Origin of the sequence: Pseudomonas sp. GD03842 (assembly GCF_029841165.1) — a bacterium.
Classification (GTDB): Bacteria; Pseudomonadota; Gammaproteobacteria; order Pseudomonadales; family Pseudomonadaceae; genus Aquipseudomonas.
Genome location: NZ_JAOCEA010000019.1, coordinates 1 through 57671, shown reverse-complemented (window position 1 = coordinate 57671; position 57671 = coordinate 1). Strand labels below are relative to the sequence as shown.

General features: G+C 60.6%; 53 protein-coding genes and 1 pseudogene (1 of these 54 running past the window's edge). 9 read left to right on the top strand and 45 right to left on the bottom strand.

All coding sequences use genetic code 11. The features are described 5' to 3' along the window. Positions 1-216, bottom strand: the 5' portion of a protein-coding gene (locus N5D61_RS22880) for an amino acid ABC transporter substrate-binding protein (protein WP_108240130.1). 615 nt of this gene lie to the left of the window's left edge; the window shows 216 of its 831 coding nt (coding positions 1-216); it begins with the start codon at positions 214-216; its stop codon lies off the left edge, out of view. A 446-nt stretch (positions 217-662) separates the two neighbouring features. Between N5D61_RS22880 and N5D61_RS22875 the strand changes: the two genes are divergently transcribed. Continuing rightward, positions 663-1205, top strand: a complete 543-nt coding sequence (locus N5D61_RS22875) for an exonuclease domain-containing protein (protein ID WP_279894303.1) — start codon at positions 663-665, stop codon at positions 1203-1205. Between the two features lie 87 nt (positions 1206-1292). Continuing rightward, complete coding sequence (locus N5D61_RS22870) at positions 1293-1580, top strand: pyrimidine/purine nucleoside phosphorylase (protein ID WP_279894302.1); 288 nt, start codon at positions 1293-1295, stop codon at positions 1578-1580. 98 nt (positions 1581-1678) lie between these two features. On the opposite strand, the gene N5D61_RS22865 is transcribed toward N5D61_RS22870, so the two are convergent. Further along, on the bottom strand, positions 1679-3454 hold the full coding sequence (locus N5D61_RS22865) for an ABC transporter transmembrane domain-containing protein (RefSeq protein ID WP_279894301.1): 1776 nt from the start codon (positions 3452-3454) through the stop codon (positions 1679-1681). Between the two features lie 428 nt (positions 3455-3882). On the opposite strand from N5D61_RS22865, the gene N5D61_RS22860 reads away from it, so the two are divergent. Further along, entirely contained in the window at positions 3883-4059 is a 177-nt protein-coding gene (locus N5D61_RS22860) for a PA1571 family protein (RefSeq protein WP_177411129.1), read from the top strand. 145 nt (positions 4060-4204) lie between these two features. On the opposite strand, the gene pdxB is transcribed toward N5D61_RS22860, so the two are convergent. From pdxB to N5D61_RS22760, 20 genes are all read right to left on the bottom strand, one after another. After that, positions 4205-5347, bottom strand: a complete 1143-nt coding sequence (gene pdxB / locus N5D61_RS22855) for a 4-phosphoerythronate dehydrogenase PdxB (protein WP_279894300.1) — start codon at positions 5345-5347, stop codon at positions 4205-4207. Positions 5348-5425: 78 nt separating this feature from the next. Beyond that, on the bottom strand, positions 5426-5680 hold the full coding sequence (tusA, locus tag N5D61_RS22850; protein ID WP_279894299.1) for a sulfurtransferase TusA: 255 nt from the start codon (positions 5678-5680) through the stop codon (positions 5426-5428). 88 nt (positions 5681-5768) lie between these two features. Next, the gene (fliJ, locus tag N5D61_RS22845) at positions 5769-6218 is read right to left on the bottom strand and encodes a flagellar export protein FliJ (RefSeq protein WP_108240123.1); all 450 of its coding nucleotides are present in this window, start codon (positions 6216-6218) and stop codon (positions 5769-5771) included. Between the two features lie 6 nt (positions 6219-6224). Beyond that, positions 6225-7583 carry a flagellar protein export ATPase FliI gene (gene fliI, locus N5D61_RS22840; protein WP_108240169.1) on the bottom strand — a complete coding sequence of 453 codons (1359 nt, stop codon included), beginning with the start codon at positions 7581-7583 and terminating at the stop codon, positions 6225-6227. After that, complete coding sequence (gene fliH / locus N5D61_RS22835; RefSeq protein ID WP_279894298.1) at positions 7573-8388, bottom strand: flagellar assembly protein FliH; 816 nt, start codon at positions 8386-8388, stop codon at positions 7573-7575. The genes fliI and fliH overlap by 11 nt, the downstream gene beginning before the upstream one ends. Positions 8389-8401: 13 nt before the next feature. Further along, positions 8402-9421, bottom strand: coding sequence for a flagellar motor switch protein FliG (gene fliG / locus N5D61_RS22830; RefSeq protein WP_108240121.1), 1020 nt, complete (start codon positions 9419-9421; stop codon positions 8402-8404). Then, entirely contained in the window at positions 9414-11192 is a 1779-nt protein-coding gene (gene fliF, locus N5D61_RS22825; RefSeq protein WP_279894297.1) for a flagellar basal-body MS-ring/collar protein FliF, read from the bottom strand. The genes fliG and fliF overlap by 8 nt, the downstream gene beginning before the upstream one ends. A gap of 14 nt (positions 11193-11206) precedes the next feature. After that, positions 11207-11536: a flagellar hook-basal body complex protein FliE gene (gene fliE, locus N5D61_RS22820; protein ID WP_108240119.1), complete on the bottom strand. Its 330-nt coding sequence runs from the start codon at positions 11534-11536 to the stop codon at positions 11207-11209. Between the two features lie 259 nt (positions 11537-11795). Then, positions 11796-13223: a sigma-54 dependent transcriptional regulator gene (locus N5D61_RS22815; RefSeq protein ID WP_108240118.1), complete on the bottom strand. Its 1428-nt coding sequence runs from the start codon at positions 13221-13223 to the stop codon at positions 11796-11798. Beyond that, positions 13220-14431 carry an ATP-binding protein gene (locus N5D61_RS22810; RefSeq protein WP_279894296.1) on the bottom strand — a complete coding sequence of 404 codons (1212 nt, stop codon included), beginning with the start codon at positions 14429-14431 and terminating at the stop codon, positions 13220-13222. Before N5D61_RS22810 ends, N5D61_RS22815 begins: the two co-directional genes overlap by 4 nt. 141 nt (positions 14432-14572) lie before the next feature. Continuing rightward, the gene (gene fleQ / locus N5D61_RS22805) at positions 14573-16048 is read right to left on the bottom strand and encodes a transcriptional regulator FleQ (RefSeq protein ID WP_108240116.1); all 1476 of its coding nucleotides are present in this window, start codon (positions 16046-16048) and stop codon (positions 14573-14575) included. Positions 16049-16218: 170 nt separating this feature from the next. After that, positions 16219-16515: a flagellar protein FliT gene (locus N5D61_RS22800; RefSeq protein ID WP_108240115.1), complete on the bottom strand. Its 297-nt coding sequence runs from the start codon at positions 16513-16515 to the stop codon at positions 16219-16221. A gap of 10 nt (positions 16516-16525) precedes the next feature. Continuing rightward, a complete protein-coding gene (fliS, locus tag N5D61_RS22795) occupies positions 16526-16921 on the bottom strand; it encodes a flagellar export chaperone FliS (RefSeq protein WP_108240114.1) in 396 nt (131 codons plus the stop codon). 120 nt (positions 16922-17041) lie between these two features. Further along, positions 17042-18472 carry a flagellar filament capping protein FliD gene (fliD, locus tag N5D61_RS22790; RefSeq protein WP_279894294.1) on the bottom strand — a complete coding sequence of 477 codons (1431 nt, stop codon included), beginning with the start codon at positions 18470-18472 and terminating at the stop codon, positions 17042-17044. 78 nt (positions 18473-18550) lie between these two features. Then, complete coding sequence (locus N5D61_RS22785) at positions 18551-18943, bottom strand: flagellar protein FlaG (RefSeq protein ID WP_279894293.1); 393 nt, start codon at positions 18941-18943, stop codon at positions 18551-18553. A 71-nt stretch (positions 18944-19014) separates the two neighbouring features. Continuing rightward, the gene (locus N5D61_RS22780) at positions 19015-19866 is read right to left on the bottom strand and encodes a flagellin domain-containing protein (protein ID WP_108240111.1); all 852 of its coding nucleotides are present in this window, start codon (positions 19864-19866) and stop codon (positions 19015-19017) included. Between the two features lie 292 nt (positions 19867-20158). After that, positions 20159-21163 (bottom strand): flagellin, encoded by a 1005-nt coding sequence (locus N5D61_RS22775; RefSeq protein ID WP_279894323.1) that lies wholly within the window; start codon positions 21161-21163, stop codon positions 20159-20161. Positions 21164-21439: 276 nt separating this feature from the next. Beyond that, on the bottom strand, positions 21440-21709 hold the full coding sequence (locus tag N5D61_RS22770) for a hypothetical protein (RefSeq protein WP_279894292.1): 270 nt from the start codon (positions 21707-21709) through the stop codon (positions 21440-21442). Beyond that, the gene (locus tag N5D61_RS22765) at positions 21706-23001 is read right to left on the bottom strand and encodes a 6-hydroxymethylpterin diphosphokinase MptE-like protein (protein ID WP_279894291.1); all 1296 of its coding nucleotides are present in this window, start codon (positions 22999-23001) and stop codon (positions 21706-21708) included. The genes N5D61_RS22770 and N5D61_RS22765 overlap by 4 nt, the downstream gene beginning before the upstream one ends. 77 nt (positions 23002-23078) lie before the next feature. Next, positions 23079-24011 (bottom strand): ketoacyl-ACP synthase III, encoded by a 933-nt coding sequence (locus N5D61_RS22760; RefSeq protein ID WP_108240168.1) that lies wholly within the window; start codon positions 24009-24011, stop codon positions 23079-23081. 1296 nt (positions 24012-25307) lie between these two features. On the opposite strand from N5D61_RS22760, the pseudogene N5D61_RS22755 reads away from it, so the two are divergent. Then, positions 25308-25412 (top strand): annotated as a pseudogene (locus N5D61_RS22755) (transposase domain-containing protein); the annotation flags it as partial. Positions 25413-25446: 34 nt separating this feature from the next. Here the strand turns inward: N5D61_RS22755 and N5D61_RS22750 are convergent. The 16 genes from N5D61_RS22750 to N5D61_RS22675 form a co-directional block, all read right to left on the bottom strand. Next, a complete protein-coding gene (locus tag N5D61_RS22750; protein WP_279894290.1) occupies positions 25447-26055 on the bottom strand; it encodes a GAD-like domain-containing protein in 609 nt (202 codons plus the stop codon). A gap of 86 nt (positions 26056-26141) precedes the next feature. Next, positions 26142-26582 carry a hypothetical protein gene (locus N5D61_RS22745; protein ID WP_279894289.1) on the bottom strand — a complete coding sequence of 147 codons (441 nt, stop codon included), beginning with the start codon at positions 26580-26582 and terminating at the stop codon, positions 26142-26144. Between the two features lie 57 nt (positions 26583-26639). Then, positions 26640-27692, bottom strand: coding sequence for a pseudaminic acid synthase (gene pseI, locus N5D61_RS22740; RefSeq protein WP_279894288.1), 1053 nt, complete (start codon positions 27690-27692; stop codon positions 26640-26642). Positions 27693-27699: 7 nt separating this feature from the next. Then, the gene (gene pseG / locus N5D61_RS22735) at positions 27700-28764 is read right to left on the bottom strand and encodes a UDP-2,4-diacetamido-2,4,6-trideoxy-beta-L-altropyranose hydrolase (protein ID WP_279894287.1); all 1065 of its coding nucleotides are present in this window, start codon (positions 28762-28764) and stop codon (positions 27700-27702) included. After that, a complete protein-coding gene (gene pseF, locus N5D61_RS22730) occupies positions 28761-29462 on the bottom strand; it encodes a pseudaminic acid cytidylyltransferase (protein WP_279894286.1) in 702 nt (233 codons plus the stop codon). Before pseF ends, pseG begins: the two co-directional genes overlap by 4 nt. Continuing rightward, positions 29459-30652: a UDP-4-amino-4,6-dideoxy-N-acetyl-beta-L-altrosamine transaminase gene (gene pseC / locus N5D61_RS22725; protein ID WP_279894285.1), complete on the bottom strand. Its 1194-nt coding sequence runs from the start codon at positions 30650-30652 to the stop codon at positions 29459-29461. The genes pseF and pseC overlap by 4 nt, the downstream gene beginning before the upstream one ends. Next, complete coding sequence (gene pseB, locus N5D61_RS22720; RefSeq protein WP_108240442.1) at positions 30649-31650, bottom strand: UDP-N-acetylglucosamine 4,6-dehydratase (inverting); 1002 nt, start codon at positions 31648-31650, stop codon at positions 30649-30651. Before pseB ends, pseC begins: the two co-directional genes overlap by 4 nt. Before the next feature lie 23 nt (positions 31651-31673). Beyond that, positions 31674-34565 carry a TIGR00180 family glycosyltransferase gene (locus N5D61_RS22715; protein ID WP_279894284.1) on the bottom strand — a complete coding sequence of 964 codons (2892 nt, stop codon included), beginning with the start codon at positions 34563-34565 and terminating at the stop codon, positions 31674-31676. A 345-nt stretch (positions 34566-34910) separates the two neighbouring features. Continuing rightward, the gene (locus N5D61_RS22710; RefSeq protein WP_279894283.1) at positions 34911-38486 is read right to left on the bottom strand and encodes a glycosyltransferase; all 3576 of its coding nucleotides are present in this window, start codon (positions 38484-38486) and stop codon (positions 34911-34913) included. Positions 38487-38604: 118 nt separating this feature from the next. Beyond that, positions 38605-40215: a flagellar hook-associated protein 3 gene (locus N5D61_RS22705; protein ID WP_279894282.1), complete on the bottom strand. Its 1611-nt coding sequence runs from the start codon at positions 40213-40215 to the stop codon at positions 38605-38607. 13 nt (positions 40216-40228) lie between these two features. Further along, complete coding sequence (gene flgK, locus N5D61_RS22700; RefSeq protein ID WP_279894281.1) at positions 40229-42271, bottom strand: flagellar hook-associated protein FlgK; 2043 nt, start codon at positions 42269-42271, stop codon at positions 40229-40231. A 10-nt stretch (positions 42272-42281) separates the two neighbouring features. Next, the gene (gene flgJ, locus N5D61_RS22695) at positions 42282-43541 is read right to left on the bottom strand and encodes a flagellar assembly peptidoglycan hydrolase FlgJ (protein WP_108240437.1); all 1260 of its coding nucleotides are present in this window, start codon (positions 43539-43541) and stop codon (positions 42282-42284) included. Positions 43542-43566: 25 nt separating this feature from the next. After that, positions 43567-44679 carry a flagellar basal body P-ring protein FlgI gene (locus N5D61_RS22690; protein WP_108240436.1) on the bottom strand — a complete coding sequence of 371 codons (1113 nt, stop codon included), beginning with the start codon at positions 44677-44679 and terminating at the stop codon, positions 43567-43569. 13 nt (positions 44680-44692) lie between these two features. After that, positions 44693-45406: a flagellar basal body L-ring protein FlgH gene (gene flgH / locus N5D61_RS22685; protein ID WP_108240450.1), complete on the bottom strand. Its 714-nt coding sequence runs from the start codon at positions 45404-45406 to the stop codon at positions 44693-44695. Between the two features lie 97 nt (positions 45407-45503). Next, a complete protein-coding gene (gene flgG / locus N5D61_RS22680) occupies positions 45504-46292 on the bottom strand; it encodes a flagellar basal-body rod protein FlgG (RefSeq protein WP_108240435.1) in 789 nt (262 codons plus the stop codon). Positions 46293-46339: 47 nt separating this feature from the next. Next, complete coding sequence (locus tag N5D61_RS22675; protein WP_108240434.1) at positions 46340-47080, bottom strand: flagellar basal body rod protein FlgF; 741 nt, start codon at positions 47078-47080, stop codon at positions 46340-46342. Positions 47081-47351: 271 nt separating this feature from the next. Between N5D61_RS22675 and N5D61_RS22670 the strand changes: the two genes are divergently transcribed. Beyond that, positions 47352-47531 carry a hypothetical protein gene (locus tag N5D61_RS22670; protein ID WP_108240449.1) on the top strand — a complete coding sequence of 60 codons (180 nt, stop codon included), beginning with the start codon at positions 47352-47354 and terminating at the stop codon, positions 47529-47531. Positions 47532-47581: 50 nt separating this feature from the next. Here the strand turns inward: N5D61_RS22670 and N5D61_RS22665 are convergent, their stop codons facing one another. From N5D61_RS22665 to N5D61_RS22635, 7 genes are all read right to left on the bottom strand, one after another. Continuing rightward, positions 47582-49390: a flagellar hook protein FlgE gene (locus tag N5D61_RS22665; RefSeq protein ID WP_279894280.1), complete on the bottom strand. Its 1809-nt coding sequence runs from the start codon at positions 49388-49390 to the stop codon at positions 47582-47584. Between the two features lie 283 nt (positions 49391-49673). Further along, entirely contained in the window at positions 49674-50999 is a 1326-nt protein-coding gene (flgE, locus tag N5D61_RS22660; RefSeq protein WP_279894279.1) for a flagellar hook protein FlgE, read from the bottom strand. Positions 51000-51027: 28 nt separating this feature from the next. Then, positions 51028-51723 (bottom strand): flagellar hook assembly protein FlgD, encoded by a 696-nt coding sequence (flgD, locus tag N5D61_RS22655; protein WP_108240431.1) that lies wholly within the window; start codon positions 51721-51723, stop codon positions 51028-51030. 15 nt (positions 51724-51738) lie between these two features. Beyond that, positions 51739-52182: a flagellar basal body rod protein FlgC gene (flgC, locus tag N5D61_RS22650; protein ID WP_108240430.1), complete on the bottom strand. Its 444-nt coding sequence runs from the start codon at positions 52180-52182 to the stop codon at positions 51739-51741. Between the two features lie 3 nt (positions 52183-52185). Continuing rightward, a complete protein-coding gene (gene flgB / locus N5D61_RS22645) occupies positions 52186-52593 on the bottom strand; it encodes a flagellar basal body rod protein FlgB (RefSeq protein WP_108240429.1) in 408 nt (135 codons plus the stop codon). 272 nt (positions 52594-52865) lie between these two features. Next, positions 52866-53693, bottom strand: a complete 828-nt coding sequence (gene cheR, locus N5D61_RS22640) for a protein-glutamate O-methyltransferase CheR (RefSeq protein ID WP_108240427.1) — start codon at positions 53691-53693, stop codon at positions 52866-52868. A gap of 41 nt (positions 53694-53734) precedes the next feature. Then, on the bottom strand, positions 53735-54667 hold the full coding sequence (locus N5D61_RS22635; protein WP_279894278.1) for a chemotaxis protein CheV: 933 nt from the start codon (positions 54665-54667) through the stop codon (positions 53735-53737). 76 nt (positions 54668-54743) lie between these two features. On the opposite strand from N5D61_RS22635, the gene flgA reads away from it, so the two are divergent. From flgA to N5D61_RS22615, 4 genes are all read left to right on the top strand, one after another. After that, positions 54744-55505, top strand: a complete 762-nt coding sequence (gene flgA / locus N5D61_RS22630; RefSeq protein ID WP_279894277.1) for a flagellar basal body P-ring formation chaperone FlgA — start codon at positions 54744-54746, stop codon at positions 55503-55505. A gap of 162 nt (positions 55506-55667) precedes the next feature. Beyond that, positions 55668-55985 carry a flagellar biosynthesis anti-sigma factor FlgM gene (gene flgM, locus N5D61_RS22625; RefSeq protein WP_108240424.1) on the top strand — a complete coding sequence of 106 codons (318 nt, stop codon included), beginning with the start codon at positions 55668-55670 and terminating at the stop codon, positions 55983-55985. A gap of 49 nt (positions 55986-56034) precedes the next feature. Further along, positions 56035-56502: a flagellar protein FlgN gene (locus N5D61_RS22620; RefSeq protein WP_108240423.1), complete on the top strand. Its 468-nt coding sequence runs from the start codon at positions 56035-56037 to the stop codon at positions 56500-56502. 82 nt (positions 56503-56584) lie between these two features. Next, positions 56585-57325 (top strand): flagellar brake protein, encoded by a 741-nt coding sequence (locus N5D61_RS22615; protein WP_279894276.1) that lies wholly within the window; start codon positions 56585-56587, stop codon positions 57323-57325. The last annotated feature ends 346 nt before the right edge of the window (positions 57326-57671 follow it).

The following is a 57671-nucleotide window of genomic DNA, read 5'->3' as shown; positions in this document are numbered from 1 at the left end:
GACCATTTCGAAGTGATAGTCGCTCTGCATGGCATTGAGCGCCTCCACCATCTGAGGCAGCAGACCGGTGTCTTCGCCGCGCTCGGGGCGAATCGTATAGGGCGGAAAATGGGCCGCCCCAATGCGCACCACCTGCGCCGCACTCGCCTGCCACGCCGCAAGCCCGAAGCTCGTCAGCAGCAGCGTATTCAAAGCCATCCGCACCGGTGTGGACATCAAGACAAGGCACCTCTGGCGAATAGACGAACGCTTAAATTATGCGTTCGCGGACAATTAGACAACGGTCAAATCAACGCAACATCCGCCGTTTGATTCTCTCCCTGATGGCTCGGATGAAGACAGCGCTATCTGTGTTCCCCAGCATGAGCGCGCACTTATCGTCCGGAAAATGGCCGAAATGCAATTCGCTCTTCCTGACTTGCTGCACGAAGAAGTGAGCACTGGATCGCGTAGGCGTCAGTGCAACGTCCGCGCCGCAATTTAAGGCGCGGGCCATCGGCAAGCAAGGACTTGATCGGCATCCGCCGCTCTGTCCGATGAAACGCCGCCCTATGGCCTGAGCGGACATCTGCAGCGAGGAAGCGCAACGCCCGTTGGACGGGTGCGCCTGAATATGGCTACGCTGCATGTCGGTGCCACGGGTTAAGAAATTGGAGTTCGAGATGCCCCATTGGTTGGTGATAGACCTGGAGGCCACCACCGAAGAAGGCGGCTGGCCGGTGGCAGAGATGGAAATCATTGAAATTGGCGCCTGCGTGGTCAACTCGGAGGGTCGGGAAGTCGATCACTTCGAGCGCTTCGTCCGTCCGATGCGCAGGCCCCAATTGACGCCCTTCTGCCGCGAGTTGACCCATATCCAGCAAAGCCAGATCGACGGCGCACAGCCCCTTGCGACGATCTGGCCACAGTTCGAGCGCTGGATGAGCCATCACCGGTCCCGACTGGTGGGCTGGGTCAGTTGGGGGGATTACGATCGCCATCAGTTCGAACAAGCGTGGCAGCAGCATGATGTGATCAGCGAGCTGAGCACCTTGCCGCACATCAATCTCAAACAGCGCTTCGCTCACGCCCGCCAACTGCAAAAGCCTTGTGGCCTCAACACGGCATTGCAACTGGCGGGCATGCACTTCAACGGGCAGCAACACCGCGCCTTGAACGATGCAAGAAATACCGCACGCTTGCTCCCGCTGGTGATGCCAGGCTGACAAGACGCCTTCATGAAAGCGGATGACGGTCTTTTGTCCGTTGGGCATACTGTCCGACCTTTTTCAGCCCTTCCAAGGAGATCTGCCATGTTCAAGGTCAACGAGTATTTCGACGGCACCGTGAAGTCCATCGCTTTCCAGCAGGCCGAGGGTCCGGCGACCATCGGTGTCATGGCGCCGGGGAAATACAATTTCGGAACCGCTGACCGGGAAATCATGCACATCGTTTCCGGCTCGCTGAAGGTGCTGCTGCCAGGCGCGGCGGATTGGGAAACCTTCACCGCTGGCGATCAGTTCCGTGTTCCGGCGAACAGCAAGTTCGATCTGGAAGTCAGCGTGGAAACCGCCTACCTGTGCGAGTACCGCAAGGACTGATCCGGACTGAAAGGCCGCGCCACATCTGGCTTGCTCGCCACGGGTCTCGACGCACCTGCGTCAGCCTGTCAACGCGAGCAAGCCCTCTCCTTCATCGTTCAGCGCTCACCCCCTCCTGCATTGAATTGCAACGCCGCCAGCCGCGCATACAGCGGATTGCTGGCGATCAGTTGCGCGTGGGTCCCCACGGCCATCAGCTTGCCCTGATCCATCACGGCGATCCGGTCCGCGTTCTGCACCGTGGCCAGACGATGCGCGATGACCAGCGTGGTACGCCCCTTCATCAACGTGGGCAAGGCCTGCTGGATCAAGTGTTCGCTTTGCGCATCCAGGGCGCTGGTCGCTTCGTCCAACAGGAGGATGGGCGCATCGGTCAGCACCGCTCGCGCAATCGCCAAGCGTTGCCGCTGTCCCCCCGACAACCCCATGCCGCCGTCGCCCAGGTGCGTCTGGTACCCCTGCGGTAACCGCTCGATGAATTCATGGGCGTGTGCAATGTGCGCCGCTGCCACGACCTGCTCCTCGGTGGCTTGGGGGTTGCCATAGCGGATGTTGTCCTCGACGGTGCCGAAGAACAGCGCAGGCGTCTGCGAAACCCAGGCAAAACAGCGGCGCAGATCCAGCGGGTCAAGGCGGTCGGCAGGGATTCCGTCGATCAGCACACTTCCGCGCTGCGGGTCGTAGAAACGCAGCAACAAGTCGAACAGCGTCGATTTTCCGGCTCCGGAAGGCCCGACCAACGCAAGGGTTTCTCCCGCCTCGATGGTCAGGCTGAGCCCGTCGATGGCCGGCCGCTCGGGTCTCGATGGATAAGCGAAGTGGATGCCTTCCAGCGCCAGCCGGCCGCTGACGCGCTCAGGCAGCGCAAGTCTGCCATCGATCGGCGGCGTGATGTCGCTGCGGGCCTGCAACAGCTCGGTGATGCGTTCGGCAGCCCCCGCCGCGCGCTGCAGTTCACCGATGACTTCACTGAGGGTGCCAAACGCACTGCCCACGATAAGGCTGTAAAACACGAAGGCGGCCAGCTCGCCGCCCGTGATGCGCCCGGCGATCACATCCATGCCACCGACCCAGAGCATCACCCCCACGGCGCCAAGAACCAGCACGATGACCACGGTGATCAACCAGGAGCGTTGAAGGATACGTTTGCGCGCCGTGTCGAACGCGCCTTCAGCCGTCAGCGCGAAACGCAGGCGGTCCTGTTCTTGGTGGTTGTAGGCCTGGACAGTCTTGATCTGACCGAGCGCTTCGGAAACATAACTGCCCACGTCGGCGACCCGGTCCTGGCTTTCCCGCGAAAGGCTGCGGACCCGGCGTCCGAATATCAGGATCGGCGCCACCACCAGCGGCAATGCCACCACAACGATACTGGTCAGCTTGGGGTTGGTGAAGAACAGCAGAATGACCCCGCCGATCACCATCAGCACATTGCGCAGGAACATCGACAGCGACGATCCGATCACCGACTGCAGCAGCGTGGTATCGGCCGTCAGGCGCGACTGAATTTCCGAGCTGCGGTTGCGCTCGTAAAAACCGGGGTGCAGGCTGACCAAGTGATCGAACACTTCTTTGCGCAGATCCGCCACCACCCGCTCGCCAATCCATGACACCAGATAGAAGCGCGTGAACGTGCCCACCGCCAGCGCGAGCACCAATGCCATGAACAGCGCGATGCTCTGGTTGAGCAATGTCGGAGATCGGGTCAGAAACCCTTGGTCCACCATCAACCGAATGCCCTGCCCCATCGACAAGGTAATGGCCGCTGTTACGATCAGTGCCAACAGCGCGCCGACAGCCTGTTTGCGGTACGGTGCGATCAGACGCGACGCCAGCCGAATGGCATGGCGCTGCCGTCCGGAAAACAATGAAGCCATGAAATGCACCTGCAAGACGAGTCGAGGGCCAGAGCCTACACCGTCCTCCGCCGGTGCGCTCGTCGTCTCGCGATGAACTCGGGAGTACCCGACCGGTCAGGTACAGTGTGTCCACCTGTTATGACCTTAGGGTCTGTATGAAACGTTTTGAAGCGAAGGTAAGGCAAGGCGAAAACAGCCGAGGAAGCGGAGTTTACAGGCTGTAAATGAGCCTTCGGAGGCTGGGTTCAACGCAGCATCGCCAAGTATCAAGGCTTTTCATATAGAGCCTAGCAAGGGACGGTTAGAGTGGAACGGTCTAACGGCGGGGTAGCGATTCACCCCCTCTTCTGTTGGACTGTAAGAGCGCTTGACGCGTCCAGGGAAGTCACGGCGCATTCATCAAGCGTGGGTAGATTGAAGCGCACAACCTGATGAGGAGACAGGCCATGAGCTTGCACAATAGCAGCAATCAAGAAGCCGTCGTACGGCCCCAGCCCGAGTCCCAACTGGGCGGTGCCATTCTCGATGAGCACGGCAATCAGATCCTGATTACTGAAGAAATGGTTCAGGCCGCGTGTCAGGAATGCGAAAAGTACTGGGTCACACCTGAAAAACAAGACTGATGAACAGATTCACTTGAAACCCGGCCCGCGCGCCGGGTTTTTTATGGCCGCTCGCTTCTCCCGCACCTTCCATCTTCGGCGCGGGCGGTGCACGGGGACGTCTCTTGCGACAAGGTCAGCGCCTGCGCCGGAATACCGGCACTCGTCAAACCGTACGAGCGCCCAGGGCGTGCACGATCCGACGCAAAGCCTGCGCGTCGCCCTCCACCTTTACCCGCAGCCCCTCGATCTCCCGGCGCGGCGGGTATTGTTTGCGCAAGGCGTCGAAGGCCTGACGTTGAGTCGCGAGGTCGCCGACGAGGCTGCGACGAAAGTCCGCATCGTCCCGGCGCGGATCGTAGACCCCGCGACAAAGCATGTTCAGTGCCCAGGTCGGGTCGGTCGCGGCGTCGAGCCAAACCTGCGCCAGCCATGGACGAGGGAGCAGTGCTTCGAGGCGGATCGTCGGCGACTGCCCAAGGTACGCACACAGCGCCTGGTAGATCTGCTCGGTACCGCGCTGGCGACCGTCCAGGCTGTACCCGGCAATGTGCGGCGTACCGATGACGCACAACTCGGCCAGCGCCGGATCGACGGTCGGTTCCTCTTCCCAGACATCCAGCACGGCTTGCAGGTCTTCGCGGTCCAGCAGGACCTCGCGCAGCGCCCTGTTGTCCACGATCGGCCCACGGGCGGCATTGATCAGCCAGGTCCCTCGCCTGAGTTGCCGCAGGCGCGCGTCGTCGAACAGGTGCCAGGTCGGCAGATCACCGCCCTTGCTCAGGGGGGTGTGCAGACTGATGACGTCGCAGCGGGCAATGATCTCTTCGAGACTGACGAAGTCGCCGCCCTCTGTGGCCTGGCGCGGCGGATCGCACACCAGCACGTTCCAGCCCAGCCCCCGCAACACCGTGATCAGGCGTCCCCCGACCTGGCCGGCGCCGATCACTCCGTAGGTACGCTGACCGAGTTCGACGCCTTCGATTTCAGCAAGGGTCAACAGGCTGCCAAGCACGTAATCCACGACGCCACGAGCATTGCAGCCAGGTGCGCTGGACCATTGAATGCCGGCTTCATGCAAGTAACCGAGGTCCAGGTGATCGGTGCCGATGGTGCAGGTGCCGACGAAGCGCACCGACGAGCCTTCCAGCAGCGCCCGATTGACCGGGGTGACCGAGCGCACCAACAGCACGTCGGCGTCGGCCACCGCCTGGCGGTCCAGGGTCCGCCCCGGATAGCGGCGAATATCGCCAAAGCCGGAAAAGAACGCGTCGAGCAGTGGAATGTTTTCGTCAGCAACTATGCGCATGGTGGGCTCCCTGAAGTCGCGGCAGTGTAGGCGTTGACGCAGGCGGGAGCCAGTGCCGAGGCGGATGGCGCGAGCGATTCAGGCGAGCTTCTTGCGAATCCAGTAGAGGTAAACCCCCTCCGCTGCCTGTTTGTCGACCAGTTCGTGATCGAGAAAGACACAGAATTTGGGAATATCGCGCTGGGTCGACGGGTCCGTGGCGATGACCTTGAGCAGCCCGCCTGCGGGAAGGTCTCGCACCTTCTGGTGCAGCATCATCACGGGTTCGGGGCAGTTGAGGCCCGTGGCGTCGAGAACGGCGTCAACGGCAAGGCTTTCGATGGAATCAGTCATGAGGCACTCCGGAAACTGGCGGGCATTGTCGCTCAATTGAGCGCACGCGCCAATCGCTACCCGGAACGCGGTAGGCGCGCGAAGCACGTCAAAAGGCTTCGTGGCGAGGCAAACGCTGGGACAGCTCGTCCAGGAGCTTTTGTTCGCGCTTGTCTTCCACGGCGCGCGCTTCATCGATATAGCGCTGCACCAGCTTGCGCAAGCCTTCGACCCGCGCGTAGGCCTTCTGCCATTCGCCACGGGCTTTGTTGAGGTTGTTCTGGTGCCAATTGAGGCTTTGCCGCTGTTGACTGACGGCCGTCTCCAGCTGGTTCAGGAAGCGCTGGTAATTCATCAACCATTGCCCCGACACCCCGTGAGTGCCTTTGTCGATCCACTGCTGCTGGTAGTCACTGCGAAACTTTTCCAATTCCGCCAGCTTGCTTTCGGCCAGCCGGACCTGACCCTGGAAATGCCCCAGACGCTGCGCAGCGGTCTTCTCGGCCTTCTCGGCCATGTCCACCACGGGCGCCAGGCGGCCAGCACGGGTCTGCGCCATGGCTTATCAACCCCCGCCTTGAGGGTTGAAGATCTTCGCCAGTTGGGCCTCGCTGCTCTGCATGCTCTCATTGTCATGCAACCCCTGACGCAGGTATTGAACGAGCTGAGGCTGCAGGTTGATCGCCAGATCGGTTTCGCGATCGCCACCGGCGACGTAGGCACCGACGCTGATCAAGTCACGGCTCTGCTGATAGCGGGACCACAGTTGCTTGAAATACTGCGCCTGCACCATGTGCTGCGGATCGACCACAGACGGCATGACCCGACTGATCGAGGCCTCGATGTCGATGGCGGGGTAATGCCCCTCCTCGGCCAGGCGTCGGGACAGCACGATGTGGCCGTCGAGCACGCCCCGCGCCGAGTCGGCGATCGGGTCCTGCTGGTCGTCGCCTTCGGACAGTACCGTGTAGAAGGCCGTGATCGAGCCACCGCCCTTTTCCGCATTCCCGGCGCGCTCCACCAGTTTCGGCAGTTTGGCAAACACGGACGGCGGGTAACCCTTGGTGGCCGGCGGCTCGCCAATGGCTAACGCGATCTCCCGCTGGGCCTGGGCAAAACGGGTCAACGAATCCATGAGCAACAGAACGTTCTTGCCCTTGTCGCGAAAATATTCGGCGATCCGGGTGCAATACATGGCCGCCCGCAAGCGCATCAACGGTGCGTCGTCCGCTGGCGAGGCCACCACTACCGAGCGCTTGAGGCCTTCCTCACCCAGAATGTGCTCGATGAATTCCTTCACCTCACGCCCCCGCTCGCCGATCAGCCCGACGACGATGATGTCGGCCTCGGTGAAGCGGGTCATCATGCCCAACAGAACGGATTTACCTACGCCGGTACCGGCGAACAGGCCCAGACGCTGGCCCCGGCCGACCGTCAGTAAACCGTTGATGCAGCGAATACCCACATCCAGCGGCTGGCTAATGGGGTCGCGCTTGAGCGGGTTGATGGTCGGGCCGTCCAGCGGCACCCAGTCTTCGGCTTTCATGCCGCCTTTGCCGTCCAACGGGCGACCGGCACCGTCAAGCACCCGCCCCAGCATGGTCATGCCCATGGGCAAGCGGCCAGTGTCCGGCAGCGGCACCACGCGAGCACCTGGCGCGATGCCGGCGACGCTGCCAACGGGCATCAGGAAGACCTTGCCCCCCGCGAACCCCATGACCTCGGCTTCGACCTCCACCGGGTGGTGGCTGTCATCGTTGATCACCACACAACGGCTGCCCATGGCGGCCCGCAGGCCTTCGGCTTCGAGGGTCAAACCGACCATGCGCAACAAGCGCCCCTCCACCACCGGTTGCACCGGTAGGCGGATGGCGTCGGGGTAAGTGCTCAGCCGCTTGCCGAAGCTGGTGCGTTCAAGACGCATCGGACGCATCCGATGATTTGTTCAGCGCGCTTTCGGCGCTCTTGATCGCCGCTTCCAGGTCGACACTCACATCTGGGATGGCCGGATGCAGCGCCTGCTCGTGGAGCTGATCGAACATTTTGGCGATGGCCACGCTCAAGCGGGTTTCCACCGAAGCGTCGATACGGCTGTGCTCCGTTTCCACCCGGCAACCGCCCGGCTGCAGGGTGTCGTCTTCGAGAATGCGCCAGTTTTCTTCATGGCGGTCACGCAGCGCCTTGACCTGTGCGAAGTCCTGCGAATTGACCAGGATGCGGACGTTATTGGCGCCCATCGGCAACAGGCGCAGTGCATCCTGCAGGACTTTGCCGATCTGACTGGAATCGGTCTTGAGCTCGCGCTGAATCACTTCTCGCGCCAGGTGCTCGACCAGTTGGATCACGGATTTCTCAATCTGCGCGTCCTGATCGGCAATGGGCTCGAACAGATGACTCATCAGGGTTTCGAGGCTTTCCAGCTTGGCAGTCAAGGCAACCTCGGCCTCTTGGCGTACCTTGAGCTGGGTGCTGTGGAAGCCCTCTTTTTCGCCGATGGCAAACCCTTCGTTGTAGGCGTCCTGACGGATGCTCTCCAGTTCTTCGAGGGTGAGCGGCTGCACTTCTTCCAGCGGGACTTCTTCGCTTTCGGCAGGTTCCGGCTCTTCGACCTCAGGCTCGGGTTCCGGCTCCACGTGAGGATCGAAACTGGGCAATGTCCAGACGTCGATCCCGCGCAGATCCTTGGCCCTGATGAGCTCGCTGGGTGGTTCTTTATCGGAGCTGAACATCGACTACCTACTCTTAAATCATTTCCTCGCCACCTTTGCCGCCGAGAACGATTTCCCCGGCCTCCGCCATACGACGGGCAATGGTGAGGATCTCTTTCTGTGCAGCTTCCACGTCGCTGACCCGCACGGGGCCTTTGGCTTCGAGGTCGTCGCGCAGCAGTTCGGCGGCACGTTTGGACATGTTCTTGAAAATCTTTTCCTTGATGGCGTCGTCGGAGCCCTTGAGCGCCAGCACCAACACATCGGAAGAGACTTCGCGCAGCAATGCCTGGATGCCGCGGTCGTCGACGTCGGACAGGTTGTTGAAGACGAACATGAGGTCTTCGATCTGCGTCGACAGGTCTTCGTCCACTTCGCGGATGGAGTCCATGAGCTGGCCTTCGATCGAACTGTCGAGGAAGTTCATGATGTCCGCGGCACGCTTGATGCCACCCAGGGTGGTACGCGATGTGTTGGCGTTGCCCGAGAACTGCTTCTCCAGGATCTGGTTCAATTCTTTCAAGGCCGCTGGCTGGACCGTGTTCAACGACGAGACGCGCAGGATGATGTCCAGACGCACCTTGTGGTCGAAATGGCTCAGCACTTCACCTGCCTGGTCCGCGTCGAGGTACGCCACGACGATGGCCTGGATCTGCGGGTGCTCATAGCGGATGACGTCCGCGACAGCACGCGGTTCCATCCACTTGAGGCTGTCCAGACCACTGGTATTGCCTCCCAGCAGGATGCGGTCGATCAGGCCGTTGGCTTTGTCCTCACCCAGGGCCTGGGTCAGCATTTTGCGAATGTAGCCATCGGAGCCGATGCCCACGCCGGTCTGGTCGCCGATGACGTCGACGAACTCGCTCATCACCTGCTCGACCTGTTCGCGGTGCACATTGCGCATCTGCGCCATGGCCACACCGACGCGCTGGACCTCCTTGGGGCCCATGTGGCGCAACACTTGCGCCGCGTCAGTCTCACCCAGGGTGAGGAGCAGGATCGCAGCCTTGTCAACGCGGGTCAGTTTGACCGCAGCAGCACGATTATCACTCATCTGTGTTGATCCACTCTTTTACGACCTGAGCCACACGTGCCGGGTCTTCAGCCACCAGGCCCTTGATTGCGTTGAGCTGCGCGTCATAACCCTCGCTCGGGCTCGGCAACAGAATGCTTTGCGGACCGCCAAGGCTCACGCGGTCGTTGGCCAATTCGCCGTCCATGCCGACCATGCCGCCGAGCTCGACGTCACCGTCCACCTGTTTGCTTTTCGGGTTGGTGATGTTGTTCAGCACCGGACGCAGCACGCCGAACACCAGCACCAGGATGAAGATCACACCCATCGCCTGTTTGACGATGTCCCAGAACCAAGGCTGCGAATAGAACGGGATGTCCGGAATCACTTCGCCACGGTCGGTGGAGAATGGCACGTTGATCACGCTCACGCTGTCGCCGCGGGCGGCATCGAAGCCGACGGCGTCCTGCACCAGCCGAGTGAAACGTGCCAGTTGTTCGGCGGTCCACGGAACGGTTGTGGTTTCGCCGTTGGCCGGGTTGACCTTGACCTGGTCGTCCACCACTACCGCAACCGATAGGCGATTGATCTTGCCCTGCTGCTGTTTGGTGTGGCTGATGGAACGGTCCAGCTCGAAGTTCTTGGTCGACTGGTTGCGCTTGTCCGATGGGTACGGCGCGAGCATCGGCTGGCCAGTGGCCGGGTCCATGATCTGTTGACCGTTGGCATCGAGCAACGGCTGACCCGGCGCGACGGGACCGGCAGCGCCAGCCGCACCGGCGCCGGTGGTTTGCGGCGCAGTGGCCGGGCCTGGCGGCTGGTTGCTCAAAGCCCCGGGCACGCCTTGCGGACCGCTGCTGCTGGAGCGTTGCTCGGTGGTGGTCTGTTCGCTGCGCAGCGCAGGCTGGTCAGGGTTGAAGCTTTCGGCAGTCGACTCCACGGCACTGAAATCGACATCCGCCGACACTTCGGCCTTGTAGCGGTCGTTGCCCAACACCGGTTGCAGGATATTCTGCACGCGCTGGGTCAGCATGCTTTCCATGCGACGGGTGTAGTCGAATTGTTTGCCTGCCATGGTCAGCTCGGAGTTTTCCGCCTGATCGGACAGCAGGTTGCCTTTCTGATCGACCACGGTGACCTGGGACTTGGTCAGTTCAGGCACGCTGGTCGCGACCAGGTTGATAATGGCCATGACCTGGCCCGGCTCCAGGCTGCGACCGGCATACAGCTCAACCAGCACGGATGCACTTGGCTTGCGGTCGTCGCGGACGAACACCGAGCTTTTCGGAATCGCCAAGTGAACGCGGGCGGCCTTGATGTTGTTCAACGAGGAAATGGTGCGCGCCAGTTCGCCTTCCAGGCCACGACGGTAGCGGGTGGCTTCCATGAATTGGCTGGTGCCCAGGCCTTGATCCTTGTCCAGAATCTCGAACCCGACATTGCCATCGCTCTGGGCGATACCGGCGCCGGCCAATTTGATGCGGGCGCGGGCGAGGTCGTCGGATTTGACCAGCAGCGCGCCGGAATTCGGCTCTACGGTGTAAGGGATGTCGGCCTGCGCCAGGGTGTCCATCACCTGCTTGGTGTCCATGCCGGACAGGCTGCCATACAGCGGCTTGTAATCCGGCTGCTGCGACCAAAGCACGACGGCAAAACCAATCGCCACGCTGGCAGCCAGACCGACCATGAGGCCGACCTGACGCAGCATGGTCATCTCGGAAAGATTTTGCAGGAACGCCAGACCGAACATCGGCGGCTTGCTTCCTGTCGCGCCCGCTTTGGCAGGCACGTTATCGGCGACGGCTTCAGCCATGACTTAAATCGTCCTCAAACCGGCATTTGCATGATGTCTTGGTACGCCTGAACCAGCTTGTTGCGTACCTGGGTCAGCGCCTGAAACGAAACGCTGGCTTTCTGCGAGGCAATCATCACGTCCGTGAGGTCAACACCGCTCTTGCCCATTTCAAAAGCCGTCGACAACTGGTTCGACGCCTGTTGGGTATCGTTCACTTTATTGACAGCCATACCGAGCATGTCGGAAAAGCTCGTTGCACCGGTCTGCTCGGGAGCGTTCACAGCCTTGGGCATGGCCATGGCGTCCATCTGCATGGCACGCATGTCCAACATCAAGCGATTAAATTCAACACCTTGGCTCATGACTTCTCTCTCAAAAAGGCCGCAAATTTTTGACACCGATTCAGCGGTTATCCATGTAGTAGCAACAACGGTGCCAGACCAATAGCGGCACAGTGCCACCTTTTCATTAAAGTATTGGCGTGTTAGCACGAAGGGCATGCGACATGAACACAGGGGCGCGCGACAGCGCCCACTCTCGCTACCGAACAGCCGCCGCGCAGGCATCTGACGGGTTGCATCGTGGCGAGCTCACGCTTGAGGATTCGATCGCTTGCAGCGATCAACTGGCGAACAGATAACCCTCCACATCCATGCCCGCGTCGCGCATCTGCGCCAGTTTGTAGCGCAAGGTCCGCGGGCTGATGCCAAGGCGTTCGGCGGCTTCCTTGCGGCGACCGCGCTCGGCACGGAGGGTATCGATGATCAGCTGAAATTCCCGACGGCGCAGGTCCTCGCCCAGTGCGCCGGCAGGTTCGGAAGCAGGCGTTTCCAACGACGATTCGGTGAAGCTCTGTGCCGACGGCAGCGTCGGTGAAACCTGAGCCGTGGTGGCGGACGCAGGCATTGAGGCAAAGCCCAGCGGTCCGGCCAGACAGAAATCCTCGGCTTGAATCACACCGCCTTGCTGCAGAATCAATGCGCGCTGAACGGCGTTATCCAGTTCCCGGACATTGCCAGGCCAGCTGTAACCCACCAAGCACGCTTGTGCTTCGGCCGACAGCCGCACAGGGGCGTGCTTCATTTTATTGACATGCTTGGTCAGCAGCCGCTGAGCCAACGGCAGAATATCGCCGGGGCGTTGGCGCAGGGGATGCCAGGCCAGCGGAAACACTGACAGGCGATAATACAAATCCTCGCGGAAGCGCCCAGCCGCCACCTCTCCCGCGAGGTCGCGGTTGGTGGTGGCCAACACGCGAATGTCGAGCGCTATAGGCTTGCGCGCCCCGACCCGCTCCACTTCCCGCTCCTGAAGCACGCGCAGCAATTTGGCCTGCAGCCCCATGGGCATTTCCGAGATTTCGTCGAGCAGCAGGGTGCCCCCCTCGGCCTGCTCGAACTTGCCCGCCTGGGCAGCGATGGCACCGGTGAACGATCCCTTTTCGTGCCCGAACAACGTGGCCTCGAGCATGTTGTCCGGAATCGCCGCGCAGTTGATGGCGATGAACGGTCCGCCTGCCCGTGGTGACTGTTGGTGGATGAAGCGCGCCAGGACTTCCTTGCCGGTCCCGGACTCACCGGAAATCAGCACCGTCGAATCGCTTTTGGCCACACGCGCCGCAAGATTCAACAATTGCAGGCTGGCGGGCTCGACCGCAACCGGCCCTTCCCCGTCGGAGGGCGTAAGACGTCCCAAGGCATGTCGAGCCACCAGCGCCAGCAAGGCCTTGGGCTCGAACGGTTTGACCAGGTAATCGGCGGCCCCCTGCCGCATTGCTTCGACCGCGCGATCCACTGCCCCATGGGCGGTCATCAGCAGCACTGGCAAATGCGGGTACCGGCTGCGCAGTTGGGCCAATAGTTGGTGGCCATCCATGCCGGGCATGTTGACGTCACTGATCACCAGGTTGAATGCCGCATCGGCGGCGGCGAGCAACGCCTCCTCGGCGGACCCCACGGCGAGGTAGTCATGCCCGGCCAGCTCCAGCGTTTCGCCCAGCGCTTCACGCAATGAGTGGTCATCTTCGACCAGCAATACCTTGATCGTCATAACGCATTCCTCGCAATGCCGACGCCGGGGACCAGCGGCAGGGACACCATGGCGCAAGTGCCACGTCCCGGGCGCGAACGGAAATGCACCTGCCCTTGATGCGCCCTGGCGACCGCAGTGACCACCGCCAGTCCAAGACCGGTACCGGTGGGCTTGGTGGTGAAGAACGGCTCGCCGATCCGTGCCAGCGCAGCGGCGTCGATGCCAGGGCCGCTGTCACTGATGCACAGGCGCAAGGTGTCACCGCGGGAATAGGCGTGAATTTTAATGCGGGCAGTGCCCGAACTGGCCTGCACGGCATTCTCGATCAGGTTGAGCAGCGCGCCCACCAGCGTGTCCCGGTTGCACAGCAGTTCGCCCTGATGACTGTCGCACTGCCAGCGCACGCGCGCATCCCGCACGTGGGTCTGGGCCGCTGCCTTCAAGGCCTCGACCAGCGAGCAAGGCGTGACCCGGTCGGTCAGCGGCAACTCCCCCCGAGCGAACACCAGCATGTCACGCACTTGATGCTCCAGTTCATGGAGGCGCTCTTTGAGGCGACCGGCGAAACGTTGCTGGGTCTCCACGTTCAACGCTTGCTCTGTCAGATGACTGGCGTAAATCATGGCGGCCGACAACGGGGTGCGAATCTGATGGGCCAGCGACGCGACCATACGACCGAGCGACGACAAGCGTTCGTGGCGCGCCAACTGACTCTGCAGATGGCGGGTTTCGGTCAGGTCATTAAGCAGCACCAACTGCCCGGGCTCGGCATCGAGCGAGCGGGTGGAAATGGACAGGCGGCGACCATCCTTCAAGGAAATCTCATGACCGTCATCCTCCCGCGGCGCAAAACAGCGGGCGATGACGTGACGCCAGAGCATCCCGATCAGCGGCTCGCCGAGCAGATCGATGGCCGCCGGGTTGGCCTCGCGGACGGTGCCGGTTCCATCGATCACGATGACGCCACCGGGCAGCAGGTCGAGCAGATTCTGCAGACGATTGGCCAGCCGCTCTTTCTCAGCCAGTTCCTGCATGCGTTGCGCACTGACGACGGCCAACTCGCCTTTCAGCTCCGTGACCCGCGCTTCCAGCAAGCTGTAGGAGTCCGTCAACTGCGTGGACATCTGATTGAACAGGGCAAACGCCTGCTGCAGCCCTTGTCGACTCTCGACTTCAGGGGATGGCTGCACCTGCAAACCGGACGGCAAGACAGGTTCGGAGGACATCTGAGCGGCCTGGGGCATAGTTCATCTCTCGCGTGGCGTACCGTCAGTAAACGGTAGGTTCCAAGAGCTTTAGCAATCCCCGTGCCGAAAAAAAAACCGCTGAAAAATCAGCGGTTTCTCTTTTGGCGCGTCAAACCTGCGTCAGTCTTCGAGCTGGTCGTCACCGTCGCGGCGGCTCATGCCGTACTTGCGCATCTTCTCCACCAGGGTCGTACGGCGGATACGCAAACGCTCGGCTGCACGGGCAACAATACCGTTGGCATCGTCCAACGCCTGTTGAATCAACCCCTGCTCCAGCCCCCCCAGGTAATCCTTGAGGTCCAGCCCTTCCGGCGGCAACATCGCGCCATTGGCGAAGTTCGGCGTATGGCCATTGATGGCGACGCGCTCTTCCAGGTCGCTGCGAAGGCTGTCCACCATTTGCTCGTCTTCGTCGTCGACGTAGCGGAATTTCTTCGGCAGTTCCGCGACACCAATCACGCCGTAGGGGTGCATGATCGCCATGCGCTCCACCAGATTGGCCAGCTCGCGGACGTTGCCCGGCCAGCCGTGACGACACAGCGACATGATGGCGGCCGAGTTGAAACGGATCGAACCGCGCTTTTCATGCTCCATGCGCGAGATCAACTCGTTCATCAGCAGTGGAATGTCTTCGACTCGTTCGCGCAGCGGCGCCATCTCGATCGGGAAGACGTTGAGCCGGTAATACAGGTCTTCACGGAAGCCACCGGTGCCAATCATGTCTTCAAGATTCTTGTGGGTCGCGGCAATGATGCGCACGTCGACGCTCTGGGTCTTGTTGCTGCCCACACGCTCGAACGTCCGCTCTTGCAGCACGCGCAGCAACTTGACCTGCATCGGCAGAGGCATGTCGCCAATTTCATCGAGGAACAGCGTGCCGCCGTTGGCCAGTTCGAAACGCCCGGCACGGCTGGTGATCGCTCCGGTGAACGCCCCTTTCTCGTGGCCGAACAGTTCGCTTTCCAGCAGTTCGGCAGGAATGGCGCCACAGTTCACCGGCACGAATGGCGCGTCACGGCGTTTGGAATGGTAATGAAGGTTGCGCGCCACGACTTCCTTGCCGGTGCCCGATTCGCCCAGGATCAACACACTGGCGTCGGTGTCGGCCACCTGCTGCATCATCTGGCGCACGTGCTGGATGGCACGACTGGTGCCCACCAGGCTGCGGAACAGATTCGGTTCGCGCTGACGGCCGCGCTCGCGGGCCTGATCGTACATCTCGCGATAGACCTGAGCCCGATGCAGGGAATCCAGCAGCTTGCTGTAGCTGGGCGGCATCTCGACGGTGGACAACACCCGCCGACGCAGATCTTCTGCCAGTTCGGCAGAAGAATTTTCGCCCATCAGCAAAACAGGAAGGAACTCATCCCAGGCAGCGATGGTCTTAAGCAGCCCTTGGAGGCTGCCCGGTGCATTGACGGAACCCACCAGCACGCAAAGCACTTCTCGAGTGGACGCCAGAGCGCCGACGACCTGCTGCCAGTCCGTGCTGGAGCAAGACAGGTTCTCATCACCGAGAAAGTTCAGAATCACCGCCATGTCGCGGCGGCGCTGGCTATCGTCATCGATCAGCAGAATCTTGATTTCACGCCACATGCAATAGCAACTTCCCTAGTCAACTCGATGCCCAATCGGGGGGCAAGCTTGGCTTTGCAAGGTCCGCAGAGACGCCACAACAGCCAGAAATTAGTGAACATCACTAGTTAAGTCAAAAAACCGTACACAGTCAATTTTATGGCGCACAATTTTTTTCGATCAACCAAACGTCAACCGAACAGATGGTAAACCTTTGCAGCGTTTTGCGCTCGCTGGATTTGCGTCATTTCTTCGACTATTGCCTGACGTTCGCCCACCGCAATGTCAATCATCTGCCGATAAACCCCCAGCAGCTCCTCCAGGTTGCTGCGTAGCTCAGGCTCATCGTCGTTCGCCTCACGGATGACTTCGTCGACACAGGCGCGACACGCCAGATCCAGTTTGCTGATGGCAATCCAGTCGCGCTCGGCGAGGGCGTCGACCAACGCTTCGCGGGTTTCTTCGATTCGCTTGAGTGCAGCACTCATGGTGTTCTCCTTAGAGCGCGGGTTGCTGATCGCCGATCGCGTCCCAACCTTCTTTGACTGTAGTCAACAGTTGGGCCACTTCGTCGAGAATTCTGGGATCGGTCTTGATGTTGGCCTCTGCCAGGCGTTTCATCATGTACACATAAAGATTGTCGACATGCGCCAGCGCTTCGGCTTGCTTCTCCATGTCCAGGCCCTCACGCAAGCCGCCGACGATTTCGATGGCCTTGCCGATCAGCACGCCTTTAGCGGCGACGTCTTTGCGCGCGATCGCGCCCTTGGCCTGAGCGATGCGATCCAGCCCGGCTTCCATCAGCATTTGCACCAGACGATGCGGCGTGGCCACGGCAGTCTGGGCGTGGGAATTGACCTTCTGATACTGCCGAAGGGCTGCCATCCGGTTCATTTCATTACCTCACACATCTTGAAGTGTCTATGTTCAGGCTATCGGCACCGGGATTGGGAACTTTAAGTCCAGATGCCAAAAACCCGGCACTCTGGCCGGGTCCTGGTAATCGATGATTCATCAACCGCTTTGCTGGGCGTTCAACGATTCGAAGAACGAGGTGATGCTGGTGGCCGAGGCCTTCAGTTGCCCGACAATCAGGTCCATTGCGTTGTATTTGGCGGTCAGCGTTGCGGTCAGGTTGGTGACCCGCAAGTCCAGCGCCGTCTGTTCATTGGTCAGGTTGGTCTGCTGCTTGTTCAGGCTCGCAGTCCGGGTATCGAAGATCCCACCGGTCTGGGTGTAGGGCGTGATCGCCGCTGTCATCCGAGCCAGCAAGCCGTTCTTGCCGTCACCGGTGCCAGTGAACAACTGCTGCACGTCACCCGCCAGGCCTTGGGTGTTGATGGCCTTGTCGAACTTGGTGCTGTCCAGCGACAGCGTACCGTCAGTCTGCGAGGTGGTGATGCCCAACTGAGACAGTACCGATACGTTACCGTCCGCGCCGGTGGTGACCAGCTCGTTACGCAGGCCCGAGAGGATTGAACGCGGCAATGCGTCGCCTGTCAGGGCGGCGGGCGTCACGGTGGCGCCGGTGGTGGCGTCGGGCGTGTCGCTGATGGTGGCCTTGGTCACCGACGTCACGGCTTTGACGACGTTGTTGTAGGCGTCGATGAAGGTCTGCAGCGAAGCTTTCAAACCATCGTTGTTCGTCGCGACAGTCACCGTCGAAGTGCCTGTGGCCAGCAACGTCATGGACACGCCACCCAGGCTCTTGTCGATGGTGTTGCTGGCACTGGTGACTGTCAGCCCATTGATGGTGAGGGAGGCACTGTCTGCCTTGGCACTGACGTAGCCGGCGCTGTTCACGTCGTTGGGGTCGAGCTTGGCATCGGCAGCGATGTTGAACTGCGCCACGTCACTGGTGGCGGTGATGTCCGAACCCGCGCCGGTTTTGGTGGAGTTGAACACCAGCCGCGAGCCCTTGTCGTCGGTGATGATGCTGGCGCTGAGCCCTGAATCCTGGGTCGTGGCGTTGACCTGCTTGGCGACGGACGCCAAGGTGGCGCCATCCGGAATGGTGATGCTGGTGTTAATGCCATTTTGAGTGAGGGTCAGGTTCCCACTCGGAATGGCACTGGTGGGCCCGTCGGTAAAGGCACCACTGGCAACGCTGGAACTGGTAGCCAGCTTGCTGACGTTGATTGCGTAGGTACCGGGCACGGCGGAGTTATCCGACGTTACGGTCAGCTTGGTGGCATCCGAAGACTTGGCGGCATAGCCGGAAAAAGACGGTGCATCCTTCTTGCCCAGATTGGTCAGCGCAGTCTGGAACGCAGACATCGCGCTCTTCAACGTACCAATCCCGGACAGCTTGGTGGTCACCAGCTTGGTCTGGGTCGTGATTTGCGTCTGTTTGGCCAGCTTGTCGGAGTTGACCAGCGCCGTGACGATGTCACCGATCGCAAGGCCCGATCCGAGGCCGGTTGATGGGGTAATTGGGCTAGCCATCTACATCTCCTTTCGGTTTTAAGCCGGTCTTTTGACTCAACGACAGTTCAAGAGAACCGCGTTCACGTTTCATGCCAGTTAAACTTTTGCGTCGAACAACAGGCTGTTTGCATTTTTCAGACTGTCGGCGATCTTCAGCGCTTCGGCGGACGGCAACTGCCGCACGACTTCGCCCGTTTCAGTGGCAATCACTTTTACGACCACTTGGCCGGAGCCCTCGTCGATCGAGAATTCCAGGTTGCGGCGGACCGACTGAAAAAACTTTTCCATTTCCTTGACGGCAGCTTGCAACTGTTTCGAGTTCTTGTCTTCGTCAGAGTTTTTACTCTTCGCCGTGTCCGCATCTGCCGAGGCAGCCGCTTCGTTGACGACTTGAGGCTTCACCGCTTGCCTGTCCGGGACAGGAGCAGACACAGGGGGCAGCGACTGCACCGTGGGGTAAGCCATGTTCAATCGGGTGCTTATGTCCATGTCTTCAACCTCTCAAAGTAAAAAGCGGGAGAGCACGCAAGCACACTCCCCCGCCAAAACTCGACCCGATATTACTGAAGCAGTTTCAGAACAGCGGATGGCAGTTGGTTAGCCTGGGCCAGAACAGAGGTGGAAGCTTGTTGCAGAGTCTGTTGCTTGGTCAGGTTAGCGGTCTCGGCTGCGAAGTCGGTGTCTTGGATACGGCCCAGTGCAGCGGTGGCGTTTTCGTTGACGTTCTGCAGGTTGGAGATGGTGCTGGTCAGACGGTTTTGCGAAGCACCCAGGCTGGCACGGGTGCTGTTGATCGTGGCCAGAGCGGTGTCGATTGCCGAGATGGCAGCGTCGACGTTGGTGTGCGCAGTGGCGTTGCTGGTGCCGCTGATCGAAGTGGTGCCGCTGGCTACGCCCAGTGCCGAAGCAGTGAAAGTACCGGTCAGAACCAGGTCGATCTGGTTGGAAGTACCAGTGTTCGAGCCCACTTGCAGGGTCACGGTGCTCGCAGTACCGTCCAGCAGGTTCTTGCCGTTCAGGTTGGTGGAGTTGGCGATACGGGTCAGTTCGTCCGACATCTGAGCGTATTCAGCGTTCAGAGCGGTACGGTCAGCAGTACCGTTGGTGTCGTTTCGTGCTTGAACGGCCAGTTCACGCATACGCTGCAGGATGTTGGTCGATTCTTGCAGAGCGCCTTCAGCGGTCTGAGCGATCGAAATACCGTCGTTGGCGTTCTTGATGGCAACAGTTTGACCGCGGATTTGCGAGGTTTCGCGAGTGGCGATCTGCAGACCGGCTGCGTCGTCTTTAGCGCTGTTGATTTTCAGACCGGAAGACAGACGGGTCATCGAAGTCGACAGAGCGTCGGAAGCCTTGCCCAGGTTCTTCTGTACAGCCAAGGAAGCTACGTTGGTATTGACGGTTAAAGCCATGATGAATTCCTCGTGGGTTGGGTACTGCGGCTATCCGGCCCTGGCAAGCGCCGGGTGTGGCCTAGAGAACCTTCGTAATGTTTATCGTCGTATCTGCAAGGAGCTTGAGGGCTTTTTCAAAATTTTTTGCCACCAGAGCGCCACCCCTGCTTGTGACGGGGGTTACCCAGCGTTTCGGCGCGCACTGCCCAAGCTTTAATCCTCTCGTCAACCCCTTCATTAGCCACGCGGTAGCGCCCGGATGCGCCGTGCGACGCACCCGGGTAAAGCACTGTTTATAAACGCCTTGCCGTTATTGGAGCAGCTTGAGGACAGCCGCCGGAAGCTGATTGGCCTGGGCCAGAATGGCGGTCGAGGCTTGTTGCAGCGTTTGTTGTTTGGTCAGCTCGGCGGTTTCGGCAGCGAAATCGACGTCCTCGACGCGCCCGCGGGAGGCTGTGACGTTTTCAATGATGTTGTTGATGTTGGCTACCGTCGTGGTCAGGCGGTTCTGCTTGGCGCCCAGCTCGGCCATGCTGGCTGTCACCTTGGAGATGGCCAAATCGATCTGGATGATGGCTTCATCGATATTTTTGTTCGCGACCGCGGCCTCCAACGCCTGCTCTTCCGGGGTAGGTTTGAGCGGATCCTGTCGCGCAATACCCTCGTAGATACCGGTGCCATCAATTTTCGGCGTTAAATCGTCCCCCGCCTTGATGTCCTTGTTGCCGATCGTCATGGGGGCACCAGCCGATCCGAGGACCGCAGTGACTGCAGCACGATCAGCAGGCGCGGCAAACAAGGATTTGGTCGAATAGTCCTGATCCAGCACGATCTGGATTTCTTCATGCTCACCGGTATTGGCGCCCACATGAAACGTCAGATTGCCTGCGCTGCCATCGAGCAAATTCAAATCTTTCCCGAACTTGGTGCTGTGACTCAACCGAGTCAGTTCTTGCGACGCTTCTTCGAACTCCTTATTGGACGCTGCACGATCAGAGGCTGTATTGGTTCCATTCTTTGCCTGAACGGCCAGATCCCGCATTCGCTGAAGCGTGTTCAAGGTTTGGGACAATGCGCCTTCCGTGGTTTGAATGACAGAAATGGCATCATTTGCATTACGCGACGCGACAGTCAGACCGCGGGCCTGCGTCGTCAATCGACTGGCGATTTGCATGCCCGCGGCGTCGTCTTTAGCGCTGTTGATTCGCAACCCCGAGGATAGACGGGTCATTGCGGTGCTGAGCGAGTCGGAAGAACGGTTCAGATTGCGCTGTACAGACAACGACGCAATGTTGGTATTAACGGTCAAAGCCATGTTGAGTTCCCTCGTTGATAAAAAACGGTGGGCTTTCAAAAAGCGGGGAAGTCCATTTCTCCCGAGAAAACCTACAGTTGCGCTATCGACGACGGCGTTGATGGCTTTAACTGATTTCAATGGCACGAAGACTTGCCATCACGACATATGAAGGGTGATATCGACGCCAACCTCTTAAAAAGTATCACTTTTTAAAAATCATAAAAAAACGGCCAATGAAGGCCGCTCTTTCGGAACTTACTTAATAACAAGTAGGAGGTTTCTCAGATTGTGTTATCAATCGGAATTAACACCGTGACATAACGCTAGAAACTCGCCCTCCAGCCAGTCCGCCAATCCGATCCAGTCCTGCCGTTCCTGGCACTGCAGAATCGCGGTCAGCACCTGCGCCCATTGGGCCTGCTCTTGCGCCGGACGAGAGGAGAACAGGGGCAGCGCTACGTCGATCAACGCGACCATTTTCAATGCGCCTTCAATATCGCGCCCCAGGCGAAACAGGCGGGCGCACGCACGGGCATCGAGAATGACGTGTTCGAAGTGAGTCATGGGGCCGTCCAGTCCGGGTCGAAATGCGTGCCCACGATGAAGGCGCCATCGCGGCTGGTGTTGAAGAACCGAACGTCGGGGTGCTGGGCGATGTAGCGCTCCAGTTCGATCAGGTAGCTGCGGAAGTTGAGTTGCGTCTTGACCTTCTGCCCGCGCCCGTCGAGCACCCAATGCCGGGCGATGTTCAGTTCAGGACCGAGTGCGCCGTCTTGCCAACCGGTGTGCGTCCTACCGCCGGGAAAGGCGAAATCGGCGCCGAACAGCGTGACAGTCGCCGCACCCATTTGCACGGCCAGGTCGACGGCAGGATGAATGACGCTGCCGCCGACGAAAAGGCTGGCTCTGAGAATGTGCTCGCGAATGGCCGTGTACATCGGGCTGGACGAATAACCAACGCAACGTGGCCCCCGCCAAGCCTCGAGCATCGTCGCATCCTGGCCGGGCAAGTACACCAGGGTGATGCCGTCCGAGCCCTCGGCGGGCAAGTGTCGAGCACTGATGCGGTGATCGATGCTGACCACGATGTCTGGCCGGATGCCTTGATTGCGCAGCGGCATGTAGGCGGTGTCCACGCAGATCAGCAATGGCCGTTCAGCGCTCTGCGAGACGCTCGACAGATGGGGCAAATGCTGCTGCAGGCTGGGGCCGGTGGCGATGACAAACACGTCGCGCCCCACGTGCGTACCGAAAAGCGTTGCCACATCGGTGTCAGCTTCAAGGAGCACCCTGCCCTGTTCCAGACGCTCCAGGTTTTCCGGGTTGTCGCTGGAAAATTCTCGGTTGTTGAAACTGACATGCACTTCGCTGACCAGCCGATCGCGAATCCGCGCGCTGGCGTCGTCAGCAAGCACCATCTCGGCGGGCAAGGCGAAGAAAGGCAGCTGGATTTCGTCCCGCTCGTCGGCATACGCCAGCACCACCCGAGGGTCGCTCAGCCAGTCGTCCTGTTCGAGCAGTTGCAGCACCAACGCAAACAGCGCGCCATTGAGAATATGCACATGCAGGGCTTGTAGACTGGGAAATCCCAACATGACGCGCTGCACATCGCCCAACGCAGTCCCATACACATGAGCTTCGGCACACTGGGCAGGAAAACTGGCGGCCTGCAATTGTGCCTCGGCGATCCGGTCATGGCGACTGGTCAGTTGAATCCCTGCCACCGCCAGCGTCCAATCCCGACCCTCCATTTGCTCGGCCGGCACCGCCCAGGCGTCTTCGCCGTGCAGCCGCTGAGCGACATGGGGCCAGCGCTGCTCGATGACGGCGAGGTTGCGCTGGAAAATCTCGTTCATGAACCCGTCCTTTTCAAACGAGAGGAATAAAAAAACGGCGACCTGAAATCAGTGTCGCCGTTTTGCATGACTCAGGGTCAAGGACGATAAAGGATCGCCGAACCCCACGACAAGCCTACGCCGAAACCGCTGATAGCCACGCGCTTCCAGCTCGAGTCGAACATGTGTTTTTCCAGCAGCAGTGGAATGCTGGACGAGACCGTGTTGCCGGTTTCCAGCATGTCCTTGACGAACTTGTCAGCCTGGGCCCCCTCCTCGAACCGGCGTGCGACGGCGTCAACGATCGCCGCGCTGCCCTGGTGGATGCAGAAGGCGTCGATGTCGGAAGACTGAAGGCCGGAGTCTTCGAGCAGTTCGTTCAAGTGCGCAGGGACCTTTACCAACGCGAAATTGAAAACCTGGCGACCGTTCATGTAGAAATGGCCGTCGATGGTCTTGAGGAACTCTGCTCCCCCGCCGTCGCTGCCGAATTTGGCCTTGCCCAAGTGCCAATGAGCGTCCTCCCCCACCCAAGTGGCCGTAGCGGCATCGCCGAACAGCATCGTGGTGTTGCGGTCTTCTGGGCTGACGATCTTGGAATAGGGGTCGGCGGTGATCAGCAGGCCATTTTTCAGGCCCGTGGCTTCCATGAAGCCTTTGATCGCGTAGATGCCATAGACATAGCCCGAGCAGCCAAGCGAAATATCGAAGGTGGCGACGTGGGTGGACAGGCCCAGTTTGTGCTGCACGATCGCGGAGGTGTGAGGCAGGCCCTCTTCATCGCCGTTCTGGGTGACGACGATCAGCACGTCGATGGCGTCGCGGGAAAGCTGGGGGTTGTTGGCGAACAGTTTGTTGGCGGCTTCCACGCACAGGTCGGAGGTCTCTTGACTGTCTTCCTTGCGTGGTAGAAAAGCGGAACCGATCTTGCCGAGGATGAAGTCTTCATCCTTACCGAATTTTGCACCCTGCGCATAATTGTCGACGCCGGCTGTCGGCACGTAACTCGCTATGCTTTTAATGCCAATCATTTTGGCTTCCCAATCAAAAACGCTGAACATCGCCCCTCGCGCTGAGGCGGGGCATGAAAATCCGGGGCTTGAAGCTGCAAAACACGGCGATCAGGGACTCTGTCGACCTGGAAACCGCTGTAATCAGTCAGATACTTGCAAGCACAATACAGTGGAGATGCCCGGAATGACTCGCAGGTCACCAAAAGTTTTACAAGCTTTTAGCTGACCGGGAAGTGCTGTGCAAGGGTGGATTGGCCTACAGACAGGCAATTGACATGAAGATGTCACCGAAATCCGGTTGTTGTTTCTGGCGCCACCCCTGCGCGGCGGGGTGATCTTGGGCGAAGGGTCAGCGCTCGGTGTCGGGGTCCGTTTTTTAAACCTGTCGTGGGCGCCGCTGAGATCGGGGGCAGATCCGTTTGCGCGTGGGCGGGGTTTTATTCCTTACGAGCGGGTCCATTGTGTCGGGACCGTTCAATGGTGTGATGAGCGCAGCTGAGATTGGAGGCAGATCCGTTTGCGTGTGGGCTGGGAGTTGGGGTTTCGCTCCTCACGAGCGACTCCATTTTGTCTTGGCAAAATGGAGGAAAACCGCTTGCTCCTGGTTTGGCCCTGACTGCGTCAGGGTTCCTTCCCTCCGGCGCCGTTCCGTGGGCACGCCGCGGACGGCCATCCATGGCCGCGCGGCTCTCGCGGCTCCCGGCCGCTCAACCCACTCCACGACACCTCCGCTCAGCCTGCACCCAAGTCGCGTTCGGCGGTGACTGGGCTGTTTGTGTAGGGAAGATCAAAAGCGAAGAGCGAAAAGCGAAAAGCGGAGCGTCGTTTGGTTCAGGGCATGGGTTGATTACGCTTTGCTTTGCTTTGCTTTGCTTTGCTTTTAGTGCGCGACAGTCCAGACACCGCGGACCGCGACTTGGGTGCCGGCCGAGTGGAGGCGTTGCGCAGTGGGTTGAGCGGCCGGGAGCCGCGAAAGCCGCGCGGCCATGGATGGCCGTCCGCGGCGGGCCCACGGAGCAACGCCGGAAGGAGGGAACCCGGCGCAGCCGGGCCAAACCAGGAGCAAGCGGTTTCCCCCATTTGCCAAGACAAATGGGGCCGCTGTAAAAGCGGAACGGTGAATCAGCGTCAACCTCGCCAATGGAACAGTTCGCCGTACCCGGACCGATGGCTTCATAGGTATAGCTGGAATCGGCGGCATGAGTTTCTCGCCCAGCCTCGACCAGATGACCCCGGGAAAACTTCGTGACTTGGCGGCAGTGGCGCTGCAATTGCAGTCCGGAGTCGAGGCGATCAGCAGGAAGATCCGGAACGCGTATGAATAGGCATGATCCGTATGCCAATCTCAAAGATGTGCTGACGCGGCTGCCGACACAGCGAGCGAGTGAAATCGATCAATCGCTGCCGCATAGGTGGCAGCTAGCTCGAATACCTCAGGCGGCATCCCGCAAGCTTAAAAGCTGTATGGCTCAAGCTCTGCAAGCTGAGACAGCAGAATTAAATGCTCCACTGCTTCTAGTTTCTCAACATGATCAAGGGATGCCGACCCACCGAGCGCTAGCGCTGGAACAAAACCATACATCTCATTATGGCGAAGAGTGCCGAGCTTTTTTCTTGCCGGCTTGAACAATTCTTCTACATCGTTAGAGTCCACTTTTCTGGACACGATAAAGTCTTGAAGCTTACGATCCATTTGCTCGGGGGTGGGTTCAAAATCATGAATTACGCATCGTGAAAAGACGCTCGTTATCTTCAGTGAGAATCCCGTTTTCTCGCCCCATAGATAGAGATCGCCAAACGCTCCACGAGCAATTAGGTGGTAAGTGTCGCGTTTTTCGAATTCCGTTCCTTCAAGCCACGAATCCACTACTCTTTCGTATTCTTGCGGGTTCACTATCCAAAAAATTCCATCACCGTATCCACACCAGCCGTGCTCAGCCCAATATTCCAGAAGCTGGTTAGGCAGCTTGCCTCTGTAGCGTTCGATACTCGACACCGGAACGTCCTGGCGATCAACCGGGCCACCAAACTTCTCCAGGAATCTAGAAAATACCGTAGCCAAACGACACCTACCCAATGTCAGCGCCCCGCGACTTCATTCCGAGCAGCGTATACGCTTTATAATCAGCCAAAAAATATTGGGCTTTTTCAAGGTACGAAAATTTCTGCCTCAGACGAGGCATCAATGCATTGGCCTATGTCGGACAGCGATGCTAATGCCCCGCCTGACAACTGAAAATAGATACTTTCTATCTCTTGGTTATCGTCAAACACGATAGACATCCCTATGCCTTCGCCTGCATATTTCCTTATCCCGGAATACTCCTCTAGAAAGGTAAGCTTCAGGGTTTTTATTAAGCCATCGCCTATATCTTTTGATAGACGCACAGAGCTTTCAAACTCCCAACCGTCCTCTCCGAGGATCTTACGGGCCCCGATAGGGACTATAAACGCAGCTTTATATCCTTTAGTCATTACATTACTCCCAAATGTCGACTGGAATTTTTTCAATACCACTTTTTTGCTGCCGCCGCCCGATAGCCAAATAAGGAGCCGCCGTCGCTGGAAAGTGAAAAGGTAAACCAGCATCACCCTCACCACTGGATCAGTCTTCCGTATCCAGACCCATTAAACACAGCCTGCTCGTTAGCCAATCACTTCCCAACTGAGCGCGGTGCCACGCTTGAGGGGTTGGCGGGCTTTGCGGCCCAGAACCGCGTCGATGTGCTTGGGCGCCAGCCCCAGTCCTGGCCGGATGGCGCGCACGTTCTGCGCAGTGAAAGCCTCGCCCTCGGCGATGTCCTCCACCACGTACAACGACCGCCGGTATTGCAGAGACTTCTGCTCCGCCTGCGTCGCGCCGTAGTGCACCGCGCCCAACCCTTGCCAAGCGCGTTCGGTTTCCGTTACCAGGCTGGCCATTTCTGCGGGTTCGAGGGAAAAGCTGGCGTCGACGCCCCCGTCCGCGCGGTCGAGGGTGAAATGCTTTTCGATGACGGTCGCGCCCATCGCCACCGCCGCCACGGACACCCCGACACCCATTGTGTGATCGGACAGCCCTACCTGACAGCCAAACAACTGGGCCAAGTGCGGGATGGTCCGGATATGGCTGTTCTGCGGTGACGCCGGATAGGTACTGGTGCACTTGAGCAGCACCAGGTCTTTGCACCCTGCCGCCCGTGCAGCACGCACACTCTCGTCCAGCTCCGCGATGCTGGCCATGCCGGTGGAGATGATCATCGGTTTGCCAGTCGCGGCGACTTTGCGGATCAACGGGATATCGGTGTTTTCGAAGCTGGCGATCTTGTAGGCCGGGACGTCCAGGCTCTCGAGAAAATCGACAGCGGTCTCGTCGAAGGGTGTGGAGAACGCCAGCAGCCCCAGCTCCCGAGCCCGCGCGAAGATCGGGGCATGCCACGCCCAAGGCGTGTGCGCCTGTTGATACAGCGCGTAAAGCGAGCTTCCGGTCCAGAGGCTGTCGGCGTCCTTGATGAAGAACTCGCCTTCGGCGATGTCCAGCGTCATGGTGTCGGCGGTGTAGGTTTGCAGCTTGAGGGCATGAGCGCCGGCCTTGGCAGCGGCTTCGACGATCCGCAACGCCTGATCCAGCGACTGGTTATGATTGCCGCTCATTTCTGCGATGACGAACGGCGGTGCCTCAGGGCCGACGAGGGTGGAGCCGATCTTGAACGCTTTCATTCTGTTCTCACTGCAATGGGGTCAGCGCGTCAGCCAGTCGGTCGGCGCCTTGGCCGTCCACCAGCATTCGCGAGCGCTCCGCCATGGCCTGGCGTTGCTTGGGGTCATCGATCAACGCATGGATCGCCGCTTTCAGGTGTGCTGGGCTGAGGTGGTCATGGGGGCCTAAATACCGGTGGACGCCCGCCTGCGCCAGCAATCGCGCATTGAGTTCCTGGTTGTGCGCGACGGAAATGCACAGCGTGGGGAGGCCCACCGCGGCCCGCTCCCAGGTCGTGCCACCGCCAGCACCGATGAACAGATCCGCCTCACGCATCAATCCGAAGAAGTCATCGGCGAGCGCCTGCAATCGCCAATTCGGCCGCGTCGAACACAGGGCCTGCAGAGCGTCCCAATCAGGATTGTGCAGCCCCGCAACCACGTCCAGCTCAAGGGTCCTGCAGTCACTCAACGCCGACAGCGTGGCATGCACTTGCCGGGCAGCATCGAAGCCGCCGAAATTGACCAGCACCCGTTCAACACGCGGTTTGATGGGGATCGCGGCGCACTGAAACTCCTCGCGGAGCAACGCAAAGTGTGGCCCCAAGAAGGTTTGGCAGGTAGCGGGGACGAGGCCGACATAGGGATTGGCCAGTGCCTGAGCGGCGTAATTCTGGTCCAGCAGGATATCGACAGCGTGGGGACGATTGGCTAGGTCGTCGATGGCCATCAGACGATGGGCGAGCTGGCGCGCTGCGGTTTCCCAGCGAGCGTCGAGGCCATAATGATCGACGATCAGCCAATCGAAAGCGGGCTCGTCGGCCAGTTGTTCGCCCAAGGCGTAAATGTCCTCCTGCCAGGGCAAGGCGGCTTCGATGCCCGCATCGCTGTGCTCATGCCTGTAATGCGCAGGCAAGGCGTAGGTGAGGAATCCTGCATCGCTCAGGCGCTCAATGGCATGCCCTGGCAAACGCCGACAGGCGAAATGCACCTGCGCCCCCCGCTTGCGCAGCGCATGGGCCAGGGTCAGGCAGCGCGCAACGTGCCCGCTGCCGATGGCGATCGACGCATCGGTGCGGATCAACACCCTCACAGCTCAAGCTCCCCGCCCGCCCTGAGCGCGGCGTAGAGGTATTCGGCGCGCAGCCAGTCCTCCTCGGTGTCGATGTCCTGCACGAAATGACGCGGCAGGATCACCGGCAGGCTATGCCGCGCGAACATTGCCTCGCCGCGCAGCCACGCCTCGCTGCGCCCCCAATAGAACTGACCGGCGTCCTGATACGCCTCGGCCAGATCTTGTGAGCGGACATCTCGGTATTGGGGGTGCATCGCGTCGAGGCTGCCGTCTTCGGTGATGATCAATGCGCGTTGGATGGGAAAGCCAAAACTGCACACCGAAAACGCAAAGCATTTTTCGGGGGCCGCCTGCAAAGCCTGCAGTCCGGCCCGGAGAAAACGGGGCTGCAGCAGCGGTGCTGTTGCGTAGAGGCAGCAGGTGTAGTCGTACCGCCGATCAAGCGCCCCGATGGCGTGTTGAATGACCGCCGCAGTTCCAGTGAAGGCGTCAGCCAATGCCGCCGGCCGCATGAATGGCACCTCGGCGCCATGGGCCCTGGCGACCTGGGCGATTTCCTCGTCGTCCGTGCTGACCACGACCCGCTCGAACAGGTTGCTGCGCAGTGCCGTGCGGATCGAACCGACGATCATCGGCACGCCGTTGAACGGCTTGAGGTTCTTGCGGGGAATGCGCTGGCTGCCGCCGCGTGCAGGAATGATGGCGACGGCGGTCATGACGATGCGCCCAGCATCGAGGCTGAGGGTTTTTTACCCAGCAAACGCTGCAACTGCCCGACGACCTCATCCTGCTGCTCATCGCTCATGGCGGGGTACAGCGGCAGGCTGATGGCTTCGGTGTAATAGGCTTCGGCCTCGGGAAAATCCCCCGGTTTGAAACCCAGCGCTCGGTAGTACGGCTGCAGGTGCACCGGGATGTAGTGCACGTTCACCCCGATCCCGGCGGCGCGCAACGCGTCGAATACCTGCCGGTGATTCAACGTCGTGCCCTGCGTCTGTAAGCGCACGACGTACAGGTGCCAGGCCGACTCGGCTTCTGCCTGGGTCGTCGGCAAGGCCAGCGGCAACTCGGCAAGCAACCGCTGGTAGCGCGCCGCCAACCCGCGACGCCGCGCCAGAAACGCATCGAGTCTGTCCAGTTGCGACAACCCCAGTGCAGCCTGGATGTCAGTGATGCGGTAGTTGAAACCCAGTTCGACCTGCTGGTAATACCAAGGGCCATGGCTCGGTTCATCCATCTGCGCCGGGTCGCGGGTCATGCCGTGGCTGCGCAGGCGACGCAAGCGTTCAGCCCATTCGGGGTGGTTGGTCAGCACCATTCCACCTTCGCCGGTGGTGACGATTTTCACCGGATGAAAGCTGAATACGGTCATATCGGCAAACTCGCCGCAGCCCACTGGACGTCCGGCGTAGCGAGCGCCGACCGCGTGAGACGCGTCTTCGATGACAACGAAACCGTAGCGCTGCGACAACGCTCGAATTGCCCGCATGTCACAACTTTGCCCGGCAAACGCCACAGCGACGAGCACCTTGGGCAGGCGGCCTTCCCGTTCAGCGACCTCCAGCTTGCGGGCAAGGGCGTGCACATCGAGGTTCCACGTCAGCGGATCGATGTCGACGAAGTCCACATGGGCCCCGCAATAACGACCGCAATTGGCCGAGGCGAGAAAAGTGTTGGGGCTGGTCCACAATCGGTCGCCCTCCCCAAGGCCCGCTGCCAGACACGCGATGTGCAACGCAGCGGTCGCATTGCACACGGCCACGCCGAACGCGGCCTCGCAACGCTGGGCCATCGCGGCTTCGAAACGCTCGATGGTGGGCCCCTGGGTCAACCAGTCGGACTTGAGCACCGCGACCACTGCATCGATATCGGCCTGCTCGATGCTCTGACGCCCGTAGGGGATCATGGCTGGACGTCAGCGTGCAGCTGACTGATCTGCGGCACCGTCATGAAGTCAGGGTTGGTGTCGGAACGGTACTCGAAATCATCTGCCACGGGCCGACCACTTTCGCCCGTGGCGTCGATGGCAAAATCGACGTCGACGTGGTTGAACCGAATCGACGGCACAATGGTGTAATGATCCTTGAATTCGAGGGTCATGCGGGCATCGTCCTGCGGCACCATCAATTCATGGAGCTTCTCGCCAGGGCGAATGCCCACGACCTTGTGCGGCAGGTCAGCGGCCATGGCGTGGGCCAGATCGACGATACGCACCGACGGAATCTTCGGCACGAACACTTCACCGCCGTGCATGCGCTCGAAGCTTTGCAGCACGAAATCCACGCCGTGATCCAGGGTGATCCAGAACCGCGTCATGCGCGGATCGGTGATCGGCAATTCACGGGCGCCCCCGGCGATCAGCTTGTTGAAGAACGGCACGATGGAACCTCGCGATCCGGCCACATTGCCGTAGCGCACCACCGCAAAACGGGTCTGTTCCTCACCGCCGATGTTGTTGGCGGCGACGAACAACTTGTCCGACAGCAGTTTGGTCGCGCCGTACAGGTTGATCGGGCTGGCCGCCTTGTCCGTGGACAGCGCGATCACCTTCTTCACCCCGTTGGCGATGGCCGCCGCAATGACGTTTTCAGCACCGTTGACGTTGGTGCGAATGAACTCGGTCGGGTTGTATTCCGCCGCGGGCACATGCTTGAGCGCTGCGGCATGCACCACGTAATCGATGCCGCGCATGCCCTGCTGCAGACGCTCGGCATCGCGCACATCCCCGAGGAAGTAGCGCATGCAGGGCGCGTTGAATTCCTGCTGCATCTCGTATTGCTTGAGTTCATCGCGGGAAAACACCACGACACGCCGGGGTTGGTAGCGCTCCAGCAGCGTGCGGATGAACTGGCGACCGAACGAGCCGGTCGCGCCAGAGATGAAAACCGATTTGCCATTGAACATGAACGTGTCCTTTACCGTGAGCGTCAGGCGAGCAGTTCAGCCCAGCTCGACGCGGATGGCTCGCCCAGCACGAACCCTTTGCCGGTGAGCGCCAGGTTCTTGTTGTAGGCCATGTCGTGGGCGAACGCGTCCGCCCATTTGGCTTGCAGGGCTGCCAGTTCTGCGGGTGCATCCGGCAAACTGCCCGGGTGGATGACCTGAACCTGCGGCGTCCACACGATCAGGTACCCGGCCTGGCCCAGTTTCAGGCACAGATCGACATCGGCGAAGGCCTCCGCGAATTGCGCTTCATCCAGGCCGCCCACTGCATCGAACAGTTCCCCGCGCACCATCAGGCAGGCGTCGGACACCGCCGAGTAACTCTGGTCGAGCAGCAAACGGTGCAGGTAACCGGCGGCGTCTTTCGCTTCCCCCGCGAAGGCCGGTCCGACACCCCCATTGAGCCCCAGAATCAGGCCGGCCTGGCTGACGTTGCCCTGGCGATCGAGCAGCTTGGCACCCACCACGCCCACTTCCGGACGCATGGCCTGATTGAGCAAGGCGTCGATCCAGTTTGGGCCCACGATTTCGCTGTGCGGCGACAGAAGAACGAGGTACTCGCCCTTGGCCTGCCGCCGGGCCGCATTGAGCAGCGCCGCCTTACTCAGGCGCTGCTCGGTGCGAATGACCCGCACACGGCCCTTTTCCTGACGGGCGAGCCACTCGACCATGTCCGGCGATTGGCTGTGGTTGTCGGCAATCAACACCTCGTAACTGACGTAGCGCGTGCGCAACGTGACGCTGGCCAGGCAACGCTGCAGGTCGGCGAGGTTGTCGTCACTGGCCAGCAGGACCGAAACCATGGGTCGCTGAGTGTGGCGGTAATCGATGCGCCACGTGCCGGGGGTGGTGGCGATGACCTGTGCCTTATAGCCGCGATTGCTCAGGTGACGGGTCAGCGCCAGGCGCTGTTGCGGATTCTCCTCGACCGGCAGGGCATCGCAGATCAGCAACGGCTCGTCCAGGTGCGCCAGCCAGCCCATGCCGCCCTGCTCGATGACCCGCAGCAACAGTTCGAATTCAAGCGCTTGGGTGAAGTCCGCCGAATAACCACCCGCCTCCACCAGCACGTCGCGACGCAGCAACCAGTGGCGTGCCATCAGGCTCGGGTTGCCCTGCAACAGATCGAGGTTGAAACCTGGACGCATGACATGAGTCAGCGCACCGCCAGGCAGGCGCTGAACCTCGTCGGCGAACACCGCCCGGCACTGCGGCGCGGCCTGCAGTTCCAACGAAGCACGCAACAGCCCGCCCGGCGTGAACTCATCGCCGACCTCGGCCAGCAGCACCCAGTCACTGCTGGACTGCTGCACCACTTGATTGATTTTTTCGACCCAGTTGCTTTTGCTGACCCGCACGAAGTGCAGCGTGTTTTGCGCGCTGGTGGCTGCTGGCGGCTCGCCCGTGGTGAACACCACCACCTTGAATGACTTGCAATGGCCTTCGACCAGGCTGTCGAGAGTGACCTGCAATTTGTGCATGTCATCGTCCAGGTCCAGCAGCAGAATGCCGAATTGCGGCGCAGGCCCTTGAGCCGCGATGCGTCGGGCGATCGCCTGGGCATCGGCGGCCGATGGCTTGCGTGCGTCCAGCCATTGCAGCAGGCGCCCGGACGGCATCTGGGCGAAGCCGGTGCGATGATCCTCACGCTGGATCGACGTCAAGCGCTGCAGCCATTGCGCCATTTGCTCGGCTTCTTCGCGGTTTTCCTGATCGGCCATGAGTTTGGCCAATGGCTCGACGATGTGCGGGTTGAACAGATTCAGCGCCATTGCTTCCCACAGCCGGTTGGCGATGGTTTCGACGTTGTCGTTGGCATGGGTGCGCAACAAGCGTTCCTGGCGGACCCACACGCCTTCGAGCTGGTCGATCTGCTGTTTGCCAGCGGGCATGGCGTGAATCAAGAACTCGATCTGACTCAACACATCGAAGAACGGCTGGTTGTAGAAAGGCATCTCGACGAACTGGCGAGGGCCGAATGTACGCTCCACTGGCGCGAAGACGTCGAGCCATTTCGAGGAGAGGATGGAAGTCTGTGTCAGCGAACGCTGTTCTTCCAGGCACGTGCGCAACTTGCCATAGGCTGCGTGGACCAACGCAGTGCGCTCTGCGCTGGCCAACGGTGCCAGGCCGGTGTCCAGCGACGCCAGGAAGCCGGCGAACCGCTCACGTTCGAGCAGCGACGCAGGATCTGCACTGCCCAGTTGCTTTAGCAGGTTGGTCTGTTGGCCGCAGAAACGGTGCTCGCTTTCACGTACGACATAGGGGATGGGCAGGATTCGCGCCTTGGCGCTGGCCAGCAGGTAGAAGGCATGGCCGAATTCCTGCAATTCCCCCGAAACGCCTTCCCCAAGCGCGGAAAACCAGCGTTGCAGCAGTGGGGTACGGGTCACCGCATAGAAGGGAGGCAGGTACTGATCCATGAAACCCGACACACGCTCGGCCGCATCGTCGCTGGCGTAATCTTCCTGGACCTTTTTGTCACGGCGCAGGTATTCGACCTTGTCGCCGTGGGCCTTGTACATCAGGCAATAGCCATGGCACAGCCCGTAGTCAGGCTGGGCGGCAAGGAATGCCACCGCCTGGCTCAATGCGTCATGCACCAGAAAATCGGCGTCGTCGACGAAGGCCAGGAAAGGGGTCGAGACCAGCGTCACGCCGTGAGCGATCTTGTTCTGCGGGGCGTCCGCGAACTGCGGCAGGTGGTGGTAATGCGCTTGAGGAAACAAAGCGGCGATGTCGTCATTCGCTTGCCGAGAAGAATCCAGCACCAGCACCCGGGCCGCCTGCGCACTGTAGTACTGCAAGGTCCGGCGCAAGAAGGCGGGACGATCCTGCGTGAGAACAACGAGAGTGAGTTGCTGGTCGAGCGACATGGTGCTTCCCGAAAGTTGGTGGCGATGCATGAGGTTCCTGCCATCCTGCCAAGCGTCAAAAAAGAAATGCTCCAGAGAAACAGTAGCGCCGATCGGGCCACATGCCCGGTGCGGTTGTGCGCCTGAAATCCGTCGCTTGCCCTGGGCGCGCCCGCGAACAACCGGACCGGAAAGGGTCTGGACGGTCCGCCCGCCAGCCGAGGCAAGCCTGGGGCGCGCATTTTATGGCGTCATGACAGTGACATAGCAGGAACTACGCCAACTCTGAGAAGGGAAGGTTCGCGGGGTTCTTAAGCGCAACGGCAGACCCCGGGAGGGGCATCCGCCGTCACGACCGGTGGTGGGTCAGTCGGCGAGCCAGCCGTTGACCCAATGCTGAAGATTGTCGCCGCGCAGGATGTAATCGCGCATGACGATGTCCCGCAAATCATCCCCCATGCGGTAGCTGGCGGCAGGGTCCGCCAAGTGCATGCGAATGGCGTCCAACCACTCGGCGGTGCTGTTGCCGACGACCCGCGTGCACGGCAAGTAGCCTTCGTACGCTCGCGTGTCACTGCAGATGACCGGGTAGCCGCAGGCACCGTATTCCAGCAATCGCAGGTTGCTCTTGCAGTCATTGAAGATGTGGTATTCGAGCGGGGCCAGCGCCAGGTCCAGATTCAGGCTGGCCAGTTTTGCCGGGTAAGCCGCCAGCCCCACCGCCGGGTGAAACTCATGAACGTAAGGACGAAGGGCTTCCGGGCACATGCCGAAAAACACCCATTCGACCTGATCGGCCAGTTCACGGACCACCTCGGCGATGATCTCCAGATCCCCAGCGTGACTGGTGCCGCCGCCCCATCCCACGCGCGGTTTGCTCGAAGTCTGGCGCTGACTGCGCACCCCGCTCCACAAGGACGACGCCAGCATGTTCGGCACCACGCGGATATCGTGGTGCATGCCGGACAGGGCATCGGCCAACGCTGCGGTGGACACCACCACTCGGTCGCACAGGCTCGTGCCCAGGCGCACCATCTCGCCCATGTTCGATGGCATGTTGCGCATATGGCCGTTCTTCTTCGGCACGCTGATCACGTGGTCGTCCAACTCGTAGATGCGCCGTGCATTGGAATAAGTTTTCAGGGTGACCACCTGATCGATCGAAGCCTGGGTGTAGCGGCACTGCACGACGATCACATCCGGCGACTGGCGCTCCAGATCGATGATCGACGGCAGGTCATAACTCAGGCGGCCTTCGATCCGGCCATCGGCTTCCAACTCCAGAAACGGCTGAGACACCCGGTAGTGGCCCACGGCGGTGCTGTTGATCGGGATGGCCAGCACATTGGGCAGACGCCGCGACGAGTAAGGATTCCACCCCTTCTTGAGACCCGGTTCCAGACCATAGAACGAACCGGTCAGACGCAAATTGGGGTTGTACGCCGGGTCGCGGGCCACCGTGGGCAGCCAGCGCGTGTAGAACGCATGTTGATCGTCGAACAGCGATTGCTTCTCGCGAACTTGCTCGGCCGCCGGCAATGCGCCCATGGCCAGCAAGGCGCGCGGCGCCCAGACCACCAGGTGACCCGATTGCCGGACCCGCAGACATAAATCGACTTCGCTCAGGCTACCGCTGAATGCCTGACCGTCCAGCCCGGAGAGCGCTTCGAACAATGCCCGGCGGATCAGCAGGCACTCGGCACCGACGGCGCTGAGGTTCTGTGCGGCCTGCAAGCGCAGCAAGTGCCCCGGCGCGCCCAGCGGCTCGCCGAAAAACGCGGGGCCGGCTGGCCCGTGGTAACCCAGAATCAGCCCCGCTTGCAGCACGTAGCCTTCAGGGCTGAACACTTTTGCACCGACCACGCCGACTTCGCTTCGGCGACCGTGGTTGAGCAGTTCGTCCAGCCAGCCGGCATCGGCAATGACCGCGTACACGCTGAGCATCAACAGGTACTCGCCCCGCGCCTGGGTTGCCGCGAAGTTGCGCACATCGGCGCCCCTGCCCTGCCCTGCGTAATGCATTACCCGCAACTTGTCGCCACCCACGTGCTGCATGTCCGCCAGCCAGCTCTGCGCTTCGGCGCCGACACTGCCCTGGTCGACGATCAGCACTTCGTACTGTGCGTAGGCGGTTTTGCTCAACAGCGTCTCGACGCAACGCTGCAACGCTGCGAGTTGATCCCTGTGGGTGATGATGATGGAGACCAGCGGCTGCTCGGCGCTCAGGTAGTGCACCTGATTGACCAGCGGGTCCTCAGCCTCGTGCAAGCGGTGAGCGATGCCCAGCCGGTTGAGGTGCGCACTCACCACCGATGCGCTTTGCCGCGAAACGTCGGCCAGTTGCAGCCATTGATGGAATGACAAGCGTGATTCGACCAGAATCTCGGCGGCGTGCTCCACCACCGGGCCGTAAGCCTCGACCAACCGCCAGATGGCATCGTGGGGGGCGAGCTCGCCGTAGGCGCTGTCAAAGCCTCCCAACTGCAGCAGCGCATCCCGCTGGAACGCCAGTACACGCCCGACATAGGGGTAACTGCGCAGCAGGTCGAGATTGAAGTCCGGCTTGAAGATCGGCTCTGCCGACTCGCCCTTGTGCAAGGCGCCTTCATCGCTGTAAAGGCACAGGACCTGCGCAGACGTGGCGATTCGCTCGGCCAATACCAGCAGCGCGCAATCGGTCAGGCGATCGCCAGCCCGCAGCAGGTAGACCCAGTCGACCCGCTGCAATTGCGGCAACAGTTCATTGACCTGCACGACCCAGTCCGTCTGCAAGGGCAACGTGAAGACGCGGTCGTTCAGCACGGGCGCCTCGCACGCACTGGACAACACCAGCGTCAGTTCGGCGGGATACAACTGCGCATCCAGGCTGTCGCGGGTCAGTGCAACGTTGGCCGTGCTGCCGAACTCATCCAGCACCACCGCCACCAGCCTGGGCTGCGACGGCCAGGTCGCAACGTTATCCGCCACGCGCGCGCGCTCGGCGCCGAACAGGGTACGAAAGCTCAACCATTGCTGGTACAGCTCGGAAAAGCTTTCGCTGTCGCTACCGACCCGCCATGGCAAGGCCGCCTGACGGTCACCCAGCATGCGACTCAGCGGCAGCTCACGCCATGCCCGCTGACCGTGCTGTGCATCGGACAACGCCACATAACGCACCCAGCCGTACTCGGGTGCGTTCTCGGCGCTGCGCGCCTTGAGCATCTGCCGGAGCCAGTCGCGCTCATCGTGGATCCGGTCTTGGATCGCCTGCTGACGACTCAAGCGTTCGGAGTGCAAGCGTTCGGCGCTCAGCACGTCATTGAGCATGACCATGTTGCCGCGCTTGAGCAGGCAGACATACAGCGCAAAATCCACCAGGGCCGTGAAGCCGCTGCCCACTTCGGACAATGCCGGGAGGATCGCCAACACGTCAGTACGTCGCATCAACGAACTGGTCAATCCACCCAGGAAGTTGGTCGGCGAAATGTCAAACACCGACAACAGGTCCGGGCCGTAGAACAACGAGCTGGCTTCGGCCAGCGGGCAGTTTTCGATCCGCGCGGGCAATTGAACGTCGTCAGGGTCGCAGAAATACCGCTGCGCGAGCACCAGGCTGACATCGTCGTGTGCGAGCAACACCTGTGCCTGACGCGCGATCGCCGAGGGGAACAGGCGGTCGTCGTCGCACAGGAACTTGATGAACTCGCCCTGGGCTTCGTTCAAACACGCGAGCAGGTTACCGACGAATCCCAGTCGCGAAGGATTGCGCACGTAGCGCAGGCTGGCTTGGCTGCTGCCTGCGAATTGCTCGACGATGCGTTGGATCTCGTCGCCCGGACTGTCGTCGTAAACGACCAGTTCCAGTGGCTGATACGTCTGTAACAGCGCATCTTGCAGGGCTCGTCGAAAGAAACGCGGGTTGTAGGCGGGAATGACGAGGCTGACGAGAGGAGCTGAATTCACGGGCGGGCTCACGAGCGGCGCGTCGGGCCGGAGAAAGGGTCGACTGGACCGCTGACAGTAACGGTTGAGGCTCGAAGGCGACAGCGCGGATGACCGCTGTCGCCTCGCAGTGCAGCGCTTACAGTTTGCTGAACAGGTTCAGCGCAGAAAGCTGAGTGAACACCAGTTGGGACGCCTGCAGCATGGTTTTCTGCAAGGTCAGACGGGCGATTGCGTCGACCGGATCCGAGGCAGTGATGGTGCCCGACTCGGTGGTGCCGTTATCGATCAGCGTCTGGTTGGTGGTGCCCTGATCGGTCGCGGTTTTCGACCGCGCGCCGCCGTCACTGACCGCGTCCGAAATCTGGTTTGAGGCGCTGGTCAGGTTACCGATGGTCGAGGTAATCGTGGCTTGCAGTTTCTGCGCCGCGATAGGGTCGCCGTCCACCTTGCCGTTCAGGGCATTGATCACGTTGGTCAGCGTGTTGAGGATGTTCTGATGCTGCTGGGTCGTCGACTGCACCGTGAACTGATCACCTGCACCTGGGGTTGGCGGGGTGCCACTGAGAGTGAACGTCACGCCGGCCGCAACGGCCTGATTGGCGACCGGCGTGCCGGTCAGCGTACCCGAGGCCACCGGCTGGCTGGTGGCCGGGTCGTAAGGCGCGGCATACAGGCTGTAGTTGGTCGCATCGGTGAAGCGCAAGACCGCTCCGCCGTTCGGGAACGTTTTGTCGAAGGTTGCCTGATTGGTGACGCTCGAGCTGGAGATGACGGTGGTCGACGTATTGCCCGGCAAGCGCGCGGTGCTGACGGAACTGGGCGACACCGACAACTGGAAGGTGTGAGGCGAGGCGGTCAACGCCGCATCGGCCGCCCCGGGCGTGGCGTACTGAGCCGCGGTCAGGTTGATGTTCAGGTTCAGTTCCAGGCCACGGAAGGTGATGCTCTGGTTGGCGCTGCTGGTGGTGTTGAACTGCCCGGCTGCGGTCGCTTCGCCCGTGACGTCTGCACCATCCTTGTCGAGGATCTTGTACTGCGAGCCGTTGGTGAACGAGATCGAATACGGCTGGCCCGCGGTGAATTTGCTGTTGTACGCCGTGCTGTTGCTGACGCTGCCGCCGGACAGGGAAATCATGCCGTCATCGGTGGTCGGCGAGACCAGGGTGGTGGAGGTGCGGGTGGTGTTGACCGCCTGCTCGAATGCGTCCCAGCCCGTGGTGTTGGTGGCCATGGTGATGCCATTGCCAATGGCGACCATATTGCGCGTCTGGTCACCCTGATAGCTGTAGCTGCCGTCCGGGTTGAGCACGTAGGGCGCGGTGTTGCCCTTGGAGCCGGAAAACAGATAAGCGCCGTTTGCGTCCTGGCTGTTCATCAGGCCCAGAATCTGGCTTTGCAACTCTTTCAATTCGGCGGCGTTGGCCTGGCGGTCCTTGTCGGTGTACGTCGCGTTACCGGCGCCCAGCGTCAGTTCCTGCGCACGCTGGATCGCCTGCGTGATGGCAGTCAGTGCGGTTTCGGTGTTGACCACGCCCGTATTGATGGTGTCGATGTTGGACTTGTACTGGTTCAACAGCGTGCCCTGCTGCTGCAGTTGCAGAACGCGGGCGGCCCCTACCGGGTCATCGCCCGCGGTGTTGAGCTTGATCTGACTGGCCACTTCGTCACCGGTCTTGGTGACGTTGGCGTAGGTACGCGAATAGTTCGAAGCGCTGGTTTCGTAAAACTGAGCAGTGGAAATACGCATGGTTTACGACTCCTTAAAGACTGTTGATCAGCGTGCTGAAAATGGCTTGAGCCGCTTTGATGATCTGCGACGACGCGGTGTAGTACTGCTGGTACTTGACCAGGTTGGCCGCTTCTTCATCCAGCGACACGCCCGAAACGCTGTCGCGCGAGCTCTTGGCCTGCGTCAATACGGCGGTGGTGGCCGTGGCGTCGTTCTTGGCCTGGGCGGCCTTGGAACCGACGGTGGTGATCATGCTGCTGTTGGCAGCGCTCAGGCTCATGCCCGTGCCGTTGCCCGCCGCGGTGTCCACCGTCTGCTTGGTCTGCAGGGCCAGGGTCGATTCTGCGTTGCGGTTATCGTTCGAACCGGCGCCGGTCAGGGCAATGCTGTAGGTGTCGCCGCTTTCGGGGCTGCCGGAAATGTTCAGGCCGATCTTGTACGACTGGGCCGCGCCGGCCGAATCGGTATACCCCACGTTCAGCGTCAGGTCATTGCTGGCGCCGGGCACGATGAAACCGGTGACCGGGTTGCCGGAGGCGTCCGTCACCGCAGCGCCGTTGGCGTTGAGCAAGGTGTACGACTGGGAACCGTCCGCCTGCTTGTCGCCCATCACCAGGCGCATCGGCGTGGAGGCCTTCATCGCATTGCGCAGGTCGGTCGTGGCGGTGCTGTTGTAGATGTTGACCGGTGTGTCCAGGCTCGGTTGCGAGAAGGTCCCCGTCCCCTTGTTAGCCCCGGCTGTACCGGTCAACGGCGCGGCGGTGGCAATGTCTTTCGGGTCGGTCATGACCATCTGGATGCCGCTGGCGGCATTGCCGGTCGGGCTGATCTTGAAACTGTCGCCAGTCTGCACGGTGCCGCTCAGGGTCATCGAGAACCCGTCGATGACCGGGGGCGGTGTGGTGCCGGTGTCGTAAGAGCCCATGGCCTTGCCGTCCGGCAGGCGCTTGACGCTGTAGCCGGTGGCGCTGGTGAAGGTCACCTGGTAATCATTGGTGGTCAGCGCGCCGGTGTTGGAAATGGTCACGTTGAGGTTGCCCGAACCGGAGCTGTTGCCCTGTGCGGCAATACTGCGTTGCGCGATCAGGCTCGGGTCGTTGATGCTCAGGAACAGGTTGGAGCCGAAATCGCCATTGGCGTCCACCCCCTGGTTCAGCTGCTGGTTGACCTGATCGGACGTCACCAGCGCCAGGCGGCCCAGCTCGTTGGCGGCCGGTTGCAGCACGTCACTGCGATAGCGCAGCAGGCCGCCCAGCGTACCGCCCGTGACCACACCCGAGACGTCGACGTCGCTGTTCTGGTAATTGAGCTTGAGCGCGTACACAGTCGGGTCGCTGTCGCTGGGCACCGCACTCAGCACATTGGCCTTGCTGCCGGTGACCAGCGGCTGGCCGGTGCCGATGTAGACGTCATAGTTGCCGTTGGTTTCGACAACCTTGGCGCCCACCAGCTCGTTGAGCTGGCGAACCGCTTCGTTGCGCGAGTCCAGCAGTGTGTTGGGCTGGCCGCCAGACGACTGCGCCGCAGTGATCTGCTTGTTCAGATCGGCGATCGACGAGGCCAGTGCATTGACCTGCCCGGCCACCGCGGTGAGTTGGGTGTTGATCCCGGCGTTCTGATCCTTCATCTGCTGCGAGATGTTGTTGAACTGCGCGGTCAACGCCTTGGCCGTGGTCAGGAAATTCTGCCGGGCCGACGAATCCGTGGGCGTTTTCGACAGGGATTGCAGGCTGGTGAAGAAGTTGCCCAGCACGGTGCTGATGCCGGTCGAACTGTTCGACAGGATCGAATCCAGCTTGCTGGCCTGTCCCAGGTACGCCTGGGCATCGGAATCCAGCGAGGTACTGGTCTGCAATTGGGTATCCAGGAAGCCGTTGTAGATCCGACGCACGTCAGACAGCGTGGTACCGGTGCCGATGAAACCGACCCCGATATTCTGCTGCGCACCTGCGGTGGTCATCACTTGCTGGCGCGAATAGCCCAGCGTATCAACGTTCGCAGTGTTGTTGCCGATGGTGGTCATCGCTGCACTGCTGGCGTTCAGCCCTGAAAGCCCGATTGAAATCAGTGACATGGTTCAAACCTTATAAAGTCGTGGAAGAGACCGGCGCGGCGGCGTAGCTCTGGTAACTCTTCATCTGTTTCGCTATTTGAGAAATCTTGCTGGCGTAGTCCGGGTCCGTGGCGTAACCGGCCTTCTGCAGCTCTTTCACAAACTGTTCCGGGTTATCGGCCGATTTGAGCGTGGCTTGATAGCGATTGTTGTTCTGCAGGAAGCTCACCAGGTCGTGGAAGCTATCGGCATAAGACTGATAAGAGCGGAAGTCCGCCGTCTCCTTGACCATCTTGCCGTCGCGGAACTCACTGGTGATCGCGCGCGCCTCTGGCCCCTGCCAGCCGCCCTGAGCCTTGATGCCGAAGAGGTTATGGCTGCTGCTGCCATCGGATTGACGCATGATCGATTTACCCCAACCGGTTTCCAGCGCCGCCTGGGCGACGAGTACCGTGGGATCGACGCCGATGCGTGCTGCTGCGTCCTGAGCCAGCGGCAGCATGGTGTTGACGAAATCATCGGCGCTGGCGAACGCGGACTTGGCCGGCGCGAGCGGTGTCTGCACACGGTTGCGTACATAGGCGTCGGCCTGCGCCGTATAGCCAGGGCCGATGGTCCAGTCGCCGTTGGTGCCCGCCCGCTTGGCGGCGGCCACTGCAGTGGACACGGCAATCCGGTTTTTCAACGTGGTGGCCCCACTGGCGGCCGTGTCCTGTGTAGCCGCGGTATTCGGCACGATGCCGGCCATGATCCGGTCCGCCAGCTTGCTTGGCAGCGCCAGACGACGGGCATTGAGCGCTGCTACGTCGTTGTGCGGTGTGCCATCGGCTGTGGCGGCGGGGGCTACTGAACGCGACGCCCACAGGGGGCGCTGGGCGATGCGGGTGGCCAACCCCTGGGGCTGCACGGCGGGATCCGACCCAGGCGTCGCGGCGCTCTGCGGCGCGGGGGCGACGTCGGTGGTCTTGGTCTTGGACAGCTGGCGCATGAGCACGTCTTGCAAACCGATACCGCCACCCTCGCGGGACAGGCTCACCGATAACTGCTGGTCGTACATGTCCTGGTACTGGCGCGTGGCATCGCTGTTGAGCGGGTTGTCCTTGGCCAGCACTTCGTTGGCCGAACGCATGGCCTTGAGCATCTGGCTGACGAACAGGGACTCGAACTCCTGCGCCACCTTCTTCAGGTTCGCTTCGCTTTCGCGATCGCCGTGCTTCAAGGAGGCCAGGCGATTGAGGTCGGTATACGCCCCCGAATCGACTGTGCTCGTCCCGCCACTTGGAATGCTCATGCCTGTTCCTTCTGAACCAAACGCCTTAAATCACGATCAGGTCGGCTTGCAACGCGCCCGCCTGTTTCAACGCTTCGAGAATCGCCATCAAGTCACCCGGCGCTGCGCCCACTTGGTTGACGGCCCGCACGATTTCATCAAGCGTCGTGCCCGGCCCGAACTTGAACATCGGGTGCATTTCCTGCTGAGCGTTGATCTTCGAACGCGGGACCACTGCGGTCTGGCCGTTGGAAAACGCTCCCGGCTGACTGACCACCGGGTCTTCGGTGATGGTCACGGTCAGGCTGCCGTGGGTCACGGCGGCAGGCGAGACTTTGACGTTCTGGCCGATGACGATGGTGCCAGTGCGCGAGTTGATGATGACTTTGGCCGAGGTCTGGCCCGGATCGATCTCCAGGTTCTCCAGCACCGACAGGTAATCGACGCGCTGGTTAGGGTCCAACGGCGCCGTCACCCGTACCGAACCGCCGTCCACTGCCTGGGCGACGCCAGGGCCGAGCATGTCGTTGATCTTGTCGACGATGCGTTTGGCCGTGGTGAAGTCATTGCGGTTCAGGTTGAGGGTCAGCGAATTGCCTTGGTTGAAACCGCTCGGCACCGCACGCTCGACCGATGCCCCGCCTGGAATGCGGCCCGAGGACGGCACGTTGACGGTGATCTTGGAACCATCACGGCCTTCGGCATCGAAGCCGCCCACCACCAGGTTGCCTTGCGCCACGGCATAGACGTTGCCATCGATCCCCTTGAGCGGCGTCATCAGCAGGCTGCCGCCACGCAGGCTTTTCGAGTTACCGATGGACGACACGGTGATGTCGATCTGCTGACCTGGCTTGGCGAAGGGTGGCAAGTCGGCGTAGACCGCCACAGCCGCAACGTTTTTCAGTTGCACCGTGCCCGACCCTGGCGGCACCTTGATGCCGAACTGGGAGAGCATGTTGTTGAAAGTCTGCAGGGTAAACGGCGTCTGGGTGGTCTGGTCACCGGTACCGTTCAGGCCCACCACCAGACCGTAGCCGATCAATTGGTTGGTCCGCACGCCGGAAATACTGGCAATGTCCTTCAGACGCTCGGCCTGTACCGCGCCGACCGCCGTGAGAGAGAGCAACGCTGCCGCTATCAGTTGCTTGAAGGTGATCATGGCTATCCCGCTATCAGAATGGGAACAACGGGCTGAGGAAGAATCGGTCGAACCAGCCTGGCTGGCTGGAATCGGCGAAGGCTCCGGTACCGGAATAGGTAATACGGGCATCGGCCACGCGCGTGGACGATACGGTGTTGTCGGTGGCGATGTCGTCGGCACGGATGAGGCCGGCAATGCGCACCAGCTCGTCACCGGTGTTGAGGGTCATCCACTTCTCGCCGCGCACCGCCAGAATGCCGTTGGGCAGCACGTCCGCTACGGTCACGGTGATCGAACCGGTCAGGCTGTTGCTCTGCGCTGCCTTGCCGTCGCCCTTGGTGGCACGGTCGCCTTCGTAACCGGCGTCCAGGCTCAGGTTGCCGCCGCCCACCGGGTTATTGGTGCTCACGCCAGCACCGAACAGCGAGGTCAGGCCCAGGCTGGTTTTGCTGGTCTTGCTCAGGCTGGAGTTGGCCGCCTTGCTGGCCGCCATCCGCTCGGACAGGGTAATGGTGATGATGTCACCGACCCGGTACGCCTTGCGGTCGCCATACAGGTTTTGCTCGAAACCGGCCTGATAGATCGAACCGTTGTTCGCCGCTGCGGGCAGCGGCGTTCGTGGCAACACCGGCGCGTAGTAAGGGTCATTGGGTTTGGCCGAAGGCGCAACGCAACCTGTCAGCAACGCGAGACCGCAAAGCGGGGCTGCAAACAGGGAAAGCCGCAGTACAGAAAGCCGTTTCATGACACTTAAAACCTCGCGGTGTAGCAGGCGCTTTTCGGGCGCCCCATCGAATTGATTCGTTGTTTCCTGGCAATCCATCAGGGGAGTCAGTCTTCCATTACAGGTTCTGGGTGACGTATTGCAGCATCGAGTCGGCGGTCGAAATCACCTTGGAGTTCATTTCGTACGCACGCTGCGTAGTGATCATGTTCACCAACTCTTCCACGGTGCTGACGTTGGAGTTTTCCAGCGTGTTCTGCTTGACCACGCCCAGCCCGTTCAAGCCAGGGGTGCCGACCTGCGGCGCGCCGCTGGAAGCGGTTTCCAGGTACAGGTTGCCGCCCTGGGATTGCAGGCCGGCCGGGTTGATGAAGTCGGCGGTCTGAATGTTGCCGATGACTTGCGGCGTGGCGGTGGCGGCCGAGGTGGTGACCGAAACGGTACCGTCTTCACCGACGGTGAAGGTCTGCGAATCCTGGGGCACGACGATGGCCGGCTCCAGCGCGTAACCGTTGGCGGTCACGATCTGGCCGTTCTGATCGAGGTGGAAGGTACCGTCGCGGGTGTAAGCGAGGGTGCCATCTGGCTGACGGATCTGGAAGAAGCCACGCCCGTTGACCGCCATATCCAGCGGCTGGTTGGTGGTCTGCAGGCTGCCAGCAGTGAAGTTTTTCTGCGTGCCGACGATGCGCACACCGGTACCCAGTTGCAGACCCGAGGGCAGCTCGCTGTCCTGGGTGGATTGGGCGCCTGGCTGACGCTTGATCTGATAGAGCAGGTCCTGGAATTCGGCCCGGTCACTTTTGAAACCGGTGGTGGATACGTTGGCCAGGTTGTTCGAAATGGTCGTCAGGTTCATGTCCTGAGCGGCCAGACCGGTTTTTGCTACGTAGAGTGCCGGAAGCATTCGTTCATCTCCTCAAACGCCGAATTGTCGGCGCAAGCTGTCAGTCATTAGCCCATCTGCAAGACGCGAGCCATCGACTCGTCATCCTGCTCGGCGGTCTTCATCATCTTGACGTGCAGTTCGAACTGACGGGACAGCGCCAGCACCGAGGTCATTTCCTCGACCGCGTTGACGTTGCTCGACTGCAGAAAGCCCGATTCCACCTGCACGTTGGCATCGACCTGCGCCGGTCTGCCGTCTTTGGTGTGCATCAGTCCATCCGGGCCCTTTTCCATGTTTGCCAGGTCCGGCCGAACCAGCTTGATGCGGTCGATCTCAGCCATGACTTGCGGGCTTTCGCCCAAGGAGCGGACGCTGATGGTGCCGTCGGCGCCGATCTCGATCTGCTGCTGAGGCGGCACGGCGATCGGCCCGGCATTGCCCATGACCGGCAAACCATTGCCATCGCGCAACACGCCCAGCGCATCGATGTTCATGCTGGAGGTGCGGGTGTAGGCTTCTCCGCCGTCAGGCGTCTGGACCGCCATCCAACCATCGCCCTTGACGGCGACATCCAGTTCGCGCCCGGTGTCGATCATCGAACCCTGACTGAAATCCGTCCCGGGACGCTCGCTCATGGCATAGGCACGCGAGGGGTTGACCTCGCCAAACACGGGCATGGAGCGGGCCTGTTCGAGGTCGCGCTGAAACCCGTTGGTCGAGACGTTCGCCAGGTTGTTGGCATGCACTTTTTGCGCGACCGCGTTTTCCGACGCACCGCTCATGGCCACGTAAAGTAACTTGTCCACAGTCTTCCTCCTCCGACAGACGCTTGCCGCCTGTAGCTGTACTGGCAGGTGATTAGCAATGATCGCGCCAGTTTCTCTGCAGGCGTACAAACGGTTGATTCGCCAGTGGTTTCGGGGGCTGCGCTGTATGAAATATCGTGCGAAGTCGGCGTCGCGACAGCGGACCGCCGCTTTTCGGGCTGGGAGGTGAGAGTGCCGCCAAAAAACTTTCGTGCGAGGAGCGATTATTGCAATGATTCGCTCATCTGCTTTTCACCAACGGGAAACCGTCATGCGTTTGCGTACTGCCCTGCTCTTCGCGCTTGCCACCTGCGCCACCGCGGCCTTCGCTGCACCTGCCTCGTATTACCTGTGGCAAGGCAAGCATAAAACCGTGTGCGCCCAGACCAGCCCCGGCAAGGGCTGGACCCGGGTCAGCGGCGCGTTCGTAAGGCCCGACTGCTCCTTCTGAACCCCCGCCCTGCCCGGCCGGCCATACGCAAGCCAGGGCTGGGCGTCCGATCAGGTTGCCCTGATCAACGTCTGCATCAACTCCGCTTCCGTCGACAGGGTTTTCGAGTTGGCCTGATAAGCCGTCTGCGCCTGTATCAATTCCACCAATTCAGATTGCAAGTCGACGTTCGAGCCTTCCAGCGACTGGTTGACGATACTGCCCAACGTGCCGATACCCGGCTCTTCGTAGTTGGCAACGCCAGAATCGGCGGTTTCGATCCAGCGCGTATTGCTCATCGGCTGCAATCCCTGCTCATTGGCGAAGCTGGCAAGCATGACCTGGCCAATGACACGTTGCTGGCCATTGCTGTACCCCACCCTCATGATTCCGCTCTTGTCGATGGACAGCTTGTTGGCGCTGCCCGCCGCATACCCGTCGACAAACACCCCAGAAGAGCCCGTCGCCGCCCGGAACTGGCTCAGCTTGTTCATGTCCAGCACGATACCGCCGCCATCGCCAGTGGCGCCGTTACTGCCCCAGCGCCCGCCGACCTTGTTGCCCTCAACGGGCTTGGCAGGCACCCAGCCACTCAGCGTCAATTTGCCATTGCTCGCCACCAGGCCAGGTCCACCCGTGAGTGTTTGCATCGTGCCGTCGGCGTTGAACAACACACTGGCAGTCAACGGATCAGTGCTCTCAGGATCCTGCGGATTGCGACCATCGATCAGCACGTGCATTTTCCAGCTGTTGCTGCCGTCCTTGACGAAGTACTGCGTCAATTCATGGCGAACGCCCAGGCTGTCAAAAACGGCGCTGGTGAAGGGCTTGTTATAGGTGGAAACGTCGGCCCGATCAAAAGCCGGTACCGGGCGGGGCATGACAGGGTCGCCGGGGTTGAGCAACGCACCATTGGCATCGTTGAGCGGCAAGGCGATAGCGCCGGTGTTGGCAGCCGGACTCGGCACCCAATTGCCATTGACCTTGATTGCAGGCTGCCAGCCATACAGTGCCAGATCACCACTCTTTTCCAGCTTGACGGCTGCCTGATTGCCGGTCAGATGCAGATTGCCATTAGGCAGCTTGCGTATGCCCACCTCCAGAGGCGTAGTGGTCGACGGATCGAGCGGGTTCACGCCATCAATCAGGAGGTAGGACGTCCAGTTGTTATCGTCGAGCTTGACGAAATACTGCGTCAGCTCGTGGTCCTGCGGCGGCACTGCAGCCCTGGGCGCAACCGCGATCACCTCGTTGCCTTTCGCATCCTTGCCCTTGACCTCCTTCACCTCCGGTACCCCCGCGTCCTGAATGGTCTGGGTCGTCATGCGCGTCCAGGTACGCGGGTCGTTCACGTTGAAAGTCGGGACAGCCGCCAGCGACGCTTCGGCGGAATCCAGGTTGATTGTCTGCTCCACCTTGCTGGTGGCCTTGGGCGCCAAGTTGGCATTGTCGATCTGAAGATCGGTACGCACACCCCGAATCACCTCGCCGTCAGCGGTCACCGCATACCCCTGCAACCGGCTGCCTTGGGCGTCCACGATGTAGTTTTCGGCGTCCTTGAGAAATGCGCCAGAACGCCCATAACTGATCGCGCCGTTGTCACTCATGACGAAAAAACCCTTCCCCTGAATCCGCATGTCCAACGCTCGTCCCGTATCGGACATCACGCCGCCTGCCTTGAAGTTCTGCGAAACATTGGCCAGACGCACCCCATCACCGACGGCATTGCCGCTGCCAAGCATCGATGAGGAATAGACGGCAGAGAACTCCGCCCGAGAGGATTTAAAGCCTGTTGTACCGACGTTGGCGATGTTGTTGCCCGCCACTTCCATTCGTTTATGGGCTGCATTCAACCCGGCAACCGCAATATTGAATGACATGAACACTCCCTGAGTCGTCAGCGACGACACTTGCGTCAATGCATGGATTTATTCGCGGGCAAAGGAATGCGCTCGGGTGTTGTTCGATCCGACGACATTCATTTGTCAGCGCGTTCGATCATCGCAAACACGGGAGTGGGAAATTTCTGGGTCGGGGGTGGGACGGCTCTTGATGTTTTTTCGGTGGGGAAGATCGTCGCCAGGCGTGCGGAGTGTGGGCTGCACGAATGAAAAAGCCCCTCGAAAGAGGGGCTCAGGGTGAAGCCTGTTCAAAGGACCGTGATCAGGTCATCTGGATGGTCGTCTGCAGGATGGTGCTCTCGGTCGAAATCGTTTTTGCGTTCGCCTGATAGTTACTTTGCGCCTTGATCAGTTGAACCAGTTCGCCGGTCAGGTCAACGTTGGATTCTTCCAGCGCCGATCCGGTAATGCTGCCCAGCGTACCCGACTCCGGCGCACCCGTGACCGGGATGCCCGACGCATAGGTTTGACGCCACATGGTGCCACCAGCCGGGGCCAGGCCCTGGGCGTTGGCGAATGTGGTCAGCGCCACTTGACCGATCACTTTGGACTGCCCGTTGGTGTAGTTGGCGAACAGGTTGCCACTGGAGTCCACGTTCATCGCGCTGATCTGGCCGGTGTAGTTACCGTCCTGGGTCTTGGAGATCGCGCCGCCAGCAGCGTTGGTCTGCGAGGTGGCCAGCATGTCCAGTTTCATTTCCTTGGAAGAGGCACCGTTGGCCACCCAAGTGGTGGTCGAACCGACCGTCTTGCTCTGCGCCGGTACCCAGCCGTGGAGGGTGAAGGTGCCGTCCGCGTTCACAACCACGCCAGAAGTCGAGGTCGGTGCCGGGCTGGTGATCAGGTTGCCAGCCGAATCGAACTTCAGCTGAGTCTGGTCTGCCTCGACCGCCGGCTCAGTGACCGGGTCCTGCATGTTGCGACCATCGATCAACGTGTACATGGTCCAGGAGTTGGTGTCGGTCTTGCGGAAATACTGCGACAGCGTGTGCTCGTTACCCTGACTGTCGTAGATCGGGGTGCTGAACGTCGACGTGTAGGTGGTGGTGTCGGCCGGATCGAACGCCGCGCCCGTCGAAATGGGCTTGGAGGAATCCAGGTTCGATTTGATGTTGATGTCACCGGTCGCTTTCGGCGGCATGTTCGAGGTATCGACCCGCAGGTTGGTCAGCACACCGGTCATCACGTTGCCGTTGGCATCGACGCCGTAGCCCTGCAGGTTGTTGCCGTTGTTGTCGATGATGTTGCCAGCGCTGTCGGTATGGAAATTACCGGCGCGGGTGTACAGCTTCTCGCCATTGTTGCTCAGCTGGAAGAAGCCGTTGCCGTTGATGGCCAGGTCCAGGTCGCGCCCGGTGCCCGTGGTCAGGGTGCCCTGCGTAAATTGCTGGGTCACCGCAGCGGTGTACACGCCGCTGCCGACGTTGGTACCGCCCGAGGTACCACGGATGGATTGGGCGTATTGGTCAGCGAATTCCGCGCGGGACGCCTTGAAGCCGACCGTCGCGACGTTGGCAATGTTGTTGCCCGCGACGTCGAGGCTTTTGTTCGCTGCGTAGAGCCCACTCAGACCGATATTGAAAGACATACTTCACTCCTGCGCCGTCGAGTCGGCTCTAGATCCCGATTTGTTGAACTTTGGACAAGGCAATGTTGGTGCCGTCGGCCAGATTGAGAGTCATTGCGCTGCCTGCCGAGCCCATGGTGACACTGGTCACCGTCGCGGGCAGGTAGGTGGTCAAGCCCGTCTTGGTGCCGTCCAGGGTGCCTTGCGCCTTGAAGCTGTAGTTGCCCGATGCCAGAGTATTGCCGGCCTCGTCCTTGCCATCCCAGGTAAAGCTGGCCTTGCCCGCCTTCTGCTCGCCCAGATCGATGGTGCGCACCACGCTGCCCGTACTGTCGTAGACGCTGACGGTGGTCAGGGTACTGGTCGAAGGCAGCACGACCTGGCCGGTCATTTCTTTGGCGGTGTCGACGTGGGTCGATCCGCCGTCGACGATCACCGAGCGGCCCACGAGGGACGAGGCCTGCAACGCTTGCGAGGACTGATACATGCCGCCGATCGCATCGACCGAGGTGTTCAGGTTCTGGATGGATTCCAGACTGCTGAACTGCGCCAGCTGCGCGACGAACTGGCTGTTGTCCTGTGGATCGAGCGGGTTCTGGTTCTGCATCTGGGTCACCAGCAATTGCAGAAACGCGTCTTTGCCCAGGCTGTTGGCACCTGTGGTGCTGTCGCCCGTCTTGTCCGACGTGGGCTTCTGCAGCGACTTGATGTAGTCGCTGGCGCTGGTGTCGTTGGTAACGGTCATTGCATGCGCCCCTTATCACTGACCCAGGGTCAGGACCTTCTGCATCATTGTTTTGGCGGTGTTCATGATTTCCGCGTTGGTCTGGAACGAACGGCTGGCCGAGATCATGTCGGCCATCTCATTGACCACGTTGACGTTCGGGTAATAGACATAGCCGTTCTTGTCAGCGGCCGGGTGATTGGGCTCGTAACGCGCTTCCAGGTTGGAAGGGTCTTCGATGATGCCCGCCACTTGTACCCCGGTGCCGGCCTGGCCCTGCTCTTCGAACAGCGAAGCACTGCCACCGGCTTGTTGGCCCTGGAACACAGTGGCGAACACCGGGTGCCGCGCGCGGTAGGTCTTGTCCAAGCTGGAGGAGACCGTTTCGGCGTTGGCGATGTTACTGGCGACGGTGTTCAGGCGAGTGTTCTGGGCACTCATGCCACTACCGGCAATATTGAAAACACTGGACAGGGACATGAATTATTCTCCGCGCAGGGCCGAAACCAGCCCTTTGAACTTACTGTTGAGCAAGGTGAAGCTGGCCTGGAAACCGACGGCGTTCTCGGCGTAGTTGGCGTTCTCCACCTGAGCATCGACGGTGTTCTGGTCCAGCGACGGCTGCGAGGGCGTGCGGTACAGCAAGCTCGCTTCGCCGGTGTCCATCCCTTGCGCCTCGATGTGGTGGGCGTTGGTGACATTCAGCGCAAAGGTACCGTTCTTGGCCTTGTCGCTTTCGGCGGCCAGCACCTTGGAGAAATCCAGGTCGCGCGCCTTGTAGTTCGGCGTGTCGGCGTTGGTGATGTTGTTGGCCAGCACCTCGGCACGTTGGGCGCGGAAATTCAGCGCCTTCTCGTGAATGCCCAGTGCGTTTTCGAAGCTGATGCTCATGTCGGGAAACCTTTATCGGTTGACCAGATGTTCGTGACTGCAAGTCGTTGAGCAAGGGCCGTGCCAACTCGGCGATGCACCGTATTTGCTGGCGTTTGGGGTGGGTGGCAACCTGATATGCCAGAAAAGCGGCAAGCGATTACCGCTGTGCATGGGCAAAGCGGCAATGCCCGCGCCGATTTTTTGCCGGTTGTCGAACGCCTGATGCCTGCATTCCGCGCGCATAAAAAACCCGGCAATCCGGCCGGGTTTTCGGTAGCTCGTCGTGCGCTTCACTTAGCCTGGTAAATGATCCCAGGGCTGCATTGCACCATCTGATAATGATCCGGCAGGCCGTTCAACGCCTCCGATGCCCCGAGGAACAGGTAGCCCCCTGGCTTCAACGTGGCGTGAATGCGCAGCAGGATGTCCTTCTTGACCTCGGCGGAGAAATAGATCAACACGTTCCGACAAAACACGATGTCGAACTTGCCCAGCGCCGCATAGCTGTCCAGCAGGTTGAACGAGCGGAACTCCACGCGACTCTTGATCGGCGCCTTGACCGTCCAGCGTCCGGGCGTTTTCTGATCGAAATAGCGCTGCAACCGATCGGGCGACAGGCCCCGGCCGATCGCAAGGCTGTCGTACTCCCCTGTCTTACAGTTATTGAGCATGCTGCCGGACAGGTCCGTCGCCACAATCTGCGCGCCGGCTTTCAACAAGCCAGGGTTGCTGCGCTCGAACTCATCGATCGACATCGACAACGAGTACGGCTCCTGCCCCGAAGAGCAGGCTGCCGACCAGATCCGCGGACGCAGGCCCGGACTGGCCTTGAGCTGCTCCGGCAACACCTTGCTCTTGAGCACCTCGAACGGATAGGTGTCTCGGAACCACAGGGTTTCGTTGGTGGTCATCGCATCCACCACCTGCTCACGCAGGCCACTGCGCGGCTGGCTCTGAATGCGCTGGATCAGTTCGCCCAAGGACTTGATGCCCTGCTGCTCCATCAGCTTGTTCAGGCGGCTGGAGACCAGATATTGCTTGTTTTCACCCAGCAAAATGCCACAGGCCTTTTCCAGGAAGCCCCGGAACTGCTCAAAATCCAAATTACCTGTAGACATGCCGCCTCTCAAATCATGTGAACAGCCGAGGAAGCGTTTCCTCAGCTGATGTCCGCCGCCCTGATACGATCTACCACTCTAGCCGCAAGATCGTCCGGCCGGAACTTGGCCAGAAAATCGTCGGCGCCCACCTTCTTGACCATCGCCTGGTTGAACACGCCCGACAGCGACGTGTGCAGCACGATGTGAAGCTTCTGCATACGCGGGTCGCTGCGAATTTCGGCGGTCAAGGTGTAGCCATCCATCTCCGGCATTTCAATGTCGGAGATCATCATCAGGAATTCTTCTTCGGGCTTTTTACCCTCGTCCACCAGTTTGCGCAGGTAATCGAGTGCCTGACGACCGTCATTCAACGCCGTCACTTCGACACCCACGGTTTCCAGGCAGCGCGTGACCTGTTTCCGCGCCACCGAGGAGTCGTCCACGGTCAGCACCCGCAGGGACAGCGCCTTATGCTGGACCTCTGCACTCACCACACCTGCGGAGATATTTTCCGAGACCGGCGCCACTTCGGCGAGGATCTTCTCCACGTCGATGATTTCCACCAACTGGTTATCGATCCGGGTCACCGCCGTGAGGTAGTGATCGCGACCGGTACCCTTGGGCGGTGGATGAATGGCTTCCCAGTTCATGTTCACGATGCGTTCGACCGAATGCACCAGGAAACCCTGAATCTTGGTGTTGTATTCGGTAATGATCACAAACGCATTATCGATGTTGCTCAGCGCCTTCGAGCCGGTGGCCAGCGCCAGATCGAGGATCGGAATGGTTCCGCCCCGGATGTTCGCCACTCCGCGCACAATCGGACTGGACTTGGGCATGAGGGTAAGTTTCGGGCACTGAAGCACCTCTTTTACCTTGAACACGTTGATCCCGTACAACTGCTTGCCGTCCAGACGGAACAGCAACAGTTCAAGGCGGTTCTGCCCCACCAGTTGAGTGCGCTGGTTCACTGAATCCAAAATACCAGCCATGCACTACCCTCCCCAAAAACGACCAATTGCGCAGTGCCGGATTGGCATGCGGCACGGGCCTTGCTATCTACCCGTCATGAGCATATTAACGACAGTATCCCGACACCTGACAAGCGCCAGCCGCCATTTCTTCGGCGTGCTGGCGGTCGTGTGCCTGCTGGGCGGCGCAAATGCTTGCCGCGCAGACAATGTGACGCTGCCTGAACAACTTATCGGCGTCACCCAGGGCTTTCTTGAATTCACTGTTGAAGACTATTTGGCCACCAGTCAGACCCAGGGGCGCTACGAGATTGAAGTCAAGCAACTCGACCCTCGCCTGCGCATGCCGCATTGCGACAAGGATTTGACAGCGACCCTCGAAAGCCCCGCTCAGCCCATCGGCCGCGTGACCGTCAAACTGCGGTGCGAAGGCAGCGCACCGTGGACCGTCTTCGTGGCCGCCCAGGTGCATCTGTTTCGCAACGTGGTGACCGTTGTGCGCCCCCTCAAGCGTGACGCCATCGTGAGCGAAGGCGATGTCGCCCTTCGCGAACGCGACGTCAGCCTGTTGGGCCAAGGCTTCCTGGATTCGCTCGATCAGGCGGTCGGTCAAAAGGTGGTCCGACCAACGGTCATCGACCAGATCCTGACACCCGTTCACCTGGAACAGCCGCAAATGGTCCGCAAGGGCGATCAAGTGGTCATCAGCGCGCGCAGCGGGTCGATGAGCGTGCGCATGCCGGGTGAAGCGCTGTCCGACGGCGGTTTCAACGAGCAAATCCGGGTCAAGAACCTCAATTCCAAACGCGTGATCAAGGCCAACATCGTCGCCCCCGGGCAGGTCGAGGTGCCTATGTAACAGGGTCGATTCCTCTGGCGCCGCGCTTGCGCTTTTTCTACACTCGGAACCGTCATGCCCCCCGCGAAGTCCATTCGAGACTGTTTTCGCACGGGCCCTAAAGTTATTCCGGGTTTGGCCGAAACCAAGGCAAGCGTCCTAGAACCCAGAGGTTTTTCAATCATGGTCATCGACTTCAGTCGTTTGAATAGTTCCACTACCGTGGGCGGTACGTCTCGTACGCCCAGCACCAAGGAAGCAGGCAAAGCCGACGCCCCGGCGACGGTGAGCACGACCTCCGGTGTAAGCGGCAGCGGTGAGACAGTCAGTTTGAGCAGCGAAGCTCAGCAGTTGCAGAAGATCACTGATTCGTTGCGTGATCAGCCCGTTGTCAACAGCAGCCGCGTGGCCGAGTTGAAGCAGGCGATCGCCGATGGCAGTTACAAGGTCGACAGCAACCGAGTCGCAAGCAAACTGCTTAATTTCGAAGCCCAGCGCTAGCCCCCGGTCCGCGCAGGGGCTTCTGGACGCTTGAAACCCAGGGCATGCGATGCAAGACACTACGTTGCTTCAACTGATCACGGACGATATTGCACCCACCCAGCACCTGCTGGAGATCCTGAAGGCCGAGTCACTGGCCCTTCACGGCCGCAATATGGTCGAAATGGAACACATCCTGGCGCAGAAACAGGCGTTGGTGATCGTGCTCGAACAGCACGGACGCAGACGCAGTCAACTGCTGTCGAGCCTGGGCCTGCCCGCCAATCGCGCGGGACTCGAAGAGGTGGCCAGGCACTCGTCAGTGGGTGAGGCGTTATTGAAAGCGGGCGACGAACTGAGTGCGCTGATTGCCGAATGCCAGGCTGCGAACGAGCAGAATGGCGGTCTGATCCAGCTTCAACAGTTGACCACGGCGCAACAGCTCAGAATCCTCAACGGTGGCGACACGCCGACGCTGTATGACAGCCGGGGATCGACATCGGGCAGAGCCAGACCTCGTCCGCTTAGCCAGGCGTAAGTTCTTGTATCAAGGCGTGCAACATGATGGCAAAATGCCTCGCGTCGCACGCTGTCGTTTTTTGCCTGGAGATGGATAAACCGTGAATGCATTAAGTGCGGACGATGCGCCGCAGCCACCGAAGGTCATCACCACACCTTTGGAAATTGCTTCCACCCTGCGATTGCTGATGGACAGCCACGATCCGCTGATCATCACATTTCACGAGCGTAGCCAGCGTTTCCAGAGCTATGTCATCGAAGTCGACCGCGACAACAACCTCTTGGGCCTGGACGAAATGATCCCCCGCGACGGCGAGCGCTTCATGGCTGCGGGCGAGCCGTTCCGCGTCGAAGGCTTTCACGACGGCGTTCGGGTTGCCTGGGAATCCAAAGGCACGATGACCATCATCGATGACCCACACAGCTACAGCGGACCGCTTCCCCAAGAGGTGGTGTATCACCAGCGCCGTAATGCGTTCCGTGCCGCGTTGAAGCTGGCTTCGCTGGTGGACATCAAGCTCGATGGCGACAAGATCAAGGCGCCGCTCAGAGGCAAGCTGCTGGATATCTCGGCCACCGGCTGCAAGCTGCGTTTCGAGGGCGATGAATCCGAGCGGCTGCAACTGGGGCAAGTGTATGAGCGCTTCACCGCGGACCTGCCGATCGGCAGCATGACAACTGCGGTGGAATTGCGTCACCTGCACTTTGAAGAGCGCTTCAATACGACGTTTGCCGGTGTGCGCTTCCACAACATGAGTGGTTTGGTGCAGCGTCAGGTCGAGCGCTTCGTTTATCACCTGCAACGGGAAGCACGTCGTTTCGACAAAGACGACGATTTCTGATCGGTTGTTCTCCAAGCTCGGCGCTGGTCGCGTGTTCAAGAATGCAGCCCTCGGGTGTGAGGGCCGTTCGTATTTGTCTTGAGCGCCGCTGAGATTGGGGGCAGATCCATTTGCGCGTGGGTTTGTTTTTTGTTCCTTACGAGCGGGTCCATTTTGCCGGGACCGTTCAATGGTGTGATGAGCGCCACTGAGAATGGGGGCAGATCCGTTTGCGCGTGGACTGGGACCCAGATTTCGCTCCTTACGAGCGACTCCATTTTGTCTTGGCAAAATGGAGGAAAACCGCTTGCTCCTGGTTTGGCCCGGCTGCGCCGGGTCCCTTCCCTCCGGCGCCGCTCCATGGGCC

Excerpts from the sequence above, each read along its gene's own strand:
- N5D61_RS22875 (WP_279894303.1), top strand. The coding sequence starts at position 663 with ATGCCCCATTGGTTGGTGATAGACCTGGAGGCCACCACCGAAGAAGGC.
- N5D61_RS22870 (WP_279894302.1), top strand. The coding sequence starts at position 1,293 with ATGTTCAAGGTCAACGAGTATTTCGACGGCACCGTGAAGTCCATCGCT.
- N5D61_RS22865 (WP_279894301.1), bottom strand. The coding sequence starts at position 3,454 with ATGGCTTCATTGTTTTCCGGACGGCAGCGCCATGCCATTCGGCTGGCG.
- N5D61_RS22860 (WP_177411129.1), top strand. The coding sequence starts at position 3,883 with ATGAGCTTGCACAATAGCAGCAATCAAGAAGCCGTCGTACGGCCCCAG.
- pdxB (WP_279894300.1), bottom strand. The coding sequence starts at position 5,347 with ATGCGCATAGTTGCTGACGAAAACATTCCACTGCTCGACGCGTTCTTT.
- tusA (WP_279894299.1), bottom strand. The coding sequence starts at position 5,680 with ATGACTGATTCCATCGAAAGCCTTGCCGTTGACGCCGTTCTCGACGCC.
- fliJ (WP_108240123.1), bottom strand. The coding sequence starts at position 6,218 with ATGGCGCAGACCCGTGCTGGCCGCCTGGCGCCCGTGGTGGACATGGCC.
- fliI (WP_108240169.1), bottom strand. The coding sequence starts at position 7,583 with ATGCGTCTTGAACGCACCAGCTTCGGCAAGCGGCTGAGCACTTACCCC.
- fliH (WP_279894298.1), bottom strand. The coding sequence starts at position 8,388 with ATGTTCAGCTCCGATAAAGAACCACCCAGCGAGCTCATCAGGGCCAAG.
- fliG (WP_108240121.1), bottom strand. The coding sequence starts at position 9,421 with ATGAGTGATAATCGTGCTGCTGCGGTCAAACTGACCCGCGTTGACAAG.
- fliF (WP_279894297.1), bottom strand. The coding sequence starts at position 11,192 with ATGGCTGAAGCCGTCGCCGATAACGTGCCTGCCAAAGCGGGCGCGACA.
- fliE (WP_108240119.1), bottom strand. The coding sequence starts at position 11,536 with ATGAGCCAAGGTGTTGAATTTAATCGCTTGATGTTGGACATGCGTGCC.
- N5D61_RS22815 (WP_108240118.1), bottom strand. The coding sequence starts at position 13,223 with ATGACGATCAAGGTATTGCTGGTCGAAGATGACCACTCATTGCGTGAA.
- N5D61_RS22810 (WP_279894296.1), bottom strand. The coding sequence starts at position 14,431 with ATGTCCTCCGAACCTGTCTTGCCGTCCGGTTTGCAGGTGCAGCCATCC.
- fleQ (WP_108240116.1), bottom strand. The coding sequence starts at position 16,048 with ATGTGGCGTGAAATCAAGATTCTGCTGATCGATGACGATAGCCAGCGC.
- N5D61_RS22800 (WP_108240115.1), bottom strand. The coding sequence starts at position 16,515 with ATGAGTGCTGCACTCAAGCGAATCGAAGAAACCCGCGAAGCGTTGGTC.
- fliS (WP_108240114.1), bottom strand. The coding sequence starts at position 16,921 with ATGAACCGGATGGCAGCCCTTCGGCAGTATCAGAAGGTCAATTCCCAC.
- fliD (WP_279894294.1), bottom strand. The coding sequence starts at position 18,472 with ATGGCTAGCCCAATTACCCCATCAACCGGCCTCGGATCGGGCCTTGCG.
- N5D61_RS22785 (WP_279894293.1), bottom strand. The coding sequence starts at position 18,943 with ATGGACATAAGCACCCGATTGAACATGGCTTACCCCACGGTGCAGTCG.
- N5D61_RS22780 (WP_108240111.1), bottom strand. The coding sequence starts at position 19,866 with ATGGCTTTAACCGTCAATACCAACGTAGCTTCCTTGGCTGTACAGAAG.
- N5D61_RS22775 (WP_279894323.1), bottom strand. The coding sequence starts at position 21,163 with ATGGCTTTGACCGTTAATACCAACATTGCGTCGTTGTCTGTACAGCGC.
- N5D61_RS22770 (WP_279894292.1), bottom strand. The coding sequence starts at position 21,709 with ATGACTCACTTCGAACACGTCATTCTCGATGCCCGTGCGTGCGCCCGC.
- N5D61_RS22765 (WP_279894291.1), bottom strand. The coding sequence starts at position 23,001 with ATGAACGAGATTTTCCAGCGCAACCTCGCCGTCATCGAGCAGCGCTGG.
- N5D61_RS22760 (WP_108240168.1), bottom strand. The coding sequence starts at position 24,011 with ATGATTGGCATTAAAAGCATAGCGAGTTACGTGCCGACAGCCGGCGTC.
- N5D61_RS22745 (WP_279894289.1), bottom strand. The coding sequence starts at position 26,582 with ATGCTGGTTTACCTTTTCACTTTCCAGCGACGGCGGCTCCTTATTTGG.
- pseI (WP_279894288.1), bottom strand. The coding sequence starts at position 27,692 with ATGAAAGCGTTCAAGATCGGCTCCACCCTCGTCGGCCCTGAGGCACCG.
- pseF (WP_279894286.1), bottom strand. The coding sequence starts at position 29,462 with ATGACCGCCGTCGCCATCATTCCTGCACGCGGCGGCAGCCAGCGCATT.
- pseC (WP_279894285.1), bottom strand. The coding sequence starts at position 30,652 with ATGATCCCCTACGGGCGTCAGAGCATCGAGCAGGCCGATATCGATGCA.
- pseB (WP_108240442.1), bottom strand. The coding sequence starts at position 31,650 with ATGTTCAATGGCAAATCGGTTTTCATCTCTGGCGCGACCGGCTCGTTC.
- N5D61_RS22715 (WP_279894284.1), bottom strand. The coding sequence starts at position 34,565 with ATGTCGCTCGACCAGCAACTCACTCTCGTTGTTCTCACGCAGGATCGT.
- N5D61_RS22705 (WP_279894282.1), bottom strand. The coding sequence starts at position 40,215 with ATGCGTATTTCCACTGCTCAGTTTTACGAAACCAGCGCTTCGAACTAT.
- flgK (WP_279894281.1), bottom strand. The coding sequence starts at position 42,271 with ATGTCACTGATTTCAATCGGGCTTTCAGGGCTGAACGCCAGCAGTGCA.
- flgJ (WP_108240437.1), bottom strand. The coding sequence starts at position 43,541 with ATGAGCATTCCAAGTGGCGGGACGAGCACAGTCGATTCGGGGGCGTAT.
- N5D61_RS22690 (WP_108240436.1), bottom strand. The coding sequence starts at position 44,679 with ATGATCACCTTCAAGCAACTGATAGCGGCAGCGTTGCTCTCTCTCACG.
- flgH (WP_108240450.1), bottom strand. The coding sequence starts at position 45,406 with ATGAAACGGCTTTCTGTACTGCGGCTTTCCCTGTTTGCAGCCCCGCTT.
- flgG (WP_108240435.1), bottom strand. The coding sequence starts at position 46,292 with ATGCTTCCGGCACTCTACGTAGCAAAAACCGGTCTGGCCGCTCAGGAC.
- N5D61_RS22670 (WP_108240449.1), top strand. The coding sequence starts at position 47,352 with ATGCGTTTGCGTACTGCCCTGCTCTTCGCGCTTGCCACCTGCGCCACC.
- N5D61_RS22665 (WP_279894280.1), bottom strand. The coding sequence starts at position 49,390 with ATGTCATTCAATATTGCGGTTGCCGGGTTGAATGCAGCCCATAAACGA.
- flgE (WP_279894279.1), bottom strand. The coding sequence starts at position 50,999 with ATGTCTTTCAATATCGGTCTGAGTGGGCTCTACGCAGCGAACAAAAGC.
- flgD (WP_108240431.1), bottom strand. The coding sequence starts at position 51,723 with ATGACCGTTACCAACGACACCAGCGCCAGCGACTACATCAAGTCGCTG.
- flgC (WP_108240430.1), bottom strand. The coding sequence starts at position 52,182 with ATGTCCCTGTCCAGTGTTTTCAATATTGCCGGTAGTGGCATGAGTGCC.
- flgB (WP_108240429.1), bottom strand. The coding sequence starts at position 52,593 with ATGAGCATCAGCTTCGAAAACGCACTGGGCATTCACGAGAAGGCGCTG.
- cheR (WP_108240427.1), bottom strand. The coding sequence starts at position 53,693 with ATGTCTACAGGTAATTTGGATTTTGAGCAGTTCCGGGGCTTCCTGGAA.
- N5D61_RS22635 (WP_279894278.1), bottom strand. The coding sequence starts at position 54,667 with ATGGCTGGTATTTTGGATTCAGTGAACCAGCGCACTCAACTGGTGGGG.
- flgA (WP_279894277.1), top strand. The coding sequence starts at position 54,744 with ATGAGCATATTAACGACAGTATCCCGACACCTGACAAGCGCCAGCCGC.
- flgM (WP_108240424.1), top strand. The coding sequence starts at position 55,668 with ATGGTCATCGACTTCAGTCGTTTGAATAGTTCCACTACCGTGGGCGGT.
- N5D61_RS22620 (WP_108240423.1), top strand. The coding sequence starts at position 56,035 with ATGCAAGACACTACGTTGCTTCAACTGATCACGGACGATATTGCACCC.